Annotated in this window: 57 protein-coding genes and 1 pseudogene (2 of these 58 only partly in view); 31 read left to right on the forward strand and 27 right to left on the reverse strand. The window is 68.0% G+C overall.

What is annotated here, in order from left to right:
• Window positions 1–135 carry the 5' end (the start) of a LysR family transcriptional regulator gene (locus WS64_RS26405; RefSeq protein ID WP_059581630.1) on the reverse strand. Its footprint begins 729 nt before the window's first position, so 135 of the gene's 864 nt are visible here — the first part of the coding sequence; it begins with the start codon at window positions 133–135; the stop codon falls past the left edge of the window.
• 37 nt (window positions 136–172) lie between these two features.
• Between WS64_RS26405 and WS64_RS35400 the strand changes: the two genes are divergently transcribed.
• The 4 genes from WS64_RS35400 (at window position 173) to WS64_RS26430 (ending at window position 2,474) form a co-directional block, all read left to right on the forward strand.
• Entirely contained in the window at window positions 173–526 is a 354-nt protein-coding gene (locus WS64_RS35400; protein WP_060968196.1) for a hypothetical protein, read from the forward strand.
• A 25-nt stretch (window positions 527–551) separates the two neighbouring features.
• Window positions 552–797, forward strand: coding sequence for an AbrB/MazE/SpoVT family DNA-binding domain-containing protein (locus tag WS64_RS26415; protein ID WP_059644448.1), 246 nt, complete (start codon window positions 552–554; stop codon window positions 795–797).
• Window positions 794–1,192 (forward strand): PIN domain-containing protein, encoded by a 399-nt coding sequence (locus WS64_RS26420; protein ID WP_060968197.1) that lies wholly within the window; start codon window positions 794–796, stop codon window positions 1,190–1,192. Before WS64_RS26415 ends, WS64_RS26420 begins: the two co-directional genes overlap by 4 nt.
• Window positions 1,193–1,616: 424 nt before the next feature.
• A complete protein-coding gene (locus tag WS64_RS26430) occupies window positions 1,617–2,474 on the forward strand; it encodes a phytanoyl-CoA dioxygenase family protein (protein ID WP_060968199.1) in 858 nt (285 codons plus the stop codon).
• A 66-nt stretch (window positions 2,475–2,540) separates the two neighbouring features.
• Here WS64_RS26430 and hutC read toward each other — a convergent pair whose 3' ends face one another.
• Both hutC and WS64_RS26440 read right to left on the reverse strand, forming a co-directional pair.
• A complete protein-coding gene (gene hutC / locus WS64_RS26435) occupies window positions 2,541–3,278 on the reverse strand; it encodes a histidine utilization repressor (protein WP_059581643.1) in 738 nt (245 codons plus the stop codon).
• 31 nt (window positions 3,279–3,309) lie between these two features.
• Window positions 3,310–3,852: a helix-turn-helix domain-containing protein gene (locus tag WS64_RS26440; protein WP_060968200.1), complete on the reverse strand. Its 543-nt coding sequence runs from the start codon at window positions 3,850–3,852 to the stop codon at window positions 3,310–3,312.
• A 145-nt stretch (window positions 3,853–3,997) separates the two neighbouring features.
• Between WS64_RS26440 and WS64_RS26445 the strand changes: the two genes are divergently transcribed.
• From WS64_RS26445 to WS64_RS26455, 3 genes are read left to right on the forward strand one after another with little or no spacing between them, the layout of a single operon-like run.
• Window positions 3,998–4,780 (forward strand): aldolase, encoded by a 783-nt coding sequence (locus WS64_RS26445; protein ID WP_059644435.1) that lies wholly within the window; start codon window positions 3,998–4,000, stop codon window positions 4,778–4,780.
• A gap of 50 nt (window positions 4,781–4,830) precedes the next feature.
• A complete protein-coding gene (locus WS64_RS26450; protein ID WP_060968201.1) occupies window positions 4,831–5,727 on the forward strand; it encodes a dihydrodipicolinate synthase family protein in 897 nt (298 codons plus the stop codon).
• On the forward strand, window positions 5,724–6,428 hold the full coding sequence (locus tag WS64_RS26455; RefSeq protein WP_059644429.1) for an MOSC domain-containing protein: 705 nt from the start codon (window positions 5,724–5,726) through the stop codon (window positions 6,426–6,428). The genes WS64_RS26450 and WS64_RS26455 overlap by 4 nt, the downstream gene beginning before the upstream one ends.
• 17 nt (window positions 6,429–6,445) lie before the next feature.
• Here the strand turns inward: WS64_RS26455 and WS64_RS26460 are convergent, their stop codons facing one another.
• The gene (locus WS64_RS26460; protein ID WP_060968202.1) at window positions 6,446–7,207 is read right to left on the reverse strand and encodes an SDR family oxidoreductase; all 762 of its coding nucleotides are present in this window, start codon (window positions 7,205–7,207) and stop codon (window positions 6,446–6,448) included.
• Between the two features lie 407 nt (window positions 7,208–7,614).
• Here WS64_RS26460 and WS64_RS26465 point away from each other — a divergent pair, with 407 nt between their 5' ends.
• Entirely contained in the window at window positions 7,615–8,322 is a 708-nt protein-coding gene (locus WS64_RS26465; RefSeq protein WP_059582182.1) for a YceH family protein, read from the forward strand.
• A 43-nt stretch (window positions 8,323–8,365) separates the two neighbouring features.
• On the opposite strand, the gene WS64_RS26470 is transcribed toward WS64_RS26465, so the two are convergent.
• Complete coding sequence (locus WS64_RS26470; protein WP_060968599.1) at window positions 8,366–9,631, reverse strand: hypothetical protein; 1,266 nt, start codon at window positions 9,629–9,631, stop codon at window positions 8,366–8,368.
• Window positions 9,632–9,686: 55 nt separating this feature from the next.
• A complete protein-coding gene (locus WS64_RS26475) occupies window positions 9,687–10,241 on the reverse strand; it encodes a hypothetical protein (RefSeq protein ID WP_060968203.1) in 555 nt (184 codons plus the stop codon).
• 352 nt (window positions 10,242–10,593) lie between these two features.
• Here WS64_RS26475 and WS64_RS26480 point away from each other — a divergent pair, with 352 nt between their 5' ends.
• Complete coding sequence (locus WS64_RS26480) at window positions 10,594–11,724, forward strand: 3-deoxy-7-phosphoheptulonate synthase (protein WP_059581668.1); 1,131 nt, start codon at window positions 10,594–10,596, stop codon at window positions 11,722–11,724.
• A 388-nt stretch (window positions 11,725–12,112) separates the two neighbouring features.
• Window positions 12,113–12,541, forward strand: coding sequence for a PRC-barrel domain-containing protein (locus WS64_RS26485; protein WP_059581669.1), 429 nt, complete (start codon window positions 12,113–12,115; stop codon window positions 12,539–12,541).
• 60 nt (window positions 12,542–12,601) lie between these two features.
• Here WS64_RS26485 and WS64_RS26490 read toward each other — a convergent pair whose 3' ends face one another.
• The 8 genes and pseudogenes from WS64_RS26490 to WS64_RS26525 all read right to left on the reverse strand — a co-directional run.
• Window positions 12,602–13,354 carry an SDR family NAD(P)-dependent oxidoreductase gene (locus WS64_RS26490; protein WP_060968204.1) on the reverse strand — a complete coding sequence of 251 codons (753 nt, stop codon included), beginning with the start codon at window positions 13,352–13,354 and terminating at the stop codon, window positions 12,602–12,604.
• A gap of 40 nt (window positions 13,355–13,394) precedes the next feature.
• A complete protein-coding gene (locus tag WS64_RS26495) occupies window positions 13,395–13,910 on the reverse strand; it encodes an Ohr family peroxiredoxin (protein ID WP_060968205.1) in 516 nt (171 codons plus the stop codon).
• Window positions 13,911–13,930: 20 nt separating this feature from the next.
• Entirely contained in the window at window positions 13,931–14,686 is a 756-nt protein-coding gene (locus WS64_RS26500; protein ID WP_059581677.1) for an SDR family oxidoreductase, read from the reverse strand.
• Between the two features lie 205 nt (window positions 14,687–14,891).
• On the reverse strand, window positions 14,892–15,905 hold the full coding sequence (locus WS64_RS26505; protein ID WP_060968206.1) for a LysR family transcriptional regulator: 1,014 nt from the start codon (window positions 15,903–15,905) through the stop codon (window positions 14,892–14,894).
• 109 nt (window positions 15,906–16,014) lie between these two features.
• On the reverse strand, window positions 16,015–16,419 hold the full coding sequence (locus WS64_RS26510; RefSeq protein ID WP_059644407.1) for a cupin domain-containing protein: 405 nt from the start codon (window positions 16,417–16,419) through the stop codon (window positions 16,015–16,017).
• A gap of 73 nt (window positions 16,420–16,492) precedes the next feature.
• Window positions 16,493–16,972: a carboxymuconolactone decarboxylase family protein gene (locus WS64_RS26515; protein WP_059581685.1), complete on the reverse strand. Its 480-nt coding sequence runs from the start codon at window positions 16,970–16,972 to the stop codon at window positions 16,493–16,495.
• A gap of 194 nt (window positions 16,973–17,166) precedes the next feature.
• A complete protein-coding gene (locus WS64_RS26520; RefSeq protein ID WP_059581688.1) occupies window positions 17,167–18,051 on the reverse strand; it encodes an RNA polymerase sigma-70 factor in 885 nt (294 codons plus the stop codon).
• A gap of 77 nt (window positions 18,052–18,128) precedes the next feature.
• Window positions 18,129–18,521, reverse strand: a pseudogene (locus WS64_RS26525) (diaminopimelate epimerase); the annotation flags it as partial.
• A gap of 269 nt (window positions 18,522–18,790) precedes the next feature.
• Here WS64_RS26525 and WS64_RS26530 point away from each other — a divergent pair.
• The 3 genes from WS64_RS26530 (at window position 18,791) to trhA (ending at window position 21,915) form a co-directional block, all read left to right on the forward strand.
• On the forward strand, window positions 18,791–20,869 hold the full coding sequence (locus WS64_RS26530; protein ID WP_059581690.1) for a carbon starvation CstA family protein: 2,079 nt from the start codon (window positions 18,791–18,793) through the stop codon (window positions 20,867–20,869).
• 12 nt (window positions 20,870–20,881) lie between these two features.
• Complete coding sequence (locus tag WS64_RS26535; RefSeq protein ID WP_027781714.1) at window positions 20,882–21,088, forward strand: YbdD/YjiX family protein; 207 nt, start codon at window positions 20,882–20,884, stop codon at window positions 21,086–21,088.
• A 206-nt stretch (window positions 21,089–21,294) separates the two neighbouring features.
• Window positions 21,295–21,915, forward strand: coding sequence for a PAQR family membrane homeostasis protein TrhA (trhA, locus tag WS64_RS26540; RefSeq protein ID WP_060968207.1), 621 nt, complete (start codon window positions 21,295–21,297; stop codon window positions 21,913–21,915).
• A gap of 58 nt (window positions 21,916–21,973) precedes the next feature.
• Here trhA and WS64_RS26545 read toward each other — a convergent pair whose 3' ends face one another.
• The gene (locus WS64_RS26545) at window positions 21,974–22,399 is read right to left on the reverse strand and encodes a nuclear transport factor 2 family protein (protein WP_060968208.1); all 426 of its coding nucleotides are present in this window, start codon (window positions 22,397–22,399) and stop codon (window positions 21,974–21,976) included.
• Between the two features lie 120 nt (window positions 22,400–22,519).
• On the reverse strand, window positions 22,520–22,873 hold the full coding sequence (locus tag WS64_RS26550; protein WP_059581700.1) for a DOPA 4,5-dioxygenase family protein: 354 nt from the start codon (window positions 22,871–22,873) through the stop codon (window positions 22,520–22,522).
• 487 nt (window positions 22,874–23,360) lie between these two features.
• Between WS64_RS26550 and WS64_RS26555 the strand changes: the two genes are divergently transcribed.
• The 3 genes from WS64_RS26555 (at window position 23,361) to WS64_RS26570 (ending at window position 24,872) form a co-directional block, all read left to right on the forward strand.
• Entirely contained in the window at window positions 23,361–23,738 is a 378-nt protein-coding gene (locus WS64_RS26555) for a hypothetical protein (RefSeq protein WP_060968209.1), read from the forward strand.
• Window positions 23,739–23,961: 223 nt separating this feature from the next.
• Entirely contained in the window at window positions 23,962–24,441 is a 480-nt protein-coding gene (locus WS64_RS26565) for a hypothetical protein (RefSeq protein ID WP_059581708.1), read from the forward strand.
• A 170-nt stretch (window positions 24,442–24,611) separates the two neighbouring features.
• Window positions 24,612–24,872, forward strand: coding sequence for a hypothetical protein (locus WS64_RS26570; RefSeq protein WP_059644394.1), 261 nt, complete (start codon window positions 24,612–24,614; stop codon window positions 24,870–24,872).
• A 148-nt stretch (window positions 24,873–25,020) separates the two neighbouring features.
• Here WS64_RS26570 and hpnH read toward each other — a convergent pair whose 3' ends face one another.
• Window positions 25,021–26,181 (reverse strand): adenosyl-hopene transferase HpnH, encoded by a 1,161-nt coding sequence (hpnH, locus tag WS64_RS26575; RefSeq protein ID WP_006480287.1) that lies wholly within the window; start codon window positions 26,179–26,181, stop codon window positions 25,021–25,023.
• A 12-nt stretch (window positions 26,182–26,193) separates the two neighbouring features.
• Window positions 26,194–27,135, reverse strand: a complete 942-nt coding sequence (gene ispH, locus WS64_RS26580) for a 4-hydroxy-3-methylbut-2-enyl diphosphate reductase (protein WP_059581714.1) — start codon at window positions 27,133–27,135, stop codon at window positions 26,194–26,196.
• Window positions 27,136–27,537: 402 nt separating this feature from the next.
• On the opposite strand from ispH, the gene WS64_RS26585 reads away from it, so the two are divergent.
• Complete coding sequence (locus WS64_RS26585; RefSeq protein ID WP_060317820.1) at window positions 27,538–28,725, forward strand: glycosyltransferase; 1,188 nt, start codon at window positions 27,538–27,540, stop codon at window positions 28,723–28,725.
• A 122-nt stretch (window positions 28,726–28,847) separates the two neighbouring features.
• On the opposite strand, the gene WS64_RS26590 is transcribed toward WS64_RS26585, so the two are convergent.
• On the reverse strand, window positions 28,848–30,254 hold the full coding sequence (locus WS64_RS26590) for a hypothetical protein (RefSeq protein ID WP_060968210.1): 1,407 nt from the start codon (window positions 30,252–30,254) through the stop codon (window positions 28,848–28,850).
• A 108-nt stretch (window positions 30,255–30,362) separates the two neighbouring features.
• Entirely contained in the window at window positions 30,363–31,370 is a 1,008-nt protein-coding gene (gene hpnA, locus WS64_RS26595) for a hopanoid-associated sugar epimerase (protein ID WP_060968211.1), read from the reverse strand.
• Between the two features lie 151 nt (window positions 31,371–31,521).
• On the opposite strand from hpnA, the gene WS64_RS26600 reads away from it, so the two are divergent.
• The 3 genes from WS64_RS26600 (at window position 31,522) to WS64_RS26610 (ending at window position 34,279) form a co-directional block, all read left to right on the forward strand.
• Window positions 31,522–31,818 carry an acylphosphatase gene (locus tag WS64_RS26600; protein ID WP_006480292.1) on the forward strand — a complete coding sequence of 99 codons (297 nt, stop codon included), beginning with the start codon at window positions 31,522–31,524 and terminating at the stop codon, window positions 31,816–31,818.
• 16 nt (window positions 31,819–31,834) lie between these two features.
• On the forward strand, window positions 31,835–32,734 hold the full coding sequence (rarD, locus tag WS64_RS26605) for an EamA family transporter RarD (RefSeq protein WP_060968212.1): 900 nt from the start codon (window positions 31,835–31,837) through the stop codon (window positions 32,732–32,734).
• Between the two features lie 420 nt (window positions 32,735–33,154).
• Window positions 33,155–34,279 carry an OpgC domain-containing protein gene (locus tag WS64_RS26610; RefSeq protein ID WP_060968213.1) on the forward strand — a complete coding sequence of 375 codons (1,125 nt, stop codon included), beginning with the start codon at window positions 33,155–33,157 and terminating at the stop codon, window positions 34,277–34,279.
• 44 nt (window positions 34,280–34,323) lie between these two features.
• Here WS64_RS26610 and WS64_RS26615 read toward each other — a convergent pair whose 3' ends face one another.
• Together WS64_RS26615 and WS64_RS26620 are read right to left on the reverse strand one after the other, a co-directional pair.
• Entirely contained in the window at window positions 34,324–34,530 is a 207-nt protein-coding gene (locus WS64_RS26615; protein ID WP_059581729.1) for a hypothetical protein, read from the reverse strand.
• Between the two features lie 120 nt (window positions 34,531–34,650).
• On the reverse strand, window positions 34,651–36,168 hold the full coding sequence (locus tag WS64_RS26620) for a peptide MFS transporter (RefSeq protein WP_060011293.1): 1,518 nt from the start codon (window positions 36,166–36,168) through the stop codon (window positions 34,651–34,653).
• 497 nt (window positions 36,169–36,665) lie between these two features.
• On the opposite strand from WS64_RS26620, the gene WS64_RS26625 reads away from it, so the two are divergent.
• From WS64_RS26625 to WS64_RS26655, 7 genes are all read left to right on the forward strand, one after another.
• Window positions 36,666–37,244, forward strand: coding sequence for a cupin domain-containing protein (locus WS64_RS26625; RefSeq protein WP_011548888.1), 579 nt, complete (start codon window positions 36,666–36,668; stop codon window positions 37,242–37,244).
• A gap of 179 nt (window positions 37,245–37,423) precedes the next feature.
• Entirely contained in the window at window positions 37,424–39,040 is a 1,617-nt protein-coding gene (locus tag WS64_RS26630) for a peptide ABC transporter substrate-binding protein (RefSeq protein ID WP_059581732.1), read from the forward strand.
• Between the two features lie 11 nt (window positions 39,041–39,051).
• A complete protein-coding gene (locus WS64_RS26635; RefSeq protein WP_059644375.1) occupies window positions 39,052–39,990 on the forward strand; it encodes an ABC transporter permease subunit in 939 nt (312 codons plus the stop codon).
• A 13-nt stretch (window positions 39,991–40,003) separates the two neighbouring features.
• On the forward strand, window positions 40,004–40,906 hold the full coding sequence (locus WS64_RS26640; RefSeq protein ID WP_059644373.1) for an ABC transporter permease: 903 nt from the start codon (window positions 40,004–40,006) through the stop codon (window positions 40,904–40,906).
• 2 nt (window positions 40,907–40,908) lie between these two features.
• The gene (locus WS64_RS26645) at window positions 40,909–41,901 is read left to right on the forward strand and encodes an ABC transporter ATP-binding protein (RefSeq protein WP_059581740.1); all 993 of its coding nucleotides are present in this window, start codon (window positions 40,909–40,911) and stop codon (window positions 41,899–41,901) included.
• On the forward strand, window positions 41,898–42,920 hold the full coding sequence (locus WS64_RS26650; protein ID WP_059581742.1) for an ABC transporter ATP-binding protein: 1,023 nt from the start codon (window positions 41,898–41,900) through the stop codon (window positions 42,918–42,920). The genes WS64_RS26645 and WS64_RS26650 overlap by 4 nt, the downstream gene beginning before the upstream one ends.
• Before the next feature lie 160 nt (window positions 42,921–43,080).
• On the forward strand, window positions 43,081–44,553 hold the full coding sequence (locus WS64_RS26655; protein WP_060968600.1) for an OprD family porin: 1,473 nt from the start codon (window positions 43,081–43,083) through the stop codon (window positions 44,551–44,553).
• Window positions 44,554–44,609: 56 nt separating this feature from the next.
• Here the strand turns inward: WS64_RS26655 and WS64_RS26660 are convergent, their stop codons facing one another.
• The 3 genes from WS64_RS26660 to WS64_RS26670 form a co-directional block, all read right to left on the reverse strand.
• Window positions 44,610–45,602 (reverse strand): DedA family protein/thiosulfate sulfurtransferase GlpE, encoded by a 993-nt coding sequence (locus tag WS64_RS26660; RefSeq protein WP_059581748.1) that lies wholly within the window; start codon window positions 45,600–45,602, stop codon window positions 44,610–44,612.
• Between the two features lie 154 nt (window positions 45,603–45,756).
• Window positions 45,757–46,026 carry a hypothetical protein gene (locus WS64_RS26665; protein ID WP_059581751.1) on the reverse strand — a complete coding sequence of 90 codons (270 nt, stop codon included), beginning with the start codon at window positions 46,024–46,026 and terminating at the stop codon, window positions 45,757–45,759.
• Between the two features lie 277 nt (window positions 46,027–46,303).
• Window positions 46,304–48,649: a phosphocholine-specific phospholipase C gene (locus WS64_RS26670; RefSeq protein ID WP_060968214.1), complete on the reverse strand. Its 2,346-nt coding sequence runs from the start codon at window positions 48,647–48,649 to the stop codon at window positions 46,304–46,306.
• A 470-nt stretch (window positions 48,650–49,119) separates the two neighbouring features.
• On the opposite strand from WS64_RS26670, the gene WS64_RS26675 reads away from it, so the two are divergent.
• Together WS64_RS26675 and WS64_RS26680 are read left to right on the forward strand one after the other, a co-directional pair.
• Complete coding sequence (locus tag WS64_RS26675) at window positions 49,120–49,620, forward strand: GNAT family N-acetyltransferase (RefSeq protein WP_060968215.1); 501 nt, start codon at window positions 49,120–49,122, stop codon at window positions 49,618–49,620.
• Window positions 49,621–49,887: 267 nt separating this feature from the next.
• On the forward strand, window positions 49,888–51,483 hold the full coding sequence (locus WS64_RS26680) for a thioredoxin family protein (protein WP_060968216.1): 1,596 nt from the start codon (window positions 49,888–49,890) through the stop codon (window positions 51,481–51,483).
• A gap of 39 nt (window positions 51,484–51,522) precedes the next feature.
• Here WS64_RS26680 and WS64_RS26685 read toward each other — a convergent pair whose 3' ends face one another.
• Both WS64_RS26685 and WS64_RS26690 read right to left on the reverse strand, forming a co-directional pair.
• Window positions 51,523–51,774, reverse strand: coding sequence for a DUF4148 domain-containing protein (locus tag WS64_RS26685; protein WP_059644355.1), 252 nt, complete (start codon window positions 51,772–51,774; stop codon window positions 51,523–51,525).
• 342 nt (window positions 51,775–52,116) lie between these two features.
• Window positions 52,117–53,520 carry a GntP family permease gene (locus WS64_RS26690; protein WP_060968217.1) on the reverse strand — a complete coding sequence of 468 codons (1,404 nt, stop codon included), beginning with the start codon at window positions 53,518–53,520 and terminating at the stop codon, window positions 52,117–52,119.
• A 327-nt stretch (window positions 53,521–53,847) separates the two neighbouring features.
• Between WS64_RS26690 and WS64_RS26695 the strand changes: the two genes are divergently transcribed.
• Both WS64_RS26695 and WS64_RS26700 read left to right on the forward strand, forming a co-directional pair.
• Entirely contained in the window at window positions 53,848–55,335 is a 1,488-nt protein-coding gene (locus tag WS64_RS26695) for a sigma-54 interaction domain-containing protein (protein ID WP_060968218.1), read from the forward strand.
• A gap of 53 nt (window positions 55,336–55,388) precedes the next feature.
• A protein-coding gene (locus tag WS64_RS26700; protein ID WP_060968219.1) for a BON domain-containing protein crosses the window boundary here: on the forward strand, window positions 55,389–55,473 show its beginning. 452 nt of this gene lie beyond the right edge of the window; only the first 85 of its 537 coding nucleotides appear in the window; it begins with the start codon at window positions 55,389–55,391; its stop codon lies off the right edge, out of view.

Here is a 55,473-nt window from a genome sequence, read left to right on the forward strand (position 1 = left end):
CTCGAGCCGGCGCACCTTCTGGCTGACCGTCGACTGCGTCGAATGCAGCCGTGCGGACGCCGTCGTGAAACTGCCGCAATCGGCGACCATCACGAGCGCGCGCAGCAGATCGATGTCGAACAGGGGTCTATTCATTTCTGCACTTATATGGATAAGAGCATTTCATTTCCAAATGCGTGCGACGATTTTTAACATGACCGGACGGCGCGGGCAATCGCGGTTTCGCCCGACCTGGGCGCGGTATTTCGCGGCGTTCTCGGGGCGCTCGACCTATCGTCTCGGCCGCGCGTCGGCGAGCGTCGGCACGTCAGGAGGAAACCGGATGTTGTTCAAACGGATCGCGATCATCGGCTCGTTTGCATCGACCGCGCTCACGTCGGCGGTGGCTGCCGCCGGCGGCGCGCCGGAAGGCCGAATGCGCAGCGCGGCCGACCGCGGCGACGCGGGCGAAGGGCGGATGCTGCTCGAGCGCGACGCGCGGACAGACGGCAGCACGGCCCTTGCCTTGCGACTTTCCTTACCGTAAAGTAAGGAGTCAAGGAGGTGCCATCATGACAGCAGCAACGATCACTTCAAAGGGGCAGGTCACGATTCCCGTGGACGTGCGCAATCAGCTTGGTTTGAAGTCTGGCGACCGGATCGAATTCAGCTTCAACGAGGCAACGGGCCGGTATGAAGTCATTCCGGCCACGCACTCGCTTGCGTCGCTCAAAGGAATCGTGAAGAAGCCCGCGAAACCGGTGTCGATCGAGGACATGAATCGGGCCATCGCCGAGCAGGGAGCATCCGGGCGATGATCGGACTGGATACGAACGTGCTGGTCCGCTACTTCGCTCAGGACGATGCCGTGCAATCGAAGAAGGCGACGGCGCTGATGGAGTCCCTGTCGGCTGAGCGGCCGGGGTATGTTTCACAGGTCGCCTTGGTCGAGGTCGTGTGGGTGCTCGGGCGCTGCTACGGCGTCGAGCGCGAGCAGATGAGGGACATCATCGACTCGATGATCGGCACGAAGGAACTCATGGTGGAAGGTGCCGATACGGTGCGAAAGGGGCTTCGTGTTTTCGCGGCGTCCGCGAAGGCGGACTTCTCGGATTGTCTGATTGAGCGCTCGGGGTTCGCAGCCGAGTGCGAATATACGGCTACATTCGACGCGACGGCCTCGAAGGTCGCCGGAATGCAGTTGATCAAGTAGTCGTCGCCCACGCCGAAAGGCGCAATACGCTGCGGCCGTACCAAGCGGCCTGCCAGGCGGTATAGGGCGCGTCGTCAATACCGCGCTGAACTCCCTTCGCGTCGATCATTCGTATCGACATCGCCGCGCCACGGATATCCGAAAAGGCCATCTCCGTGACGAGCGTGCGCGGTACAGGGTAAACACCCGAATATCCCGGCATTGGCGCTATGGATCGAGCGCCGTCCTACCACTCCGGTCGCTGCTTGCCCTCGGTTCGCTTCGCCCCCGTTCTTCCCCGCTTGCGCTCGAAAATTGAGCAGTCTAGACTGCATCGCAGTTTCATCGAAGTCCCTGTCTTTCGCGCCCAGCGCCGGCATCCCGTCGCAGCGCCTCCACCGGACGCCGGCACCGCCCGCCGCGTCGAGACTTTCAAGGACACGCCATGACGAGTATCCCGGATCGCGTCGCGCAAGCCGTGACGCCGGAACTGATCGCCGCGTTCCGCGAGGAAGGCGCGGTCTGCATCAAGGGCATCTTTTCCCCCGACGAAGTGGCCGCGCTGCGGGCCGGCATCGACGCGAACCTCGCGCAGCCGAGCGAACGCGCGAAAGTCGCGAGCCGGCCCGACGATCCGGGCTGGTTCTTCGAGGATTTCTGCAACTGGCAGCACAACGACGCGTATCGCCACTTCATCGCGCGCTCGCCGGCCCCGTCTGTCGCCGCCGCGCTGATGGGCACGGACACCGTGCGGCTGCATCACGACCACCTGCTCGTGAAGGAGCCCGGCACGCGGCAGCGCACGCCGTGGCATCAGGATCAGCCGTACTACAACATCGAAGGCGACGACAACGTCAGCATGTGGATTCCGGTCGACCCGGTGCCGCTCGAATCGACGCTGGAATTCGTCGCCGGCTCGCACCGCGGCCCGTGGCTGATGCCGCGCACGTTCATGGACAAGGAGGCGAAGTGGTTCCCGGAAGGCAGCCTCGCCGACCTGCCCGACATCGAAGCCGATCGCGCGGCCTTTCCGATCCGCCGCTGGGCGCTCGAACCCGGCGACATGGTGTGCTTCCGGATGCTCACGCTGCATGCGTCGGGCGGCACGCAGAACCGCCGGCGCGCGTTTTCACTGCGCTTCGTCGGCGACGACATCCGTCACGCGCCGCGCCGCTGGAAAACCTCGCCCGATTTCCCGGGGCTCGCGGCGCAACTGGCCGCCGGCGCGCCGCTCGATCACCCGTTGTTTCCGGTCGTGTGGTCGCGCGACGCGGGGCAGGTGGGTGCGATCGGAGCAGTGTAGATAACGAACGCGGCGGCCGTTTCGTGACGAAACGGCCGCCGTGCGTCAGGGGCGTGCGACAAGCGATCAGGTCGGGTGGCGCCCCGCGCCCGGCTTGAAGCGCGACCCGAGCCGGTAGCGATTGCCCGGATGCAGGAAGTGCACGAACGTGACGGGCAGCCCGTCGGTCCAGGTGCGGCGCGTGAGCGTGAGGCACGGCTCGTCGGCGCGCATGTCGAGCAGCCGCGCCTGTTCGCCGGTCGGCAGCGATGCGTCGACGACGTGCTCGATTTCCAGTTCGTCGTGCGACACGTTGTTGTACAGATACTCGGACGGCGGCTCGGTCTGGAAATCCTGATCGATGAAGCCGGGCGCGGCGGCCGGGTTCACGTAGCGGTCCTCGAGCTGGATCGGGCGGCCGTTTTCCTCGTGCACGCACACCACGTGAAAGACCGGCGTGTTGACCGGCAGGCCGAACGCGGCCGCGACGTCGAACGACGCTGGCTCGCGCGACTGGCTGAGCACGCGGCAGCGGTACTCGTGGCCGCGCGCGCGAATCTCGTCGCGGATATGCGCGATCATCAGCAGGTTCGACTGCGGCTTCACCTCGGCGACGAAGGTGCCGACGCCCGCGATGCGCTTGAGCACGCCTTCCTCGGTCAGCTCGCGCAGCGCGCGGTTGACCGTCATGCGCGCGACGCCGAACTGCGCGGCGAGATCGAGCTCGGACGGAATGCGGTCGCCGGGGCGCCAGTCGCCGGACTCGACGTTCTGGCGAACGAGCGTCTTGATCTGCTGGAACGGTGCGGTGGCCTTGGTGACCATCGGAAGATCCTTGCGCGAAGAAGTGACGAGGCTAGTCGTCGTGGCTGACGATGACCAGGATCTCCGCCTGCGCGGCGCCGAGGCTGCGCGTGCGGTGCGGGATGAGCGCGTTGAAATAGACTGAATCGCCGGCCCTGAGTTGCACCGTCTCGTTCGGAAATTCGATTTCGACGCGGCCCTTGTGCACGAACAGGAATTCCTCGCCCTCGTGCTCGCGGAACGTCGACGCGACGAATTCGTGCGGCGGATGCACGACGAACGGCAGCATCTTCTTCGGCGCGACGCCGGCCGCGATGCTCTCGAAGCGGTGCGCATGGCTGTCGGCCGCCGCGCCCATCGCGGTGCGCTCGCCGGCGCGCGTGACCGTGATCAGCTCGCGGTTGCGGCTTTCCGAGAACAGTTGCTCGACGTCGACGTTCAGCGCCTTCGACAGCTTCAGCGCGACCGCGATCGACGGCACGCTCAGGCCGCGTTCGACCTTCGACAGGTAGCTCTTCGTGAGACCGGTTTCGTCGGCCAGCACGTCGAGCGTCCAGCCCTTCTGTTTTCTCAGCAGTTTCAGGCGAATCGTCATGGTGCGCCAGGTGTCCTTCGAAAAACCGATTGTAACGCATGACACAAAGTGTCATTCGGTGTATCGTGTGTCATTCGTATCGCGTGGGACACCCGGGAGACGGTCGCGAGCGGCGCGGCCGGCCCGGTTCATTCAGGAGGCGAACATGGCGGAAACGCTGAATTTGACGAAGGAAGCGCTGGTCGCGCTGGCGGAGCGGCGGCTCGAAAACGAGGTGGGCGACAGCGGCTGGTCCGCGCGGCAAAAGCTCGCGCTGACGTGCCGGATCTTGTTCGACGCGGGCCACGACTCGGGTCTGGCCGGGCAGATCACCTGCCGCGCGGACGCGGCCGGCACGTACTACACGCAGCGGCTCGGGCTCGGCTTCGACGAGATCTCGGCCGCGAACCTGCTGCGCGTCAACGAGGATCTCGACGTCGTCGACGGCGAAGGCATTCCGAACCCGGCCAACCGCTTCCATACGTGGATCTATCGCGAGCGCCCGGACGTGAACTGCATCATCCACACGCACCCGGCGCATGTCGCTGCGCTGTCTATGCTCGAGCAGCCGCTCGTGGTGTCGCACATGGACACCTGCCCGCTGTACGACGATTGCGCGTTCCTGAAGGACTGGCCGGGCGTGCCGGTCGGCAACGAGGAGGGCGAGATCATCTCGAAGGCGCTGGGCGACAAGCGCGCGATCCTGCTCGCGCATCACGGCCAGCTCGTGGTCGGCAAGACGATCGAGGAGGCCTGCATCCTCGCGCTGCTGATCGAGCGCGCGGCGAAGCTGCAACTGCTCGCGATGTCGGCCGGCGAGATCAGGCCGGTGCCGCCGGCGCTGGCACGTGAAGCGCACGACTGGATCTCGAAGCCGAAGCGCGATGCGGTGACGTTCGACTACTACGCGCGCCGCGCGTTGCGTACGCATCGGGATTGCGTCGCGTGAATCGGCGCATCGCTTCAACTCCGTCAGACCATCATTGAGGAATACCCATCGTGTCCATCCTGCTGAAAGGCATCATTGCCTACCCGGTCACGCCGTTCTCCGCCGACGGCGGCGTCGATCTCAAAGCGCTCGACGCGCTGATCGAACGCCTGATCGCCGACGGCGTTCACGCGATCGCGCCGTTGGGCAGCACCGGCGAAAGCGCGTACCTGTCCGACGCCGAATGGGAGGCCGTCGCCGCCGCGTCGATTGACGCGGTGCGCCGGCGCGTGCCGACCGTCGTCGGGATTTCCGATCTCACCACGGCGGGCGCGGTGCGCCGTGCCCGCTTCGCCGAACAGGCCGGCGCCGATGCGGTGATGGTGCTGCCGGTGTCGTACTGGAAGCTCGGCAACGACGAGATCGTCGCGCACTATCGCGCGATCGGCGACGCAATCGGCATCCCGGTCATGCTGTACAACAACCCGGCGACGAGCGGCGTCGACATGTCGCCCGACCTGATCGTGACGATCTGCCGGGCCGTGGACAACGTGACGATGGTCAAGGAAAGCACCGGCGACATCGGTCGGATGCATCGGCTCGCGCAATTGAGCGACGGGACGATCCCGTTCTACAACGGCAGCAATCCGATGGCGCTTGCCGCGCTGGCCGCCGGCGCGGCCGGATGGTGCACGGCCGCGCCGAACCTGAATGCCGCGTTGCCGCTCGCGTTGTTCGATGCGATGCGCGCAGGCGATCTCGCGCGCGCCAGATCGGTCTTTCACGCGCAGTTGCCGTTGCTGCAGTTCATCGTCAACGGCGGGTTGCCGGTGACCGTGAAGGCCGGGCTGCGGCTGCGCGGCTTCGACGCGGGCGAACCGAGGCGGCCGCTGCTGCCGCTCGGCGAGGCACGCACGCGCGAGCTGGAGCGCCTGCTCGCGACGCTGCCGGACGGTGTGGCGGCATGAGCGACGACGCACGGCCGGCGATCGCGGCCGCCATCGGCGCGGTGCGGATCGGCGCGAGCCGGCCGCTTGCCGGCACACCGCACGCGAGCGCGATCGACAAGCAGCCGACGGAGGCGCGTCTGTGGCTGGGCGCGCTCGGGTTTGCCGGCGACGCGCAGGCCGATACGCGGCATCACGGCGGCCCCGACAAGGCCGTCCACCACTATGCGCACGATCACTATGCGTGGTGGGCCGCGCAGATCGGCGCGCGCGACGTGCTCGCCCGGCCGGGTGCGTTCGGCGAGAACCTGTCGACGCGCGGCATCACCGAGCACGACGTGTGTCTCGGCGACGTGTTCACGCTGGGCGGCGCGGTGCTTCAGGTCTCGCAGTCGCGACAGCCGTGCTGGAAGCTCAACGCGCGCTTCGATCATCCGCGCATGGCGGCGCTCGTGCAGCAAAGCGGCCGGACCGGCTGGTATTACCGCGTGCTGCAGGAAGGCTGGGTCGCGCCGGGCGATGTGCTGGCGCTGCATGAGCGCCGCTACCCGCAATGGCCGCTGTCGGCGGTGCTCGACGTGCTGTATCGGCGCACGCTCGACATGGCGGCGCTCGATGCGCTGTGCGACGTGCCGTTGCTGCCGCCCGGCTGGCGCAAGATGCTCGACAGGCGCCGCACGGAGCGGCAGGTCGAGGACTGGACGAAGCGGCTCGAGGGATGACGGGCCGCGTCCGGCGCTTACTTCGTCGGCAGGTTGCGCACGTCGGCCGTCGGCTCGGCACCGAATGCGTCGCTCAACGCATAGCCGATCAGTTGTCGGGCGGTCGCTTCGGGCGTGGCGAGCGCACCGCTCGACTTCAACTGGTCGAATTTCCCGCGCATCGGGAAGCGATCTTCGCCGGTCGCGCGGATCGTGGCCTGCATGCCCGTGTCGACGACGCCCGGCGCGACGCTGCAGATGCGCAGCGCGCCGTTCGCATCGAGCGCGACGGCGCGCGCATGGTGATCGAGCGCGGCCTTGGTCGCGCAGTAGACGCTCCAGCCCGCATACGCATTGCGGGCCGCGCCGCTCGACAGGTGCACGATCCGGCATTCGGTCGACGCCGATGCGGCTTGCACGAGCGCGGCCGACAGCATCAGCGGCGCGGCGACGTTCAGTCCGACCGCGCGGGCGACGATCGTCGGGTCCTGCGCGGCGAGCGGGCCGATCGGATCGACGATGCCCGCGTTGTTGAACAGCAGCACGAGCGACGCGCCGTCGACGAAGTCGCGCAGCGTGTCGCCGGCCAGCCAGGTGGCGACGGCCGTCGTGTCCGACAGATCGAGTTCGACTTCGGCGAAGCGGTCGCCGGCTTGCGACGCGAGCGACGGATGACGGCTGCGCGACACGCCGAGCACGACGATGCCTTCCTGCAGCAGTTGTTCGGCGAGCGCCGCGCCGACGCCGCGCGTGTGTCCGGTGACGATGGCGCGCACGTGTGAGGAAGAAGATGCAGTCATGGTGGTGAGCGGGTGAGCGGGTGAGCAGGAGTGACGAGCGGCGCGCGGCACGGCGGCGGCGCGTTCGGCGAGTCATGCGTCGCGTCGGCGTGCGAGGACGGTCGCGCGCGGCGCCGCGGGTATCGGGATGAACGCATATCGTAGCGCCGGCATGCGCATCGCGCAAACGCCCCGGGCGCGCGTGGACGATGAATCGGCGGTGCGGCGCGCGCATGCATCGCCGCGTGGCGCCGCGTGCCATCGGGCGCACCGCCACGTCGGACGAAAGCCCGCTGCGGCACGTGCGCACGCGGGGGCGGCGAGCGGCGCCGGGACACGCATCGCGAGCTATCATATGCCTCGCCCGTGCGCGATGCCGCGCGGGCCGCGACCGTTCCCTTCACCTGCTGCACGCTGCGACGCCACCCATGAACACCACGCCGGATACGCCCACGCCCCGCGCCCTTCGCGAACTCACGCCCCTCGAGGCCCGCATTCTCGGCGTGCTCGTCGAGAAACAGCACACGGTGCCGGATACCTATCCGCTGTCGCTGAACGCGCTGACCGCCGGCTGCAACCAGAAAACCGCGCGCTCGCCCGTGATGAACGTGAGCGAGGACGAAGTCACGACCGCGCTCGACGGGCTGAAGCACCTGAGCCTCGTGATGGAAGGCAGCAGCAGCCGCGTGCCGCGCTTCGAGCACAACATGAACCGCGTGCTCGGCATCCCGAGCCAGGCGATCGCGCTGCTGACGATCCTGCTGCTGCGCGGCCCGCAGACGGCCGCGGAGTTGCGCCTGAACAGCGCGCGCCTGCACGGCTTCGCGGATATCTCGTCGGTCGAGGCGTTCCTCGACGAACTCGCGGCGCGCGCGCAGCCGCTCGTCGTCCGCCTGCCGCGTGCACCGGGCGCGCGCGAGAACCGCTGGATGCACCTGATGTGCGGCGAAGTGAACATGGCCGACTTCGCGAGCGCGGATGCAGGCGGCGCGGATTCGGTGCCGCCTTCCGAATTCGAAGCGCTGAAGGCCGAGCAGAAGCGCCTGGCGGACGAAGTGGCGCGCCTGAATGCGCTGGTTCGGCGGATGGCGAGCGAACTCGGCATCGACGCCGACGCGCCGGGCGACGCGGGCTGATCGCGTGCCGATGCGATGACGGCGGGGCGTGCGCACCGCCGCGTTACTTCAGCTTGACGCCGGGGACGAGGTAGCGCGCACCACCCGGCTTCAGGATCGGCGCGAGCGCGGCAAAAGGCGCGTCGAGTTGAGGCCCGAGGCAGGCGCCCATTGCGTGACCGATCCCCGATACGACGAACGACAGCTTCCCGGGCGCATCGAGTTCGAATGCCAGATATTGCGGGAACACGTCGGCGCACGATAGCGAATCGCCTTCGCCGTCCGTCGATTGTGTGCCCGGTGAGGTTCCGTCGCGCAGCCGCGCAATGAACTTCGCCAGCGCGGCGCTCGTTGCCGATTCATGGTCCTCGGCCGGCGCAGCGGCGTCGATCACGCGATTCCAGTCGAGATACGTGCCGCGCAGCAGGTCGAACGTGACCGGATCGTAGTGATTGTCCGGGTGCGCGCCGCCGCAGTACGTGCTGCCGGCTTCCACGATTCCCAGTGCCGCCCGCGACAGCCACGTGACCGTCACGCTCTCGTCGTCGTAGCTGCCCAGCGTTCCGGCGGCCGGCCCGTCGTCGGTATAGCGCGTCGACGCGCATTCGAGCGCCGCGAGATTCATTTGCCAGTGCCGCTGTTCGAGCAGACGATTGATCCGCGCCATCACGGCCGGGTCGGGATGGCGGCTCAGGCGCGGATACGCGAGCACCGTGCGCGGGTCGCGCCACATTCGGTACGCAACCGTACCGTCGCCCACTTCGGAGCCGACCGGCTGCGCGTGGCCGGCAAGCTTCAATGTGGCATAAGGCGCGTGCTGCATGTCGATGTCCTCACTGCGCGCGACGCCGCTGCCGATACCGCCCGCCACGAGCGCGCCAATCGCTTCGACGGGGCCGGGTGCAACCGCGTCGGGATCGTATTCAGCTACGCGGCGCAACGCGAAGGGCCGCGTCTTGCCCGAGCGCGCATCGATCCAACGGCCGCGATAGCCATCTTTGTCCCGCGTGCCCTGCCAGGTGGCCGCCCTGTGATCGAAATCGGGCTGCCCGCTGTATTTCGACGCGCTGCGCACATCGTCCGGCAATTGCGAGCGCACGAGCGGCTCGACCAGTTGCGCGGGCTTGCCTCGCAGCGGAATATCGACGCCGAACTGCGCATAGAAATAGCGGCCCGTGATCGAGCCGTCCGCGGCCGGGCGATCGTCGAGTTCCATCACGACGGTTCCGGCGCCTTGCAGCGTTCCTTCATAGACGGTGCGCGGCGCGGCGTTGGCAACGCTCGCGTGCAGCGCGATCAGCGCACACGCGCTTCGGATCAACGGGCGCATCACGCGCGACAACAGGATGGTTTTCATGACGGTGCGTGAATGATGAAGATGCATGTCAACCGACACTGATCCGCGTCGCGCCGGCATCGACGAGCCGGAACAGCAGATCCTCGACGGCCGTCTCCGGCGCGGAACCGAGATCCGCGTGGATGCGCCAGCCCTGTTCCGTGCGAACCGGTTCCGACAGGTAGTGAACGATGCCGTGCAATCCATCCTCGGCTGGCGTGTTCTCGTCGTCCCCGTCGAACCACGCGAGGAACCACGTCTTGAAGGCGTCGTTGGCCGCGGTTTCGTCGAGACCGTCGGCTTCGACCGTGGCCCAGTCCCAGACGAACGGGCGGATCGACACGGCCGCCGTTTCGAGCTCGAACGCGAACGGCTCGAAATCCAGTTGCGTGGCCGAGTCGACCATCGCGGGCTCGCCGGCCGATTCGCCTTCGGCGGCGATGGTATCGGCGCGGCACGGCAGCGCGAGCGGACCTTCGGTGGCCAGCGTGCCGTCGTCCCGCCGGTAGGCCGGTTCGACGACGACCGCCGGTTGCGTGGCCGCTTTCGCGAGCAGATCGGCATAGGGTTGGCGGATGGCGCGGAGCAATTCGGAGACGGTCATCGTGATGTGTCGGTCGGGCAGGGAACGCGTGGTCGCAGGCAAGCGGTACGCGAAGCGGCGGACGTCACCCGACGGGCCGCTTCGCTACCGGACAGTTGCGATCGTACGGTACTTCGCCCGCACGCGAACACTCGGCCGAACGGCCGGGCCACTTGCTGGTCACCACGCCGCGCAACGCGGCGGACGGCGGGCGAACCCTTGCGACACGCCTTTTTTGCCCCGTTTTGACGTCGGCCGCATTCCCGCGGCGGTGGCCGCCCGCCTTCCCCCGCCGCAAGCCGCTACCGTCTCGCGCGAGTGCCATAATCGAGCCTGCCCATCATTCCAGACAGACGTCCCCCGGAGAATCACCATGCAGAACCTCGACAATCCTTCCCACGATCGCGAGGTAGGCAGCGCCGACGCGACGCAGGACACCACGCGCATCGACGACGTGCGCATCGGCGCGGTGCGTCCGCTGATTTCGCCCGCGCTGCTGCTCGACGAACTGCCGGTGCCGGCCGCCACGCAGACGCTCGTCGAGGACACGCGCCGCGCGATCGGCGATATCCTGCACGGCCGCGACGACCGCCTGCTGCTCGTCGTCGGCCCGTGCTCGATCCACGATCACGACCAGGCGCTCGATTACGCACGCCGGCTGAAGGCGGCCGCCGACGCGTTGAAGGACGACCTGCTGATCACGATGCGCGTCTACTTCGAGAAGCCGCGCACGACGGTCGGCTGGAAGGGCTACATCAACGATCCGCGCCTGGATGGCAGCTTCCGCATCAACGAAGGGCTGCGCGCCGCGCGGCAACTGTTGCTCGACATCAACGCGCTCGGCCTGCCGGCGTCGACCGAATTCCTCGACCTGCTGAGCCCGCAGTACATCGCCGACCTGATCGCGTGGGGCGCGATCGGCGCGCGCACCACCGAGAGCCAGAGCCACCGTCAGCTGGCGTCGGGGCTGAGCTGCCCGATCGGTTTCAAGAACGGCACCGACGGCGGCGTGCAGGTCGCGTCGGACGCGATCGTCGCCGCGGCCGCGAGCCATGCGTTCATGGGGATGACGAAGATGGGAATGGCCGCGATCTTCGAGACGCGCGGCAACGACGATGCGCACGTGATTTTGCGCGGCGGCAAGAACGGCCCGAACTACGACGCCGAGCACGTCGAAGCGAGCTGCGCGGTGCTGCGCAAGGCCGGGTTGCGCGAACAGGTGATGGTCGATTGCTCGCATGCGAACTCGAACAAGTCGCACGAGCGGCAGATCGAGGTGGCTCAGGATCTCGCGCGGCAGTTGGGGCAGGGCGAGCATCGGATCGTCGGCGTGATGGTGGAGAGCCATCTCGAAGCCGGCCGGCAGGACTTGAAGCCCGGCGTGCCGCTCAAGTACGGCGTGTCGATCACCGATGCGTGCCTGAGCTGGACGCAGACGGAGCCTGTGCTCGACGTGCTGGCCGACGCCGTGCGGCACCGGCGAACGTATTCGCGCAATGCGTGACGCCGCGTGGTCCGATGCGCCCAGAAGGCCGGGTATGCGTTTCGTGAGGTTGTCGTGATCGACAGGCCGCGGCGCCATTTTTCCGGGCCGCGCGCCCCATCTGTCCGCACGATCGTTGATCCTGATCCGGCTTGCCCCATCTGCCGTGTTGCATCGTGAACGCACGATCCGGCGAATGCCGCTACCATGAAAGACGTGTTGCTCGCCGCAGTCCGGCCATGCCGGTCCGCCACGCACACGCGCAGTGGCGGTGCGGCCGGCCGTCACGCGACCGACGAAGCGCGGGGCGGCCATCCGTGGGGCGGCCATCCGTGGGGCGGCCACCGATCAGCCGTTGCGCCCGCTTCGCGCCCGGAATCCACAACAACCGCACCGGAGTGCATGACACATGAAGTTCTACAAGACCCTCATCGCAGCAACCGTCCTCGCCTCGAGCGTCAGCGCGCACGCGCAGATCGCGGGCGCGCAGCCGATCAGCGTGACCGTCGAGCAGTCGCAGGCGCTGCTCGAAGGCTGGAGCGTGAAGAAGAGCGTGCTCGGCAAGACCGTATACAACGACGACAACCAGAAGGTCGGCAAGGTGCGCGACCTGATCGTCGCGCCGGACGGCTCCGTGTCCGCCGCGATCGTGTCGGCCGGCGGCTTCCTCGGCGTGGCCGCGCATGACGTCGCGGTGCCGATCGCGTCGCTCGACGTGCGCAACGGCAACATCTACCTGCCCGGCGCGACGAAGGAGGCGCTGAAGGCCACGCCGGCGTTCCAGTACGCGAAGGTGCCGTCGCCGCCGAAGCCGAAGAAGGTCGACGAAAAGCACTGATCCGCTACCTGCGCGTCACGCGTCGCCCGTCGCGACGGGTGACGCGCGTTCCGGCGACGGTCAGGTTGCGTCGAGCCCGCCGTCGACCGTGATTACCTGCCCCGTCATCCATGCCGCCTGCGGCGATGCGAGCGACACGATCCAGCTCGCGACGTCCGCGGGCTCGCCACGCCGGCCGAGCGGAATGCGCGCGCGCTCCTGCGCCTTGATCGCTTCGATGTCGGCTTCCGACAGCTTCATCCGTTCCGACAGGAAGTCCGTTTCCGTCGGGCCCGCCGCAACGGCGTTCACGCGCACGCCCGCCGATGCGAGCTCGAGCGCCCAGCAGCGCGTCAGATGCTCGAGCGCGGCCTTGCTCGCCGCATAGTGCGACAACAGCGCCGCTGCCTTGTGTCCGAACGTGCTCGACACGTTGACGATGCTGCCGCGCGCCGCTTTCAGATGCGGCAGCGCGGCGGTCGCGAGCATCGACGGCCCGAGCGTATTGACGCGGAAGATCGCGCTGATCGCGTCGAAGGTCGCCGACTCGAGCGGCAGGATCGCCCCCGCGCCCGCATTGTTGACCAGCACGTCGAGCCGCCCCGCCAGGGCGACCGTTTCGTCGATCGTGCGCGTGGCGTCGGCCGGATTGCCGGCGTCCGCGACCACGTAGTCGATGCCCGGCGCGCTGCGCGCGGCGGCGGAAAGCGCCACTTCGCGGCGGCCCGTGATGACGACGCGCGCCCCTTCGCGTGCGAACGCGACGGCCGCCGCCCGCCCGATGCCGGCGCCGCCGCCGGTAATGAGGACCACCTTGTTGTCGAATGACTGCATGACTTCCTCGTGAAGACGATGGGTGGAACGTTCGCGCCGTCTAGCGTTCGGGCGCGTCGTCCGCCGGCGCAAGCGCCACGATGTGGCTGATGCCCTCGTGCGCCATCTTCGTATACGGACAGAAACGCTCCGTATTGCGGACAAGTTCTTCCGCCAACGTGCGTTCGACGCCCGGCAGCCGCACGCGAATGTTCGCGTTCAGCATGAACAGCCCGTCCATCGGATCGCGGCAGAAGTCGATCGATGCGGACACCGACGCGCCGGCGATCGCTACGCCCGCCCGTGCGGCCAGCAGGCTCAGCGCGCCGTGAAAACACGCCGCATAGCTCGCGGCGAACAGTTGCTCCGGGTTCGGGCCGTCGCCGGGCCCGCCCAGTGCGGACGGCAGGCGCAGCGCGACATCCAGGCGCCCGTCGTCGGAACGCGCGACGCCCGATGCGCGGCCGTGCTCGGCCTCGCCGCCCGTGACGGTGACCGTCGTCGAGTACAGCGTCTGCGGTTCTCGGCCGCGATACCGGTCGAGCAGCGACAGCGGCGGCGGGCGCAGTGGCGTCATGGTGTGCGATCCGGCGGTGGTCAGCGCGCGAGCGCGTGCTGTCGGAACCACGCGTCGAAGGTCGTCGCGCCGAGGCGCGCGCCGGGCGCCGGCACGAGCGTGTCGTCCTGCAGCACCGCGCCGAAGTAGTCGGCGCCCGCATCCCGCGTCACCGTGCGCGCGTCGTGCGTGGCCGACAGGAAACGTTCGACCAGATCGGCGATCCGCACGCGCTCGGGGCCGCCGATCTCGACGATGCCGTTGCGCGGCGCATCGAGCGCGAAATCGGTCACGGCGGCCGCGACGTCGTCCGACGCGATCGGCTGGAAGTGCGCGGTGGTCAAGCGGACCGTGTCGCCTTGCGCGCCAGCCTGCGCGATCGCGCCGACGAATTCGAAGAACTGCGTCGAGCGCACGATCGTGTACGGCACGCCCGCTTCGCGGATAAGGTTTTCCTGAACGATCTTGCCGCGGAAATACGCGCTCTGTTGCAACCGGTCGGTGCCGACCACCGACAACGCGACGTGATGGCGCACGCCGGCCGCGCGCTCCGCGGCGAACAGGTTGCGTCCCGACGCCTCGAAGAATGCCTTCACGGCCGCTTCCTCGAACGACGGCGAATTCGCGAGATCGACCACGACCTCCGCGCCGGCGAGCGCGTCGTCCAGCCCCGCACCCGTGATCGTATCGACGCCCGTCGACGGCGCTGCGGCCACCGCGTCGTGGCCGCGTGCGATCAGGTTCCTGACGACCTTGCTGCCGATGAGGCCGGTACCACCAATGACGACGATCTTCACGATTGCTCTCCTTGAACGGGCGCGCGACATGCGCGCCGCTTGAACCTGCCGAAACCGGCGCCGATCGCGTTCGCGCGATCGGGCCGCCGCCTTGCCGAGCGGCGCCGCGCCGTATGCGCGTGCCTGCCGAACAGCCCGCATCGTAGGCATGCGCCGCGCGGTCCGCCAGTGTCCAGCAAGCCCTCACCATGTTGCCGCGAATGCATCAATCGACCGCCTCCAGCGGCGCCGTCGTCGTCATGGTCGTCATCGTCGCCGGGCACTGCAGCTCGCGCGCACGCGTCTGTTCGATCATGTAGTCGATGAACACGCGGATCCGCGTGGGCAGGTGCTTGCGGCTCAGGTAACAGAGATAGTGGCCGCCGTCGTCCGGCGCGTGCTGGCCGAGACAGCTCACCAGCCGGCCGTCGGCGAGCAGGTCGCACACCTGGTACGCGGGCAACTGCGCGATGCCGAGCCCGTCGAGCGCCGCCTGCACGACGAGATCGATGTCGTTGAACGTGTGATGCGCGGCGATCTGGCGCTGCTGCGTCACGCCGTCGATCCTGAATTCCCATTCCGTCACGCGGCCCGATGCGGTGCGCAGGTTGATGCAGCGATGCCGCCCGAGATCGTCGACGTGGCGCGGCAAGCCGTGCTGATGCGCGTACGACGGCGACGCGCAGACGATCATCTGCATCGGAATCAGCCGGCGCGCGACGATCGCGCTGTCCTCCATGCGGCCGTCGCGAAACGCGACGTCGATGCGGTCGGCGGAGAAATCGACGGGCCGGTCGTTCAGCAGCAGTTCGAGCGTGATGTCCGGATACTGCGCGTGGAAGTCGCGCAGCAGCGGCGCGATGACCTTGCGGCCGAAGCCCGGCGTCGCGCCGATGCGCAGGTGCCCGCTGGGCGGCCCGCTGCGCAGCTCGCGCATGTCCTCGAGCGCCTGCGCCAGATGCTCGATGCCGGGCCGGCAGTTTTCGTAGAAAAGCTCGCCTTCGCGCGTCAGCGACATGCTGCGGGTGGTGCGCTGGAACAGGCGTGCGTCGAGCCGGTCCTCGAGCCGCTGCACGTGGCGGCTGACCGACGAGCGGCCGACGCCGAGGCGGTCGGCGGCGCGCGCGAAACTGCCCTCGGTGACGACGGCCAGGAACGTGACCACGCCGGCGTAGCAGGTCGAGAAGCTGCGCGCGAACGGGTCGTCGGCATCGGGGCGGCGGATGGAGGTGTCGGGCATGGTGGCGCTGGATTCGTGGTGTCCGTATGCGACTAGACGTTTCAGCGCTGCCGCCTGTGACACCGCCCGCCGCATTTTTTCAAAAAGGTCGCGGCGGCGTGAGAGCCGGCTATTTTTCCGGCACGAGCACGGGCGCGCCCTTGTCCTTCAACAGCAGCACGATGAACTTCGCGGGCCGGGTCTGGCTCGCGTTGCGTCCGACCGTGTGCAGGTCGTTCGGGCCCTCGTAGAAGGTCTGGCCCGGTTTCAGCGTGACGGGCTCGCCGCCCTTCACCTGCATCACGATCGAGCCTTCGACGACATAGACGAACGCGTCGGCGTGGTGGCGGTGAACCGGGTCGACCGCGCCGGGCGGGTATTCGACCGAGATCATCTGGGCTTCCTTGCCCGGATAGTCGTCGAGGGGCTTCGTCATCAGCGTCGTGACGATGGCCGAGGGCGCCGCATGGGCGGCGCCGGCGGTGGCGGCCGCGACCAGGAGCGCGGATGCGACGGCATGTTTCAAGCGAATCATGGGAGGTATTCCAGTGATTGCCGCCGGCAGGCCGCCGGCGGCGAAGAAGGGCGCCCGCGGCCGGGCGAGGGCGTCAGGCGAGATTGGCCTTGTCGAGGCCGTAAGCCTTGTCGGCCGAACCCGGAGCGGTGCGGAACGCCACGTTCGCGCGGTTCCAGCCGTTGATCGCCATCACTTCGAACGTCAGGTCCGACAATTCCTTTTCGGAGAACTGGCCGCGCACGCGATCGTAGACGTCGTCCGGCACGCCGTGCTCGGGGAGTTTCGTCAGTATTTCGGTCCAGGCCAGCGCGGCCCGCTCGCGCGGCGAGAACAGCGTCGATTCGCGCCACGTCGCCAGATGGTGCAGGCGCAGCTCGCGCTCGCCGTGAAGGCGCGCTTCCTTCACGTGCATGTCGAGGCAGAACGCGCAGCCGTTGAGCTGCGACGCACGGGCCGACACGAGATCGCGGATCGATTCCTCGATCGCGCTGCCGCGCAGCAAATTGCTGAGTTCGAGGAACTGCTTGAACAGCTCGGGCGATTGATGCATGTAGTTGAGACGCTGCGTCATGATTTCTCCTGGCGACGAAGAGGCTGGCCCGCGTGGTGCGGGTGTCGTGGGCGGCAGGGCGCCGCGCGAAATCATCTTAGGAGGGTGCGCCGGTGCGCGGTAGCCACGCACAGGGACGCATCGTGTTGCGCGCGCTGCATCAATCCGGGCTCGACGGCGCGGGCGCGGCCGGTTCCGGCGCGGGGACGCGCGCGTCAGCCGGCCGCGCAGGCGGCCGCGATCCGCGCGAGCTTGTCGGGGTTGCGCTGCACGAGAATCCGGCCGATGCGCGCGCCGTCGGTCTCGAACGACATCGCCGCTTCGAGTTGCCCGGCGATGAAGCGCAGCATCGCCCATTCGCCGTTCAGCACGACCGGCCGCATCTCGACACCGCTGCCGCAGCGCAACCACGTCGCATAGAACAGTTGAGCGATGCGGCGACCGCCGACCAGCGGTTTCGGGAAACTCTGAACCTTGCCGCCGCCATCGCCGATCAGCATCGCGTCTTCGGCGAGGAGCGCCTGGATCGACGGGAAATCGCCTTGCGCGAGCGCGTGCGAAAAGCTCTGCAGCAATTGCCGGTGCTTTTCGCGCGGCACGACGTGGCGCGGCCTGTCGTCGTCGCGCAACTGGGCCTTCGCGCGGCTGACGAGCTGCCGGCACGCGGCTTCGGATTTGCCGATCGCATCGGCTATCTCGTCGTAGTCGGCATCGAACACTTCGCGCAGCAGGAACGCCGCGCGCGCTTCCGGCGTCAGCCGTTCGAGCAGCAGCAAGTACGCGACCGATACGTCGTTCGCGCGCTCGGTCATTTCCTCCGGCGTGGCAGGCGATTCGCCGAGCTCCGGCTCGGGCAGCCAGATGCCCGTGTAGTGTTCGCGCCGGAGCTTCGCCGCGCGCAGGCGATCGATCGACGTCCGCGTCGTGACCGCGACGAGCCAGGCCTCGGCGTTCTCGATGCGCTCGCGCGCCGCGTCGTGCCAGCGCAGCCACACGTCCTGCACGATGTCCTCGGCGTCCGCGATCGAGCCGAGCATCCGGTACGCGATCTTCTGCAGGCGCGGGCGCAACGCGTGGAAGGTTTGCGCGTCGTCGGTCATCACAGCCACACCCCGTTGAACGCGAACGTCACGGGCCCGCTCAGGAACACGCTGCCGGTGCCGTTCCATCGAACCGTCACGTCCTGCCAGCCGAGCCGCGGCGCGCCCATTTCGACCTCGATCAACCCGTCTGTATCGTGGGAACAGTGCAGGCGCCGGCGATTCGCGCGCGGCACGGCCGACGCCGCGCCGGTTTCCCGCATCAGCTTTTTCCACGCGACACCGCGCGTCGCGCTGCCGCAGGTATCGAGCGCCGAGCCGTCGGGGTTCCGGAACGCGACGCGGGCGGCCGCATCGTCGCAATCCGACCCAACCGCGAGCGGGTCGGAGCCGATGCCGCGATGCCGACCGCCGATGCGTCGCACGAGATCGCGATCGACGCGATGCGCGGGATCGTGCCCTTGACCACGCAGGTCGACGATGACGAAGTCATCGCCATTCGCGTTCATGTTCTGAAATGCAATCGGCATGGCGGTTCCGGAATGGGGGCAGGCAAATACTGTACGTGGCTCGCCGGCCGGGAGCAATCGTGGCCTGACGGCGGGCATGTGGCAGCAACTACGTAATTCTACGTAGATCCTCATACGTAGTTATCCGCTTGTAAGCAGCCCCCGTCGCGCGGAATACTACGGCCCATCGCCGCGGCTTCTGCGAGGCTGCGGCACGACGCATCGACGTCACGCGGGTTCGGCTTTCGGGCCGCATCCACTCAAAAACACATTGGAGACCAGGAGACGCCATGAATCGGGCTTCCAGTACCCTGCTCTGGATCGCGGTCGCGCTGCTCGGCGCGTTCGCATTCGGCACGATCGCACTCGCGCACGGCGAGCGCGTCAGTGCCCTCTGGATCGTGATCGCCGCAGTCTGCGTGTATCTGATCGCGTATCGCTTCTACAGCCGTTTCATTGCCAGCAAGGTCATGCAGCTCGACGGGCTGCGGATGACGCCGGCGGTCAAGTACAACGACGGCCTCGACTACGTGCCGACCAACAAGTACGTGCTGTTCGGCCATCACTTCGCCGCGATCGCCGGCGCCGGGCCGCTGGTCGGCCCCGTGCTCGCCGCGCAGATGGGCTACACGCCCGGCATGCTGTGGATCCTGGCCGGCGTCGTGTTCGCGGGCGCGGTGCAGGACTTCATCGTGCTGTTCATCTCGACGCGCCGCGACGGCCGCTCGCTCGGCGACCTCGTCAAGATGGAACTCGGCACGGTGCCCGGCGTGATCGCGCTGTTCGGCGCGTTCCTGATCATGGTGATCATCCTCGCGGTGCTCGCGCTGATCGTCGTGAAGGCGCTGACGAATTCGCCGTGGGGCACGTTCACCGTCGCCGCGACGATTCCGATCGCGCTGTTCATGGGCGTCTACACGCGCTACATCCGCCCGGGCCGAATCGGCGAAGTGTCGATCATCGGCTTCATCGGGCTGATGGCGGCGATCGCGTTCGGCCAGAACGTGGCCGCCTCGCCCACGGTTGCCGCATGGTTCACGTTCAGCGGCACGCAGCTCACGTGGATTCTCATCGGCTACGGCTTCGTCGCATCGGTGCTGCCGGTGTGGCTGCTGCTCGCGCCGCGCGACTACCTGTCGACGTTCCTGAAGATCGGCACGATCCTCGGCCTCGCGATCGGCATCCTCGTCGTCGCACCGGAACTGAAGATGCCCGCGCTGACGAAGTTCGTCGACGGCACGGGCCCGGTGTGGTCGGGCAACCTGTTCCCGTTCCTGTTCATCACGATCGCGTGCGGCGCCGTATCGGGCTTTCACGCACTGATCTCGTCGGGCACGACGCCGAAGCTGATCGACAACGAAACCAACGCGCGCTTCATCGGTTACGGCGCGATGCTGATGGAATCGTTCGTCGCGATCATGGCGCTGGTCGCCGCGTGCGTGATCGAGCCGGGCATCTACTTCGCGATGAACGCGCCGGCGGCCGTGCTCGGCTCGACGCCGGAAGCGGTCGCGAACACCGTCACGCAATGGGGCTTCGTGCTGACGCCCGACATGCTCACGCAAACCGCGAAGGCCGTCGGCGAAACGACGATCATCGCGCGCGCGGGCGGCGCGCCGACGCTGGCCGTCGGCATGGCGCACATCCTGCACCAGGTGATCGGCGGCGAAGCGATGATGGCGTTCTGGTATCACTTCGCGATCCTGTTCGAGGCGCTGTTCATCCTGACGGCCGTCGACGCGGGCACGCGTGCGGGCCGCTTCATGCTGCAGGATCTGCTCGGCACGTTCCACCCGGCGCTCAAGCGCACCGAATCGCTGCCCGCGAACCTGGTCGCCACCGGGCTGTGCGTGGCCGCGTGGGGCTACTTCCTGTACCAGGGCGTGGTCGATCCGCTCGGCGGCATCAACACGCTGTGGCCGCTGTTCGGCATCTCCAACCAGATGCTCGCCGCGATCGCGCTGGTGCTCGGCACCGTCGTGCTGTTCAAGATGAAGCGCGAGCGCTATGCGTGGGTAACGATCGTACCGACCGCGTGGCTCCTGATCTGCACGCTGACGGCCGGCTGGCAGAAGATTTTCGACGCGAACCCGAAGGTGAGCTTCCTCGCGCACGCCGCGAAGCTGCAGGCCGCGGTGGACGAAGGCAAGGTGCTCGCGCCGGCGAAGTCGATCGCGCAGATGAAGCGGATCATCTTCAACGACTACATCGATGCGGCGCTGGCCGGGCTGTTCATCTTCGTCGTCGTGAGCATCGCGGTGTACGGCCTGCTCGCCGTGCTGCGCGCGCGCCGCGAGTCGAAGCCGACCGTGCGCGAGACGCCGTACGAAGCGATGCCGGCCGCGCAGGCGCTCGGCAGCGGACGATAACGGGAGGCCGCGATGTTCACCGATCTCGGCAGCGACCTGCGCAGCGCGGGGCGTTACCTCGGGCAGGCGTTGCGGCTGATGGTCGGCCTGCCCGACTACGACACCTACGTCGCGCACATGCGCGAAACCCATCCGGACCGCGAGCCGATGACGTACGAGGAATTCTTCCGCGAACGTCAGAACGCGCGGTATGGGTCGGGAGCAGGGAAGTGTTGCTGAACCGGCCGTTGCAATGACCTGACGAATCGGTCCGGTTGACGAAACGGAAGCGCCGCGATGGATGTCGCGGCGCTTTTTTTTGCGCCGGCCGGCGGCGCGCGGCGCATGGCGCTCGCACGCCGTTTGCCCGGGCGCAGCACGGGCTATCCGGCCGCCGGTATCATAGGGCTCCCTCTTTTCCCCGATGGACCGCAGGAGAACACGTCGTGCATGCCGGTGAGCGTTTCAACAGCATTTCCCATCTCGTCGGCGCGGTGCTGTCGGTAGCCGGCCTCGTGGCGCTCGTGACGATGGGCGCGCTCGAAGGGGACCCGTACAAGGTGGTGAGCTTCAGCGTGTACGGCGCGATGCTGATCCTGCTCTACGCGATTTCGACGGCGTATCACAGCGTGCGCAACCCGCGCCTGAAGGCGATCCTGCAGAAATGCGACCATGCCGCGATCTACCTGCTGATCGCCGGCAGCTACACGCCGTTCACGCTGGTCACGCTGCGCGGCCCGTGGGGCTGGTCGCTGTTCGGCGTGAGCTGGGGGCTCGCCGTGTTCGGCATCGTGCAGGAGCTGACGCTCGGGCGCCGCACGCGCCTGCTGTCGATGATCCTGTACGTGCTGATGGGCTGGCTCGCGCTCGTCGCCGTGCGTCCGCTGATCCATGCGCTGCCGCCGGTCGGCACCGCGTGGCTCGTGGCCGGCGGCGTGATCTACAGCGCGGGGATCTACTTCTTCATCAACGACGAACGCATCCGCCACGGGCACGGTATCTGGCACCTTTTCGTGCTGGCCGGCAGCCTGTGCCAGTTCGTCAGTGTCGCGATGTATGTCGCGTGAGCGGCATGGAGCGTCGGGCAGATGATGTCCGCGCGTGGCCAGCCGGCCCGAGCATGCGCTACGGGCGCGAGGCGGCCCGCAGCGCGTTGAACCCGGCCCATCCCCAATACACGCGATGATGCGTGATCAGCCCGTCGCGCAGATCCATCACTTCGACGAGATCCACCTGATCGCCGTCCGGCGTTGCGCGCGGGTATTCCCAGACGAGCTGGCGGCCGTTCGAGAAGAACAGCCCGGTCCGGTACCAGCGCCCGAGCCGGTTGTCGGGATCGCGCAGGCCGGCCGCGAGGAAGGCGCCGATCGCGGTCTTGCCGCGCAGCACGCCCGAGCCGTGCGCGGGCCGCGTGGCGACGACGAGCGGCGTTTCGAGCACTGCGTCGTCGGCATACAGCGACATCAGCGCGGCGAGGTCGCGGGCGACGACGGCGGCGTGCCAGTCTTCATGGATGCGTCGGGCGTCGGCGTGGGTGTCTGCGGGTGTCATCGCGGGTTTCCGGAAGTCGATCACGGAAACCACTGTAGAGGCGCGCCGCCGCCAGACGTTTCACGTCGACCCGAAACGTGAATGCCTCGCCGCGGCGAAGGCGGCAGGGCGCGCCGGCCGTTAGCCGGCCAGCGCGTCGAGATTCAGCGTATACGACTTGCCGATCCACATCGCGCAATCGCGATGGTCGCGCAGGTCGTCGCCGGTATTCGGATGCACGAAGATGTCGAGCGCGCCGTGGTTCAGCACGAGCCAGGGCACGATGTCGTCGAATCGCGCGGCGCCGAACGCGATCTGGTACGACCACGCCGGATGCGGGCCGACGAGGCGTTCGTGAAAGCGGCCGAGTTCGATGACCGCGCCGAACCGCGCGTCGACGACCTGGCGAAACGCCCAGGCCGCGTCGCGGCTCGCCGCATCGAAATAGACGTGCGCGTGCCAACTGTCGATGGCGGTAATGTCGAGAGCGACCATGGAGAGATTCGATTAAAAATGAAAACACCTGAGATGCCGTGCGAAACGGCCGATGCGTGATTATCGCGCGTCCTTGCGGCATGCGTCGTGTCCCGATCCGGCAGGGCGACGCGGATGATTTGTCCTGCATCAGAAGAATCGGCTGATCGGATGAAATCGTTTCGGCGGTATCCGCGTGCGCGACATCACGCCAAAGCCTTGTCCGTGGGCGCGCCGGCCGGCATCGCGCCGGCAACACGTCATTTCGGAAATTGAAAGAGCGGTATGTGCGCCGAGAGGATCGCCGGTAAGAATCCGATCAGCTCGTTGAATGAAATAAAGAAATTCCGTTTCGAATGGATTCGCGAATGACGCGGCTCGTGCGCCGAATGCGCGGCTGAAAATAACAATTGCGGATTCGGCTATTCAACCGGGATGCGGCCCGACATACGATGATTTCAACGCATCGATGCTGGATCGATGCGGGGACAACCATCTGGAGGCCATTATGCGATCCCTCGTTCCCGTTGCCGTTCTTTCCTGCGCACTCGTTGCGCTGCCCGCCGTGAGCTTCGCGCAGTCGATCGGCGCTGGCGACATGCGGCATGCCGCGCCGTTGACCTGGTCGGCGGCGCGTGCCGAAACCGACGCGCAGTTGATGCAGATGACGCGCGCCGGCTATCGCGCGACGACGGCCGGCAACCAGAACTATCCGCTCGCGATGCAGCGTGCGCTCGACCGCGTGAACAACCCGATGCCCGACCGGTGGCGCGACGAGAAGGCCGCGATGGAAGCGCGGGCGGCCCGCGACGCGCAGAGCGGCCATCCGGTGAAGGCGTTCTTCGTGAAAACCGCGTACTACCTGAAGGGCGACAACACGTTTTGATGCGGGAGACGGACATGGCGTGCCCGAACCGATTGTCCGGCGTGTTGCGTGAGCTGGCGATACGCAGGCTGCCGCAAGCGTGCGCGACGCGACGGCGCGCCGATGTGCGCGGCGTGCGACGTCGGGCGCACGCCCTGCGCGACGCGGGCCGCTGCGCACGCGTGTGCCGCAGTGCGTGGCCGGGGGCGGCGGCGAACGACGCATGCGCGAGCGAGGGCGAATCATGAAAGTTGCCCGAAAAGGCCGGCGCCATCCGCCGTTGACGCGCGAATGGCTGCTGCCGCTGCCGCTCGCGCATGCACGCGACATCTCGCTGAAATGCCACATGGCGCTGGTCGCGCTGCGCGGCGAGCACGGTAGCGAAGCGCTGCTGATGCGGCTGCGCACGAGCGTGTATCTGGTCTTCCTCGCGCTCGACGATGCGGTCTCCCCCGATGCGACCATCGCCCTGTGCGTCGACGCGGAGCGCGTGCTGGACGCGAGCGCGGCGCGCGCCGCGCAAGGCGGTGCATGGACGCTACACGCCGACGAATGCGCGGTGCTCGAACGCGTGCTCGCCGCGAACGACGCGTGCGTCGCGACGCTCACGCGGCATCGGCTGGCGGAGCTGTGGCGTCATGTCTGCACGTTCGCTTCCGCCGAACAGCCGGGGTTGGTCGCGCAGGCCGCGACGAAGATGCGGGAGCCGGCCATTCTGCATTGAACGGCTGGCCGACGGCCGCGTTTCATACGTGTCCGATTCCATCGCGCGGCCGCGCGCCGTCTAATGGCATGACTGGAACCCGGCGTGGCCGGGGGACGACAATCCATCCTCGCGTTCGCGGCGATCGTGCGTGTCGACGCGAACGCATTCGTTTTCGGTCAGGAGGAGCGATGGCGCTATACAGGAGCGGCGGCTACTTCACGTGCGGAAGTGGGCGCGCATTCAGCGAGAACCTGCCGCCGGGCAGCAGGGTGACGGTGGCGGGCATCTACCGATGCACCGTATGCGGCGACGAAATCGGCATCGCGAAATCACAGAGATTGCCGTCGGAGGAAGCGCATCGGCACGATCTCGACCCGCCGTCCGATCCGCTGCTCGATCCGGGGCCGACCGCGTGGCAACTGATCGCCGCGGCGGAGTCGCGAAGCTAGGCGGCGGACGTTCGTCCCCGCACGTACACGTGCAAGCGCCACGCGTCACACGGCGTCCGACAAAACAAAAGCGCCACGGAGCGAACTCCGTGGCGCTGCTTCGATGCGTGGCCGCTGAAGGCGCGAACCCCCGCGCGGCGAAACGCGCTTAAGCGGCCGTTGCCGACTTCGCCGGCTTCTGCAGCTTGCCCTTGCCGGCGCGCTGGATTTCCTCGAGCTTGATCTCGACGTGGCGCGAGAACACGTACTCGGCCGGACGCTGCTTCGCGATCGAGATGTCCGGTGCGAACGGGCCGTCGGTCTTGATGCCCTTGCGGCTCACGCGCAGCGCCTTCAGCGGGTTCGAGATCGTGTCCATCACGGCCGTGGCCTCGAAGCCGCAGTGGACCATGCAGTCCGCGCACTTCTCGTAGTTGCCGACGCCGTAGTTGTCCCACTCCGTCGTTTCCATCAGCTCCTTGAAGGTCTTCACGTAACCTTCGCCGACCAGGTAGCACGGCTTCTGCCAGCCGAACACCGTACGCGCCGGGTTGCCCCACGGCGTGCACTTGTACGTCTGGTTGCCGGCCAGGAAGTCGAGGAACAGCGACGACTGGCTGAACGACCAGCGCTTGCCGCCTTCGCCGCGCTTCAGGATTTCGCGGAACAGGTTCTTCGTCTTGTCGCGGTTCAGGAAGTGCTGCTGATCCGGCGCGCGCTCGTACGCGTAGCCCGGCGACACGGTGATGCCGTCGACGCCGATCGGGCCCAGCGTGTCGAAGAACTTCGCGACGCGCTCGGGGATCGCATCGTTGAACAGCGTGCAGTTGATGTTCACGCGGAAGCCGCGGCGCTTCGCTTCCTTGATCGCCGCGACCGCCTTGTCGTACACGCCTTCCTGCGACACGGAATGGTCGTGCATGTCCTTGTCGCCGTCGAGGTGGACCGACCAGACGAAATACGGGCTCGGCTGGTAGTCGTCCATCTTCTTTTCCATCAGCAGCGCGTTCGTGCACAGGTACACGAACTTCTTGCGCTTCATGATGCCCTTGACGATTTCCGGCATCTCCTTGTGGAGCAGCGGCTCGCCGCCGGCGATCGACACGACGGGCGCGCCGCACTCGTCGACGGCCTGCAGGCATTCCTCGACGGAAAGACGCTGGTTCAGGATCGGATCCGGATAATCGATCTTGCCGCAGCCGTTGCACGCGAGGTTGCAGCGGAACAGCGGCTCGAGCATCAGCGCGAGCGGATAGCGTTTGTTGCCGGACAGGTGCTGGCGCACGATGTAGGCGCCGACACGGACTTGCTGGAGCAGCGGAATAGACAAGGGATGTCCTCCTTAAACTTCGCGGGCGACAGCTTGCGTGAGCTTCGCCGGCAACTTGAATTCGACTTTTTCTTCACGGCCCGCCATCGTCGCGACCTCGACGGGCCCCAGCGCGCGCAGCGCGCCGATTACATCCTCGACCATTTCCTCGGGCGCCGACGCGCCGGCGGTCAGGCCGACCGTCTGCACGCCCGCGAACCATTCGGCCTTCACTTCCGAGCCGTCGGCGACGAGATAGCTCGGCACACCGCTTTCGGTGCCGATCTCGCGCAGGCGGTTCGAGTTCGAGCTGTTCGTCGCACCGACGACGAGCAGCACGTCAACCTGTTCGCTCAGCTCGCGCACGGCGGCCTGGCGATTCTGCGTGGCATAGCAGATGTCGCGCGTGTCCGGGCCGACGAGGTCGGTGAACCGGCGCTGCAGCGCTTCGATGATGCCGCGCGTGTCGTCCACCGACAGCGTGGTCTGCGTGATGTACGCGACCGGCGTGTCGACGGGCAACGTCAGCGTATCCACTTCGGCCTCGCTCTGCACGAGGATCACCTCGGCCGGAATCTGGCCGATCGTGCCCTCGACTTCCGGGTGGCCCGCGTGGCCGATCAGGATCAGCCGGCGGCCCGCCGCGACGTACTGGCGGCCCTGCACGTGCACTTTCGTGACGAGCGGGCAGGTCGCGTCGAGCACGTCGAGCCCGCGCGTTTGCGCGTCGCGCTCGACCGTCTGGGCGACACCGTGCGCGCTGAAGATCGCGACAGCGCCGTGCGGCACCTCGTCGAGCTCCTCAACGAATCGTGCCCCTTTATTACGCAGATTTTCGACGACATGCCGGTTATGCACGATCTCGTGACGCACATAGACCGGCGCACCGTGCTGTTGCAGCGCGCGATCGACGATCTCGATCGCACGGACAACCCCCGCACAAAAGCCGCGGGGCTGGGCAAGGATGACTCGCATAGGTGAGCGAACTCCGACGACAGACGCCGGGGTTCGAGGCGCTGGCACGCGCTTGCTCGCCCCGGCTTGATGTTATGAAGGCAGGAACGAACCGGCCGGCCAGGCCCCGGAACCCCGAATTAATCGCGCATTTTAACCCTATCGGGCCGTCCTTGCTTCGGTGCCGTATCGACACCGTTGCAATTGCGGGAGAGCCGCGTCGGCGCTGGCGCGCGCGGAACCCGGTAAACTGCGCGGTTTCGCGGGCGGCCGCTCCGGCTGCCCGCCATCGCGCTCATTTCAAGGCCATTCGATGACCGTCGATTCTTACGCGTATTGCCCGTCCGCCCCTGCGGCGCCGGGTGTTTTGTTCCAGACCCTCATTGATGTCGCACGCGCCGGCGCCCGGCAGGGAGCAGGCCGATGATGCTCGCGATCGCCTTCCTGGTGTCCGGCCTGTCGCTGGTGATCTGGATCGTGCTGCTCGTCGCGCGCGGCGGCTTCTGGCGCGCGCAGCCCGCGCGGCCGCTGCCGCCCGACGCCCGCGGCGCGGCGGCCGAGGCCGGCTGGCCGGCCGTCGTGGCCGTCGTGCCGGCGCGCAACGAAGCCGACGTGATCGCCCGCGCGGCGACTTCGCTGCTCGAGCAGGACTATCCGGGCGACTTTCATCTGATCATCGTCGACGACCACAGCGACGACGGCACCGCCGACGCGGCCCGCGCGGCCGCGCTCGCGATCAACCGCGCCGACCGGCTGACGGTGCTGAGCGCGAAGCCGCTGCCGGCCGGCTGGTCGGGCAAGGTGTGGGCGCAGTCGCAGGGGATCGCGGCCGTGCAGACGCTTGGCCTGCCGGCCGACTACCTGTTGCTGACGGATGCCGACATCGGTCATCCGCCCGACGCCGTCGCGCAGCTCGTCACGCGCGCGCAGGCCGAAAATCGCGATCTCGTGTCGCTGATGGTGCGGCTGCGCTGCGATTCGTTCTGGGAAAAGGCGTTGATTCCGGCGTTCGTGTTCTTCTTCGCGAAGCTGTACCCGTTCTCGTGGATCAACAACCCGCGCAACCGGACGGCCGGCGCCGCGGGCGGCTGCATGCTCGTGAAGCGCACGGCGCTCGAGGAAGCGGGCGGCATCGAATCGATTCGCGGCGCGCTGATCGACGACTGCAGCCTTGCCGCGCAGATCAAGCATCGCGGCGGCGGCCGTCATCCGATCCGGCTCGATCTCGCCGATCGCAGCGTGTCGCTGCGCCCGTACGACAGCTGGCGCGACATCTGGAACATGATCGCGCGCACCGCGTTCACGCAGCTGCACTATTCGCCGCTGCTGCTGGCCGGCACGCTGCTCGGGATGACGATCATCTATCTGGTGCCGCCCGTCGCCGCGCTGGCCTACGGCGCGCGCGCATGGCCGGCCTGGCTCGCGTGGGCGTCGATGTGCGCCGCGTATGCGCCGATGCTGCGCTACTACCGGCGCTCGCCGCTGTGGGCGCCCGCGCTGCCGCTCGTCGCGCTGTTCTACGTCGGCGCGACGTTCGCGTCCGCGTGGCGTTACTGGCGCGGCAAGGGCGGCCAGTGGAAGGCGCGCGTGCAGGCGCCGGTGGAGCGCTGATCCACGCCGGCGGATGCCGCCGCCGTACCGATAAACCGGCCCCCTGAAAACACACAGCCCGGATCGACGCAAGCCGATTCGGGCTGTGTGCTTTCCGGCCGGTTGCCGGCCGATGCCGGCGCTTACCGCTGCGTCAGCATCATGTACATCTGGATCACGACGTCCGGCGAGAACGTGAACGGCACCCAGCCGTAGCCCGTGTGGCGCGCGACCAGCAGGCGGTCGCCGTTCGCCTGCTTCTGCACGGCCATCATCGGGTTCTTCGTCGTCACGAAACGCCAGCCGGCCGGAATGCCGGGCGGCGGCTCCGGCTGCATCGACGCGCGTGCATGCGCGAGCTCCTCGATCAACTGGCCCAGTTGCTCGGGATGCAGCGTGATCGACTGGCCGTTGATGGACAGCGTGAGTTCGTTCTGGGACGGGCGCGACACGTGCAGCGTCGCCTTGTCGGCCGGCGCGGCAGCGGCGTCGGCTTCAGTCGCGGTTTCGGCTTGCGCGGTCGGAATCGGTGCCGTCTCGGCATCGGCCGGCGCGCCGGCTGCTTCGACCACTTCGACCGTCCCGACCGTTTCAGCCGCGGCCGGCGCGGCCGCGTTCACGGACGCTGGCGGCGCCACCGCCGGCTCGACGACTTCAGCCGCCACGGCGGTTGCCGCCGCGCTCGTCGCGGCTTCCTGGACGACGGCCTCGACCAGCGCCTCGGCGTCGGCGATGGCCTTCGCGTGGTGCTGCGCGGCCGCTTCGGCCTGGGCGATCGCCTCGGTATGGCGCTGCGTGATGGCTTCGGCTTCGGCGGTGGCCTCGGCGTGGCGTTGCGCGGCGGCTTCGGCCTGGGCGATCGCCTCGGCGTGGCGCTGCGTGACGGCTTCGGCCTCGGCGGTCGCTTCGGCGTGACGCCGGGCGGCGGCCTGCGTGTCGGCGAGCGCCTGCGTGTGACGCTGGGCGAGCGCCTCGGCCTCGGCGATCGCGGCCCGGTGGCGCTGCGCGGCGGCCTCGGCTTCGGCGGTCGCTTCCGCGTGGCGCTTCGCGGCGGCTTCGGCTTCGGCGGTCGCCGCCGCATGACGTTGCGCGGCCGCTTCGGCTTCGGTCGCGGCGGCGTGATGACGCTGCGCGGCGGCCTCGGCTTCGGCGATCGCGGCCGCGTGCCGCTGCGATGCGGCCTCGGCATCCGCGTGACGTTGCGCGAGCGCTTCGGTCAGCGCGGTGGCTTCCGCATGGCGCTGCGAAGCGGCTTCGGCCTGCGCGGCGGCATCGGTATGACGTTGGGCGGCCGCTTCGGCGACGGCGGTGGCATCGGCATGGCGCCGCTGCGCGGCTTCGGCATCGGCGGCTGCGGCCGTGTGGCGCTGCGCGGCGGCCTTCGCTTCGGCTTCCGCCGCCGCGTGGCGCTCGGCGGCAGCCCGGGCCTCCGCCGCGGCGGCGCGCGCGAAGGCTTCCGCGCTGCGTGCCGCCTGCTGGGCGGCGTGGTGATCGTGGAGGAGCTGATCGACGCCCGTGGCGAGCGAAGCGATCTGATCGTTGAGGTTCATGCGTGTCTTCTCTGCGTAAGACCCGCGATTTTAACCGCTGCGCCGATGCCGGTCCGTGCGCGACGTGTAACAAAGTGCGCAAAGCGGCGCGAGGTGCGCCGCTTTGTGTTACTTCAGGTAGCCCGCCGAGCCGAACCAGTCGAGCGCATCGCGCAGCCCTTCGCGATACGGGCGCGCCCGGTAGCCGAGCTCGCGCTCGGCCTTCGCGGACGTGAAATACATCTTGTTCTTCGACATCCGCAGCCCGTCCACGGTGACGAACGGCTCCTTCTTCGTGAACTTCGCGACCGCTTCGGCGCCCACCGCGAGCGGATACAGCGGCCAGCGCGGCAGCGCGATCGTCGGCGCCTTGCGGCTCGTCATCTGCGCGATGTCCGCGAGCATCTGCTGCAGCGGCAGGTTCTCGCCGCCGAGGATGTAGCGCTCGCCGATCCGGCCGCGCTCGAGCGCGAGGAAGTGGCCGTGCGCGACGTCGTCGACGTGCACGAGGTTCAGCCCCGTATCGACGAACGCGGGAATCTTGCCGAGCGCGGCCTCGACGATGATGCGGCCGGTCGGCGTCGGTTTCACGTCGCGCGGGCCGATCGGCGTCGACGGATTGACGATCACGGCCGGCAGCCCTTCGTCGGCGATCATCCGTTCGACCGCGCGCTCCGCGAGCACCTTGCTGCGCTTGTATACGCCGATCGCCTGCTCGGCCGTGAGCGGCCGGTTCTCGTCGGACGGGTCGCCGGCGCTCGTCACCTTCAGCGTCGCGACGCTGCTCGTGTAGACGATCCGCTCGACGCCTTCCGCGCGGGCCGCGCGCATCGTCGCGACCGCGCCTTCGAGGTTCGCGCGCTCGATCTCGTCGGGGTCGGGCGCCCACAGCCGGTAGTCGGCCGCCACGTGCAGCAGGTAGCGCACGCCGCGCAGCGCGGCGCGCATCGACGCCTCGTCGCGCATGTCGCCGGTGACGATCTCGGCATCGAGATCCGCGACGTTCGTGCGCGGGCTGGTCGGGCGCACGAGCACGCGCACCGCATAGCCTTTCTGCTGCGCGATGCGCGCGACGGCCGAGCCGACGAAACCGGACGCGCCGGTGACGAGAACGAGATCGCGGGAAGTATCAGTCATGCGTTTCCTTCTGGGCCGCGCGGGCGGCGCGGCGGTTGGCATCGGCGAGATTGTACGTGGTCGGCGGGGGCGGCGACGCCCGGCCGGCGCGTGTGCGAAGCGGCCGACGCGACTACAATGCCGGGCTTGAATGCAACCGGAGGGCGATGCGATGAGCCGCAACGAGCTGGACGAACGGATCGAGACCTACTACGTGCGGGTGCGCGGCGTCGTGCAGGGCGTCGGCTTTCGTCACGCGACGGTGCGCGAGGCGCATGCGCTGAAGCTGCGCGGCTGGGTCGCGAATCTCGAGGACGGCACCGTCGAGGCGATGATCCAGGGGCCCGGCGCACAGATCGACCGGATGCTCGCGTGGCTGCGTCACGGGCCGCCCGCCGCGCGCGTGACCGAGGTGACGTTCGAGGAACGCCGCACCGAGAAGCGCTTCGAACGTTTCCAGCAGCAGTAAGGGGCACACGACGATCATGACGGGGTATCCGGAGGCGGGGCGCGGCCTCATGCTGTCGGTGATGGCGTCGACGCTGTTCGCGCTGATGTCCGCTTACGCGAAACTGCTCGCGCCGCTCACGGGGCTCGACGTCTTCGCGTGGCGCATCCTCTGGACCGCGCCGGGCGCGCTCGCGCTGATCGCGCTGCGCGGCCGCTGGCCGGCGCTCGTCGCGCTCGCCGCGCGCGGTGCGCGCGACTGGCGCCTGCTGATCGCGCTGCCGGTGAGCGCGGCGCTGCTCGGCGTGCAGCTGTGGCTGTTCCTGTGGGCGCCGCTGCACGGCCGCATGCTCGAAGTGTCGCTCGGCTATTTCCTGCTGCCGCTGACGATGGTGCTCGTCGGCCGCTTCTACTATCGCGAACGGCTCGACCCGCTGCAATGGGCGGCGGTCGCCTGTGCGGCGCTCGGTGTCGCGCACGAGGTGTGGGCGACGCGCGCGTTCGCGTGGCCGACGCTGGTCGTCGCGCTCGGCTATCCGCCGTATTTCGTGCTGCGCCGGCGGATCAGCGCCGATTCGCTGGCCGCGTTCGCGATCGAGATCGTGCTGCTGTGCCCGGTCGCGTTCGCGATGGTCGCGGCGAGCACGACGCGTGTCGCCGGCCATCCGCTGCTGTGGGCCGCGCTGCTGCCGGGGCTCGGCATTCTCAGCACGCTCGCGCTCGCGAGCTACCTGAAGGCGAGCCGCATGCTGCCGATGGCGCTGTTCGGGATTCTCGGCTACGTCGAGCCGGTGCTGCTCGTCGTGGTGTCGCTGCTGCTGCTCGGCGAAACGCTGAGCGTCGCGCAACTCGCGACGTACGGGCCGATCTGGGCCGCCGTCGCGCTCACCGCGTGGCACGGCGCGATGCTGATGCGGCGCCTGCCCGCGCGCGGGTAACGGCCTCGTCGCGATGCGCGGGCCGTGCGGAACGTGCCGCGCATCGCGTGCTTCATCGACCGTCGAACGGCGCCCGTATCGCTGCCGAGTCCCGTCGATTCCATTCGATACCGACGGTCAACCGACGCCGCGCTGACGCGAATCTGGCGACGCCGTCAGCTTCATTGCGCCACGCTCGCGCGTGTAATCGATGAGAAGATTCAGTTGCATTTTGTTACTTAGGGTCTCCGCTGATCGGCCATTAGACTGACCTGACCGACTTCCCTTCGTATGCAGCTTTTCGATGAACGGTCATCTCCGTGCCTGGCCAGCCGGGTTGGCGCGATACGGACATACGCGTATCGCCGCCGATCGCGTTCGCCTGCTTGTTCCCGATCCCCTCCCCGGTGCGCGTCGCACCGCCGCCGTACAGGTGCGCTCATGTCGTTGAGCCCGCTGCATTCCACTACGGAGCAGCCGTCGCGCGGCGGCCGCCTGATCGAAATCGATTTCTTCCGCGGGCTCGTGCTGTTGATGATCGTCGTCGATCACATCGGCGCGAGCGTGCTGTCGCGCGTGACGCTGCACGCGTTCGCGCTGTGCGATGCGGCCGAGGTGTTCGTGTTTCTCGGCGGCTTCGCGACCGCGAGCGCGTACGGCGCGATCGCCGAGCGGCACGGCGCGCGCGCCGCGCAGCAGCGGTTCGTGCGGCGCGCGATGCAGATCTACCGCGCGTTTCTCGCGACGTCGACGCTGATGCTCGTCGTGTCGGCGGTGCTCGACCACTACGGGATCGATGCGCCGAACCTCGCGCTCGACGACGTCAGCGTGATGCTCGCGTCGCCGCTCACGGGGCTCGCCGAGCTGCTGACGTTCCAGCGCCAGCCGTATCTCGCGTCGGTGCTGCCGATGTACGTGCTGTTCGCGCTCGCGTCGCCCGTGCTGGTGCCGTTCGCGCGGCGTCATCCGTGGCTGCTCGTCGCGATCAGCGTCGCGTCTTGGCTCGCGGCGGGCTGGCTCGGCCCCGAGCTGCTGGACACCGACGGCTTTCGCTGGAGCTTCAACCCGTTCGCGTGGCAACTGATGTTCGTCGCCGGCGTGCTCGCGCGCTGCCAGCCGTTCTACCGGCGCATCGCGCTCGGCCGCTGGGGCGCCGCGGCGACCGGGCTCGCGTGCGCGATCGTGCTCGGTTGCGCGAGCTACAAGCTGTTTTCGGGGCTGCCGGTGCCGGAAGGCGTGTTCAAGCGCGATCTCGCGCTGCCGCGCGTCGTGAGCTTCGCGGCCGTCGCGTGGCTGATGGCCGATTGCGTGCGCTTCGGCTGGATCGCGCGGATCGCGCAGGGCGTGCGGCCCGTCGTGGCGGTCGGCCAGCGCGGGCTGGTCTGCTTCGTCGCGGGCGCGGCGATCTCGCTCGTGATCGATTCGCTGCTGCATCCGGTCGTGCGCGGCGCCGATCTGCGGCATGTCGGCGTGGGCCTCGTGGCCGACGCGTGCGCGCTCGGGCTGATGATGGCGGTGGCCGGTTCGGGAACGTGGATCGCGCGATGGCGCGGCGCGGCGGCGTAGGCGCGCGGAAGCGGCGTATGCGGCGCGGCAGGCGCCGCGCGGCGTCAGTGAGGTGAGCCGATACGGGAGCGGGGCGTGGCGGTGGCGTCGTCGGGTTCGGCGTCGTCGCGTTCGTCCTGCGCCGGCTCGTCGCGCTCCGCGAGCACCGCATCGGCTTCGGCCGCGGCCCGGGCGGCGCGCATCGCGGTGCAGCGCTGCGCGTGCCGGATGTCCGACAGGATCCTCAAAAGCCGCGTCGTCTTGCTTTTCATCGTGTTCTCCCGCCAGTGCGCATCTCGCGAAGCGGATGCGTTGCCTGCAACCAGTGTAGGACGCGTTCGCGTTTCTGGCGGGAGAATGTGGCGTGCACGCCGCACGCCGAGGGATAGTCCTTACTGCGCGGCGGCGGCCTGCGCCTGCAGCGCTTCTTCGCGGCGCTCGTCCGTGCAGCGCTGATGCTGGCGCGACAGGCGGTTCATCAGCGGCAGCAGCAGCAGCGCGAGCAGCATGCCGATCGCGGCGAGCCAGCCGAGCTTCTCGAACAGCGACAGGTAGAGCGGCAGCGATTCGGTGGCCGGCAGTTCGTGCGACGGCATCTGCGCGAAGTTCGCGACGACGCTGCCCAGATACTGCGACACGCCCGTCGCGACGAAATACGCGCCCATCATGAAGCCGCTCATGCGCGCCGGCACGTAGCGGGCGATCATCGCGAGGCCGAGGCCGCTCACCAGCAGCTCGCCGAGCGAGTACAGGCCGTAGCCCCACACCATGAACCACGACGACACGCGGCCGTCGACCGCATAGCGGCCGCTGATCGTGAACACCAGGTAGCCCGCGGCGACCGCACCGAAACCGAGCGCGTACTTCGCGGCGACCGGCAGATCGCGCCCGCCCTTCGCGACGGCGTTGTAGACCCACACGAGCACCGGGCTCAGCAGCATGATCCAGATCGGGTTCAGCGCCTGGAACTGCGCGGCGCTCCACGTGAACAGCGTCGTGCCGAACAGCATGAAGCGCGGATCGACGTTGCGCAGCGCGAACAGCGTCAGCGACGTCGACATCTGCACGTAGAAGATGAAGAACAGGATCACCTGGCCGATCAGCACGAGCGCCGCGATCAGGCCCGCGCGCTCCGAGCGCTCCGATTTCGCGATCATGTACGCGAAGATCGCGAGAATCGCGAATGCGGCCGTCCACACGCTCGCGACCGCGAGCTGCTTGTGCTGCAGCACGTACAGCGTGACCAGCGCGAGCGCGACGCCGCCGGCCGCGACCGCGCCGAGGCGCTTCCAGCGGATCGGCTCGTCGTCCGGCTGCGAGCCGACGTGCGCGAGCGTGCGGTGCATCAGCATGAAGTTGAGGATCGCCAGCAGCATGCCGCCGCAGCAGACCGCGAACGCGGTGTGCCAGCCCCAGTGATCCTTGATCCACGGCGTCGCGAGCATCGACACCGTCGAGCCGATGTTGACCGCCATGTAGTAGATCGTGAACGCGCTGTCGATGCGCGCGTCGTCGCCTTCGTAGATGCGGCGCACGAGGTTCGCCGCGTTGGCCTTGAACAGGCCGTTGCCGACGACGATCACGCCGAGCGACGCGTACATGTACGCCAGGTGATCGTTCGGCACCGCGAGCATCAGGTAGCCGGCGCACAGCACGGACGCGCCGATGATCATCGTGCGGCGCGCGCCGAGCACCTTGTCGCCGATCCAGCCGCCGATCGACGGCGCGGCGTAGACGAGCGCGGTGAACGCCCCCCAGGTCAGGTTCGCGTGGCTGTCGGTGAAGCCGAGCCGGTCGACCATGAAGAGGACCAGGAGCGCGGCCATGCCGTAGTAGCCGAAGCGCTCCCACATTTCGATGAGGAAGACCGTCGTAAACGATCGGGTCTGTGAAACAGGTGCTTGCATCATCAATCTCGTTTGAAACGGACGGCGCGGATCGCGCGTCGCCTTGGGGTCGAACTGGCGCCGGAGCACGGTGGCCGGGTAGGCTTGGCGTCGGCGATGGAGCAGTCGGGCGGTTAGCCCGGGCCGGGGTCGGACTCCGCGTTGGAAGGCGGAGCAAGCCCCCGACCGGCGCGCGAATGGTAACGTTTGCCGGTCCGGTGCGTCGGGTCCGCGCCACTTAGGGAAACTCCCGATATGGCAGCAGCTTTCAGGAACATTTGTCTCATCATCTACTTGTAAGCTTCGCGCCCGTTCTCCGCAAATTCCCGGAGAGCCGCTTGCAGCTTGCCTGTGAAGCCGGCGAGTCTGGCAAGATAGCGCGTCGTTTCGCTCGCTTCGGCCCCTGTTTAGTGCACCGGGCTCAACGCCGAAAGCGTGTACGAAACCGAAGATTAAGCTATCTCTAATTAACTTAGTTACTTTCCATCAAACATTTTTTGACGACCACTTTTCGGCCTGCTATGGTTCCCCCCACTGAAAACTCGCGATCGGCAGACGCTGTCGCACTGGGCAGCAAGATTCGCGCGTTGCGCCAACGTCTGAAGCGCACGCTCGACGACACCGCTACCGCCGCGGGGATTTCGAAGCCGTTTCTGTCTCAAGTCGAGCGCGGGCTCGCGTCGCCGTCACTGACGTCGCTGGCCGGTATCGCCCACGCGCTCGGTGTGACGGTGCAGTACTTCGTGGATACGCCGAGCGAGGAACGCTCGGTGTGCCGAGGCGATCAGTTGCGCTTCTTCGGGTTTGCCGATTCGGCGAACCTGTTCGCGAGGCTGACGAACGTGTCCGAAGGGCGCCAGCTGGAGGCGATCCTCGTGAGGATGCCGCCGGGGCAGAAGCGGTCGGAGGTGACGACACATGCAGGAGAGGAGTTCCTGTACGTGATTGAAGGGGAAGTGTCGCTGACGCTGGAAGGCAAGACGTTCGTCCTGCAGGCCGGGGACAGTTCGCACTATCAGTCGACGGTGCCGCACAGCTGGGTCAACACCGCGAAGATCGAGTCGGTGGTGGTCTGGGTCGGTACGCCGCGGCTGTTCTAACGCACGGGTATTCCTTCGTTTCTTCGACGGGATGCCCGTCGAAAGAAATGTAAGGAATACTAACATGCAATACGAGAACCACGGGCCTCCCCGATCGCTGCACCCGTCAGCGTCTCACGCGTAAGCCGCGGCATCCGCCGCGCGACGCTCACCGAACCACCCTTCTCAAGACCGCCACGATGAAATCCTTGCATGCCATGTCGGCCGTGCTGGCCGCGCTCGCCCTGACGACGCCCGCCGCCCACGCCGTGACCGTTCCGTCCAACGTCGCGCTCGCTCCCCAACAGGACCTCACGCGCCAGGTGCCGGCCGAAGTCGAGTCGCTCGACCCGGCGCACATCGAATCGTGGACCGGCAACACGATCGGCCTCGACCTGTTCGAAGGGCTCGCGCGCATCGACGCGGCCGGCCAGATCGTGCCGGGCGTGGCGCTGTCGTGGGAACGCAAGACGCCGCAGACATGGATCTTCAAGCTTCGCCACGACGCGAAATGGAGCAACGGCCAGCCGGTGACGGCCGCCGATTTCGTCTACTCGTGGCAGCGTCTCGTCGATCCGAAGACGGGCTCGAAGTACACGATCCTCGTCGAGTTCATCAAGAACTCGAAGGACATCATCGCCGGCAAGGCCGCGCCGTCGACGCTCGGCGTGCGTGCGGTCGATCCGTACACGCTGGAAGTGACGACCGACGTGCCCGTCGCGTTCTTCCCCGAACTGACCGCGATGGCGCCGCTCGCGCCGGTGAACAAGGACGTGGTCGCGAAGTTCGGCGACGCGTGGACGCGCCCGGGCAACATCGTCAGCAACGGCGCGTACCAGCTCGCCGACTGGCAGCCGAACAACCGCATCGTGGCGACGAAGGACGCGAAGTACTGGAACGCGTCGAAGGTCGTGATCAACAAGGTCACGTACCTGCCGATCGAAAGCGACGAAACCGCGATGCGCATGTACCAGGCCGGCCAGATCGACTACAGCTACTCGATCCCGTCGGGCATCTTCCAGCAGGTCAGCAAGCAGTTCGGCGGCGAGCTGCGCCAGGGCCTGCAGCTCGCGACCTACTACTACTACCTGAACAACAGCGACGCGGCGCTGAAGGACAAGCGCGTGCGCCAGGCGCTGTCGATGGTGATCGATCGCGACGTGCTCACGTCGAAGCTCACGCAGGCCGGCGAGAAGCCGATGTACGGGCTGATGCCGAACGGCACGAAGGGCGTGCAGCAGCCGTTCACGCCGGAATGGGCGTCGTGGCCGATGGCCAGGCGCGTCGCGGCCGCGAAGGACCTGCTGAAGCAGGCCGGCTACTCGGACGCGAAGCCGCTGTCGTTCACGCTCACGTACAACACCAACGACCTGCACAAGAAGGTCGCGCTGTTCGCCGCGTCGGAGTGGCGCACGAAGCTCGGCATCAACACGAAGCTCGAGAACGTCGAGTTCAAGGTGCTGATGAAGCAGCGGCACGACGGCAAGGTGCAGATCGCGCGTGACGGCTGGTTCGCCGACTACAACGACGCGATGACCTTCTTCGACCTGATCCGCTGCGGCAGCGCCCAGAACACCGTCGGCTACTGCAACAAGCAGGTGGACGCGCTCGTCGAGGAAGGCAACCAGAAGCTCGACGACCAGGCGCGCGCCGCGCTGCTCACGCAGGCGCACGACATGGCGATGAAGGACACGCCGATGGTGCCGCTGTTCCAGTATTCGGCCGACCGTCTCGTGAAGTCGTACGTGGGCGGCTATTCGCTGAAGAACGTGATCGACATGCGCGCCTCGCAGGACATGTACCTGATCAAGCACTGAGCGGAGCGATCATGCTGGCCTACGCATTGAGGCGCACGTTGTGGGCGGTGCCGACGATCCTCGCGGTCATCACCGTCTGCTACCTGCTGCTGCACTTCACGCCCGGCGGTCCGTTCGATACGGAGAAGCAGTTGTCCGCCGCGACGCTCGCGAACCTGAACGCGAAGTACCACCTCGACGAGCCGCTGTGGAAGCAGTACCTGCTGTATCTCGGCTCGCTGCTGCACGGCGATCTCGGCCCGTCGTTCCGTTACGTCGACTGGTCGGTCAACGATCTCGTGAAGAAGGCGCTGCCCGTGAGCCTCGGCGTCGGCGGCGTGTCGATCCCGATCTCGATCGTGCTCGGCGTGCTGCTCGGCACCGTCGCGGCCGTGCGCCGCGACAGCGTGATCGACCGCTTCGTGATGCTGATCGGCAACTTCGGCAACGTCGTGCCGCCGTTCGTGCTCGGCCCCGTGATGGTGTGGATCTTCGCGATCCTGCTGAAGACGTCGGCCGGCAACGGCTGGCTGCCGGCCGGCGGCTGGGGCGACGGCGGCTGGCGGTACCGGCTGCTGCCGATCGCGCTGCTGACCCTCATCAACGTGTCGTTGCTCGCGCGCGTGATGCGCGGCTCGATGATCGAGACGCTGTCGAGCAACTACATCCGCACCGCGCGCGCGAAGGGCCTGCCGGGCTCGACCATCGTGCTGCGCCACGCGCTCAAGCCCGCGCTGATGCCGGTCGTGTCGCTGTTCGGCACGGTCTGCATCACGTCGATCACGGCGGCCGTCGTCACCGAATCGGTGTTCGCGCTGCCGGGCCTCGGGCAACTCGTCGTGAACGGCGCCATCAACCGCGACTACACGCTGGTGCTCGGCCTCGTCGTGCTGACGACCGTCTTCGCGGTGCTGTTCAACCTGCTGGTCGACCTCGCGTACGCGTGGCTCGATCCGCGCATCCGTTATTGAGCGAGGCACAGCGATGACCCCGACCACTCCCGTCGTCGGCCTGCCCGTGCAGACCGATTCGCCGCCGCGTTCGCGCTCGCCGCTCGAGCTGGCGTTCGCGCGCTTCCTTCACAACCGTGCGGCCGTGTTCAGCCTCGTGCTGCTCGCGCTGATCACGCTCGCGTGCTTCGTCGGCCCGTGGCTGCTCGCGGCCGATCCCGCCGCGAGCGACTGGGCCTCGATCAGCCTGCCGCCGACCTGGGCGAACCAGCACTGGTTCGGCACCGACGAGCTCGGCCGCGACCTGCTCGTGCGCACGCTGATCGGCGGCCGCGTATCGATCGAGGTCGGCCTGCTCGGCACGCTCGTGTCGGGCCTGTTCGGCGTCGCGTGGGGCGCGACCGCCGGCTTTGCGGGCGGCCGCGTCGACGCCGTGATGATGCGCGTCGTCGACATGATGTACGCGATCCCGTACCTGCTGATCGCGATCCTGATGATGACCCTGTTCGGCCGCTCGTTCATGCTGGTCGTGCTGACCATCAGCGCGTTCTCGTGGATCGACATGGCGCGCGTCGTGCGCGGCCAGACGCTGTCGCTGCGCAACCGCGAGTTCGTCGATGCGGCGCGCGCGATCGGCGTGTCGCCGGCGTCGATCGTGCTGCGCCACGTCGTGCCGAACCTGCTCGGCGTGGTCGTCGTGTACGCGACGGTCTCGGTGCCGAACATCGTGCTCACCGAATCGGTGCTGTCGTTCCTCGGCCTCGGCGTGCAGGAGCCGATGACGAGCTGGGGCGTGCTGATCCAGGACGGCGCGCAGAAACTGGAATCGATGCCGTGGCTGCTGCTGGCCCCGGCCGTCATGCTTTGCGTGACGCTCTACTGCGTGAACTTCGTCGGCGACGGCCTGCGTGACGCGCTCGACCCGAAGGATCGCTGAAGATGGCCGCTCTGTTGGAAGTTGAAAACCTCGGCGTGCGCTTCACGCGCAAGGATGCGCCGCCGATCGACGCCGTGAACGGCGTGTCGTTCTCGCTCGAAGCCGGCAAGACGCTCGGCATCGTCGGCGAATCGGGCTCGGGCAAGAGCCAGACCGTGATGGCGCTGCTCGGCCTGCTGGCCGGCAACGGCACGACGACCGGCGCCGCGCGCTACCGCGGCGACAACCTGCTCGACATGGATACGCGCGCGCTGAACGCGGTGCGCGGCGACCGCATCGCGATGATCTTCCAGGATCCGATGACGTCGCTCAATCCGTTCCTGACGATCGAGCGGCAGATGACCGAGACGCTGCAGCTGCATCGCAAGCTGTCGCGCAAGGAAGCGATCAAGCGCGCGATCGAGGCGCTCGAATCGGTGCGCATTCCCGACGCCGCGCGCCGCATCCGCATGTATCCGCACGAGTTCTCGGGCGGCATGCGGCAGCGCGTGATGATCGCGATGGCGCTCTTGTCCGAGCCGGAAATCCTGATCGCCGACGAGCCGACCACCGCGCTCGACGTGACCGTGCAGGCGCAGATCATCGACCTGCTGCGCGAGCTGAACCGCGAGCGCGGCACCGCGATCGTGCTGATCACGCACGACATGGGCGTGGTCGCCGGCCTCGCCGACGACGTGATGGTGATGTACGCGGGCCGCACCGTCGAATACGCGCCGGCCGACTCGATCTTCGCGGCGCCGTCGCATCCGTACACGATCGGCCTGCTCAACGCGCTGCCGCGCCTGACCGACGCGGACGACGCGCCGCTCGTCGCGATTCCCGGCAACCCGCCGATGCCCGGCACCGCGCCGGCCGGCTGCGCGTTCGCGAAGCGCTGCACGTATGCGGAAGAACGCTGCGGCGCCGAGCGCCCGGCGCTCGAAACCTATGGCGCCGCGGGCGCGGTGCGCGCGTGCCACCGGCCCGTGGCCGATTTGATCGGAGGTCTGCGATGAGCGTCGATGAACGCCGCCAAGCCGGCGCGACGGACGACACGCTGCTGTCCGTCGACAATCTGAAGGTGCATTTTCGCGTGCCGCTCGGCGGCTATCCGTGGTCGCCGAAGGGCACGCTGCGCGCGGTCGACGGCGTGTCGTTCGACGTGAAGCGCGGCGAGACGGTCGGGCTCGTCGGCGAATCGGGCTGCGGCAAGTCGACGCTCGCGCGCGCGCTGATCGGCCTCGTGCCGATGACGGCCGGCACCGTGAAATGGCGCGGCCAGGCCGTCGCGCCCGATCACCTGCGCGGCACCGCGATGCGGCGCGAAGTGCAGATGATCTTCCAGGATCCGCTCGCGTCGCTCGACCCGCGCATGACGATCGAGCAGGTCGTCGCGGAGCCGCTCGTCACGCATCACGCGGGCCTCGGCCGTACCGAAGTGCGCCGCCGCGTGATCTCGATGCTCGAACGCGTCGGCCTGAACGCGCATCACCTGCTGCGTTATCCGCATGAATTTTCCGGCGGGCAATGCCAGCGCGTCGGCATTGCGCGCGCGCTGATCAGCGAGCCGAAGCTCGTGATCTGCGACGAACCGGTATCGGCGCTCGACGTGTCGATCCAGGCGCAGATCGTGAACCTGTTGCGCGATCTCCAACGCGAACTGTCGTTGTCCTATCTGTTCGTCGCGCACGACCTGGCGGTGGTGAAGGCCATCAGCCAGCGCGTGCTCGTGATGTATCTCGGCCGCGTGATGGAGTTCGGCACGCGGCATGACGTGTACGGCGTGCCGCAGCACCCGTACACGAAGGCGCTGCTCGATGCGGCGCCGACGCCGGAGCCGGCGCGCGAGCGTGCTCGCCGTCCGATGCTGCTGGCGGGCGAGATGCCCTCGCCGCTCAACCCGCCGTCCGGCTGCGCGTTCCGCACGCGCTGTCCGGTCGCGATCGACGCATGCGCGCGGGACGTGCCGCTGCCGGAAGTGCGGCAGGGGTCGGCGGCGCGCGTTGCGTGCATCCGCGCGGGCGCGGCGTGCTGAAGTGACACAGCAAACATAACCAGGGCAGGTCAACAGGGGTAGGTGCGGCGCGAACGATCTTCGCGCCGCGGGTACAGGCGCGTCCTTAGCCGGGCTCGCCGGGGGGCTGGAAGCGGATCGCGACCGGCGTGGACGATATCAACACAAGACGAGAATGACGATGAAAAAGCAGAAGACGATCGGGACGGCATCGAAGATGCTGCTTGCATGGGGGCTGCCGGCGCTCGCCGGCGTCTCGCTGACGGGCGTCGCGCACGCCGACGACGCGGCGCCCGCGCCGCTGACGGTCGCGCAGGCCGCGCCGGCCGCCGGCTCGGGCGCACCCGTTGCGCAGGCAACGACCCCGAACGCCATTGTCAATGCCGAGGCCAGCCAGGCCGTCACGCCGCCCGGCGAGCCGTCGGCGCAGTCGAAATCGAACGGCTTCATCGCCGACAGCCATCTCGACTTCCTGTTCCGCAACTATTCGGACATCCTCGACAACAAGGGCGGGCCGCATCGCCATGCGTGGGTCCAGGGCGTGATGGCGAACTTCGAGTCCGGCTATACGGCGGGCCTGATCGGCTTCGGCGTCGACGCATCGCTGTACGCGGGCCTGAAGCTCGACGGCGGCGCCGGCGCGGGCAACATGGTGCACGTGGCGAAGGGCGGCGGCGGGTCGAACCAGCTTGCATGGGCGTACCCGGGCATCTACGACGTGAAGGCGCGCATCTCGAACACGGTGGTCAAGTACGGTCTGCAGGCCGTCGACAATCCGTTCATGGAGCAGCACGACAACCGCGCGCTGCCGCCGACGTTCCTCGGTGCGACGATCGTCAGCAATGAATTCAAGAACGTGATGCTCGAGGCCGGCAGCTTCACGAAGACCGACGCACGCGGCCATACGACGCTCACCAATCTGACGACGCAATACGGCGGCACGCGCGTGAACCGCCTGACCTACGTCGGCGGCACGTGGGACTACTCGCCGAACGGCGAGGTCGCGCTGTACGCGAACCAGGCCGACGACGTGTGGCACCAGTACTACGCGTCGGTGAAGCACAGCATCGGCAGCCCGCAGACGATCAAGTGGACCGGCTTCGGCAACGTCTACTCGACGCACGACACGGGCGACGCGCTGCAGGGCAAGATCAACAACAACGCGTACAGCCTGTCGCTGGCCGCGCAGCACGGCCCGCACGAGCTGCTGGTCGGCTTCCAGCACGTGCTCGGCGACCAGTTCTTCGACTACCTGAACGAAACGAACGGCATCTTCCTGACCAACTCGATGGACGTCGACTACAACGCGCCGCACGAAAAATCGCTGCAGCTGCGTTACACGTTCTACGGCAAGGAAGCGGGCCTGCCGGGCTTCAAGGCGATGGTGTGGGGCGTGACCGGCTGGGGCGCGGACGGCAGTGCGGGCGCGGCGAACGACCCGAGCAAGTCGAGCATCTACTGGAGCAACGGCGCGCCGGTGCAGGGCCGTCACCACGAGTTCGGCTTCATCCCGTCGTACACGTTCCAGAGCGGCAAGCTGAAGAACACGAAGGTCACGTTCATCGCGATGTGGCACAACGGTTCGGCCCACTACTCGGACGCGACGAACACCGAGTACCGTCTGGTCGTGAACCTGCCGCTGCACGCGTTCTGATCGAAGGGGGGGCGCAAGGCCCCCTGTCTCGCACGGCCGGCCGGCGATCGATGCGATCAGGCCGGCTTGTGCCATCCCGCTACGGAATCGTTCGCGGCGGGCACCTCTTCCACGAGCGACGTAAGCTGGCGGCCCGTATCGCGCCACGCGTCGAGGCCGCCGCGCAATGCGAGCGCATCGGTGAAGCCTGCATCGAGCAGGCGCTTGGCCATCAGCGCGGCCGTCACTTCGTTCGGGCACGAACAATACACGACGAATTTCTGCGTGAGCGGATAGCGCGCGACGATGTCGCCGATCTGGCGCTCGTCGGCGAACTGCGCACCGGGAATCGTGAACGGATCGAGCTTGCGGTGCTCGGGCGAGCGGACGTCGAGCACCACCGGCGCGGCGGCGTCGCGCAGCAGCATGTCGAGCTCGTCGACGCCGATCCGCGCGTTCGCGAGCTGGCGGATCAGCGCACGGCGGCGCATCCAGCGCACGGCCGCATAGACCGCGAGCAGCGCGACGATGACCAGCAGCACCGCGCGGCCGAGTTGGCTCGCGCCGGCGAACAGCCAGTCGATCTGCCGGTAGAACACGAGGCCGGCGCCCAGCCCGACGATCGTCCACAGCGCGGCGCCGAGCGCGTCGTAGCCGGCGAACGTGCGGTAGCGCGTGCCGAGCGCACCGGCCATCGGCACCGACACGAGCGACAACCCCGGAATGAAGCGCGCGACCGCGAGCACGCGCACGCCGTAGCGGCCGAAGAAGCGTTCGGTCTTTTTCACGCAGGTATCGCGCGACAGCGACAGCCGGCAGATCGTCTTCAGCGTCGTGCCGCCGTAACGCCGCCCGGCGACGTACCAGACCGTGTCGCCGACCAGCGCGCCGAGCACCGACAGCGCGACGACCGTCACGAGTTGCGAGCCGATCATCGCCGGATGCATCGCGGACATCGCGCCGAACAGCACGAGCGTCGGCATCGCGGGCACCGGCAGGCCGATGGCCGCCGCGAGCACGTTGGCGAACACGAGAAGCGGCCCGTACTGGGCGACGAGGTCACGGAGCATGACGGCTGGCCGAAAAGGAAACGCGTGGGCAGGAAAGGCGGATGGGCCGATTATCGGCCTTTTTCGACGCAGCGGCGGGAATGATGCAAAGCGCCTGACGGCGGCAGGGGAATGTGGGTGAGCCGGCGCGTTGCACGCGGCTCACCGTTCGGAATCAGGAAGGCGTACGGGCGAGCGACGCGGCGCCGTGGTTTTCGCCGGGCAGCTCGGCGCCGTGCGAGCGGATCGCCGCGATCAGTTCGGCCGGGGTGATCTCGTAGCGAACCTCGCGGTGGATGCCGGGCTTGCGTTCGTCGACCTCGATCAGCAGCACGCTCTTGCCGTCGCCGGTCGCTTCGAGCCGGAGCGAGCGCAGTTCGCGGCCGTCGGCCGCGTCGTGTTCGGTGAGCAGGGTCATTGCCCCGGATGAGCCGGTAGTGCGCATCGAACCTATCCTCGTATCGTGTCGTGGATGCCGGAGCGGCAAGGATGTCTTTGTTGAATACGGCTTGACGCAGTTTAACGCGAACGGGCCGCGACACGGGGCATTTTCGTGGGCCGGAAATGAGGGCTACACCACCGATCCTTCTGATGTTTGAGCCGCGCCGGGCGGGCGTCTGCGCCGGATCGGCCCCGGCCGGAACCGGTACCCGAACGGCGTTCGCGGCCGCCCCGGCGCGGGCGGCGCGCGCCGCGCCGCGCCGCGCGTCGCCGCGGTGGCGTCAGAAGCGGTCGGCGAGCCCCATCGCCGGGTCGCTGACCGAGTGGCGGCCGGTTTCGACGCGCCCGGCCACGCGGCGCGAGAAGCTCGCATCGCTGTCGGCGGTGACGATGAAGTCGTACCAGTAGCCGGTCGAATCGAGCTTCCAGTGCAGTTCGGACTGATCGCCGGCGCGCACCGTGACGGTCCACGTGGTGCCGGTGCCATGGCCGTTGCCCTGACCGTGACCGTTTTCGTCGCCGTGGCCATGACCATGGTCGGCGCTTGCGCCGCGCCCGGACAGCGGCCCGTAGACCTGGTTCGACTTCACCGTGAAGCGCACCGTGCCGCCGCCGTCGTTGCGCAGCCGCAGGTGGAGGCTGCCGCTGGCGCCCGCATAGCCGACGCGCACTTCCGGGTGCGGCGCGCGCGCCCCGGCCAGGCGGCTCAGATCGCCGGTGAAGCGGCGGTGATAGCCGTTCGGGCCAAGCACCCACAGGTCATATTTACCGCCGTCGTCCGCGCGCGCGGCCCAGTCGCCATGCAGCGTCTTGCCCGGCTCGACGACGTAGCGCCGCGGCAGCCGGTCGAGGTGCAGCTTGTCGTAGACGTGAAACACGGCGGCCGCGCGGCCGGTGTTCGCGAACTTCAGCGTGACCGTGCCGGCGGCGGCATCGGTGCGCGCGCTCGCGTGCAGCTCGTACGGCAACGCGCGCGACGGGCGCACGCCGGTCGCCTGCGCGGGCAGCGCGGGCGTGGCGGGCGGCACGATCTTCGGCGCGGTTTGCTGCGCGGCGCTCAGCGCGTCGGCCTGGCTTTTCGTCGTGCGGCCCGCGAGCGTCGGCAGCGGTTCGTCGTTCGGCGTGCGGAAGTTGAACGCGCTCGTCAGGTCGCCGCACACCGCACGGCGGTACGCGCTGATCTGCGGCTCCGCGACGCCGAAGCGCTTCTCGAGGAAGCGCAGCGTCGACGTATGGTCGAACACCTGCGAGTTGACCCAGCCGCCGCGGCTCCACGGCGACACGATCCACATCGGCACGCGCGGGCCCGGGCCGTACGGACGGCCGTCGATGGCCGGCTGGCTCGACGTGGCCGGCGTGAAGTCGTGGTACTCGACCGCGACGTCGGCGGCCGACAGCGTATGGCCGCCCGCGAGCGTGCCGTCGGCGTTGCGCGACGGCACGGCCGGCGACGGCATGTGGTCGAAGAAGCCGTCGTTCTCGTCGTAGTTGACCAGCAGCACGGTCTTGCTCCAGACCTCCGGGTTCGCCGTCAGCGCATCGAGCACGGCCTGCACGTACCAGCCGCCCTGCGCGGGGCTCGACGGCCCCGGGTGCTCGCTGTACGCGGACGGCGGGATGATCCACGACACTTCCGGCAGCTTGCCGTCGCGGATGTCGTCGCGCAACGTTTCGAGAAAGCCGTATGGCATCGTGTTGCCGAAGCCCTTCGCGAGCGGGCTCAGCGGATCGTCGATCGCCGGATCGTAGAACGCGCCGGCCGCCGTCACCGGCTGCGTGATGTCGGTCGACGCGACGTACGTAGGCCGGCGCGCGGCCGGCATCTGCTCGATCGCCGCGCGCCAGTGGCGGAAGCTCATCATCTCGTTGCAGCCGAAGTTGTCGATCAGGCTCTGGTAGACCTTCCAGCTCACGCCGGCCTGTTGCAGCCGGTCGGCATAGGTCGTCCAGGTCCAGCCCTGGCTCGACGGGCCGATGTCGTTGCCGCCGTTGAACTGGTTGTTCAGCGCGGCGATCTTCACGCGGCTGCCGTCGGCCGGGCTGATGCCGTTCGGGCCGTTGGTGCCGCTCCAGTAGAACAGGCGGTTCGCGATCGTGCCCGTGTGCATCCCGCAGTGGTAGTGGTCGCACAGCGTGAACGCATCGGCGAGCGCGCGCTGGAACGGCACTTCGGCCGCGTCGTAATAGCCCATCGACAGCGGCGTCTTGGTGTCGGGCCAGCGGTTCATCCGGCCGTGATCCCACGCGGCCTGCGCATCGGCCCATGCGTGCGGCGTGCCGCCCGCGCGCTGCGCGTTGCCCTGGCGCGCGTCGAGGTGATACGGCGTCACGGTCGCGGCGGGCGTCACCTTGGTGTACGACTGGTAGAACACGTCGCGACCGTTCGGCGACGGCACCGCGAAGCGGTCGCCATAGCCGCGCACGCCCTTGAACGTGCCGAAGTAGCTGTCGAACGCGCGGTTCTCCATCATCAGCAGCACGACGTGCTTCACGTCCTGGATGGTTCCCGTTTCGTGGAAGGCGGGAATGGCGAGCGCGCGGCGAATGCTCGGCGGAAACGCGGACAGCGCGGCGGCGGCGAGGCCGGAACCGGCGGTCTGCTGAAGGAATTTGCGGCGTGACGTCATGGCGTTCGGATCCTGTGAAGGTGGGAGCGTTCGTGAGTTCGTCTGGCGGTGCCCGGGTGTCGTCCCGCCACGGGACGGTCCGCGATGCATGCGCGTTCGGGGCACCGGCCGCGTGTCGCGGCGGTGCGCGCATCGCGGCCGGCGCGGCGCTCAGTCTAGGGAGGCCGCATGACGTCGACGTGATGAAGAAATGACATTGCATGTCGCGAACGCGACGTTGCATGCACAACGATTCGTTCGAGCGCTTTGCGAGCTTGAAAACGGTAATAAATTACCGATCGCCGAGGGGCGGCCGGTCAGAATTTTCCGGATTCCGCGCGCGCGGCGCGAAGGCGTTTCGTTGCGGATGCAACCTGACGCACACGGCGTGACCCCGTGTTTCAAATGCGTGAAATCGGCTAAGCTCGATGCATTGCCGCGCGCGTGCGCGGTCCGCGCCATCGGCGCGACTTTTCGGACCCGGCCCACCCATGACCGATATCAGGATCCGGCACAGCGAGACGCACGACGTCGACGCGATCCGGCAGATCGCCGCACACCCCGCGGTGTACATGAATACGTTGCTGCAGCCGTTTCCGTCGCTCGAAAAATGGCAGAAGCGGCTCGACGACATACGCGCGCACGGCGTGAGCCTCGTCGCCGAAATCGACGGCACGGTGGTCGGCCATCTCGGCCTGCGTCCCGAGCCGAATCCCCGCAGGCGGCACGCGGCGGCGCTCGGCATGATGGTCGACGTGGCCCGTCACGGGCATGGCGTCGGCGGCCGGCTGCTCGCGGCCGCGATCGATCTCGCGGAGAACTGGCTGAACATCACGCGCGTCGAGCTGACCGTGTTCACCGACAACCGCGCGGCGATCGCGCTCTACGAGAAACACGGTTTCCGCATCGAGGGCGAATCGCCGGATTACGCATTGCGCGACGGCGTGCATGCGTCCGTGTATCACATGGCCCGGATCAGGGCGCGGCAATGAAGGGCCGGCCGTCGCGGACGTGACGGCACGCGCGGCCGCGCAGCCGCGCTGCCGCGCATCATATTCAATCGAGAATTCGTTCGTTTTCCTTCGGCTGTATCCGTCGTATCGTCGAACGATTTGCCGGCCGATTCGGCCGGCGTCGCTTCTCCGTATCGATGCCTGCGCGGCCCGGCATGTCGGCCGGCTTCATCGTCATCGCTTCACGGCCCTCGTTGCCTGCGCGGCATCGCCCTGAAACCGTCTTTTTCAACGGAATCCGCTTCGATGAAAACCGTTCTCCGCAATCTCACCGCCGCCTGCCTGTTCGCCGCCGCCGGTGCGGCGCTTGCCGCTGCCACGCCCGCGGCCGCGCCGGCGGCGAGCGCATCGCCCGACGGTGCGCATCTGCCGCCCGGCATCGCGTGGCAACACGGCGACGTCGATGCCGCGTTCGCGCTCGCGAAGCGCGAGGGCAAGCCGCTGCTGCTGTACTGGGGCGCGGTATGGTGCCCGTCGTGCAACCAGGTGAAGTCGACGATCTTCAGCCAGCAGGCATTCAAGACGCGCTCGTCGTTCTTCGTGCCCGTGTATCTCGACGGCGATACCGAAAGCGCGCAGAAGCTCGGCGAGCGTTTCAAGGTGCACGGCTATCCGACGATGATCCTGTTCCGTCCCGACGGCACCGAAGTGACGCGGCTGCCGGGCGAGGCCGATCTCGACCGCTACATGCAGGCGCTGTCGCTCGGGATGACGGCCGCGCATCCGGTGCGGCAGACGTTGACGACGGCGCTGAAGAACGGCGCGTCGCTGACGCCGGACGAATGGCGCCTGCTGGCCGACTATTCGTGGGATACCGACGGTGCGCTGCCGGTGCCGGCCGATCGTGTCGCCGAGACGCTGCAGTCGCTCGCGCAACGCGCACGGGCGGCTGGCGCGAAAGCCGAATCGGCGCGCTTCGCATTGAAGTCGGCGGTGGTCGCCGCGTCGGACGACCCGACGCAGGCCGGTGCGCTCGACAAGGCTGCGCTGGCCGATTCGCTGCGCACGGTGCTGCACGATGCCGCGCTGTCGCGAGCCGATTCGGACGTGCTGGTCGCGGCGCCCGCGCGCGTGGTCGCGTATCTCGGCGACGACGCGCAGCGCACCAAGTTGCGCGGCGCATACGACGCGGCGCTCGCGCGCCTGTCGACCGACACCACGCTATCGTCGATCGACCGGCTGATGGCGCTGCACGGCCGCGTGCTGCTCGCGCGCGGTGGCGCGCGCAGCGGCACGTCGCCCGCCGCACCGGCGGCGCTGGCCGACACCGCCCGCAAGCAGATCGCCGCGTCGGTGCAGGGCGCGGCGAACGCGTACGAGCGGCAGGCGCTCGTCAGCGAAGGCGCGGACACGCTGACCGACGCCGGCCTGTACGACGAATCGGATGCGTTGCTGAAGGCCGAGCTGCCGCGTTCGTCCACGCCGTACTACTTCATGTCGGGGCTGGCCGCGAACGCGAAGGCGCGCGGCGACAAGGCAGCCGCGCTCGACTGGTATCGCAAGGCGTACGACGCGGCGAGCGGGCCGGCGACGAAGCTGCGCTGGGGCGCGACTTACTTTGCGAATGCGGTGGAACTGGCGCCGAACGATTCGGCGCGCATCGAAGGGATTGCCGCCAGCGTGCTCGCGCAGGCCGACAAGACCCGGGACGCGTTCTACGGCGCGAACCTGCGCGCGCTGACCAAGGTCGTCACGCAGTTGAACCGTTGGCGCGGCAGCGGCGCGCACGATGCGTCGGTCAGATCGGTCGTCAAGCAGTTCGACGGCGTGTGCGGGAAGTTGCCGGCGGGCGATCCGCAGGCAGCGGCGTGCGCGAAGCTGATCCAGCCCGTGAAGGCGTAACGACGCGTCGACGGATCGTCGAGCGGGCGGGGCGAACGATTACCGGCCCGACTCCGACGATGCGCCGCGGTCGCTGCCGTATCCGGCGTCGTGCTCGCGGGCAATTTTCGCTTCGGCCGATACGATGCTGGCCGGATAGAACCAGTCGCTCGACTGGAAGCCGGCCTGCTTGAGCGCCTTGACTTCGGCGTGGACCTGCGCGCGCGTGAGCGGCTGGTTCGACTGGGCCTGTGCGGCGAACGGGGCCGAGACGGCCACGGCGATGGCAACGGCTTGGATCAGGCGCTTCATGATCGGGACCTCCACGATTCCGGTGATTCGCGGCGCTTCGTTCGTCGAAGCGCCGCGCGACGTTGGAACCAGTGTAGGCCGCGGCGGGCCCGGGAAAAATGCGATCGCGCCCAACGCAGTGTTTTGCTGCGGGTAACAATGGGCGCGTAAGGGGCGAGGTCGAGCAATGGCGCCGGGCAGCCGCCACGCGCGGGCAGGCGCGGCGGCGCGAATTTCACCTGATTCGGCGGCAGGGAAATGAAGTCGGACCGGATGCGCATTCCGGAATGGGTCCGGCGCGCATGCGGTCCGATCTTGAAAGACGGGAAGGCGGCGCACGAAGCGCCGCCCTGATGCCAACGCTTACACGAGCCCCGTCGCGTAGTACACGGCGATCACGAAGAACACGGCGAGCGTCTTGATGACGGTGACCGCGAAGATGTCGCGATACGACTCGCGGTGCGTGAGGCCCGTGACCGCGAGCAGCGTGATGACCGCGCCGTTGTGCGGCAGCGTGTCCATGCCGCCGCTCGCCATCGCGACGACCCGGTGCAGCACGTCCATCGGGATGTTGGCGGCCTGCGCGCCCTTGATGAACAGGTCCGACATCGCGGCGAGCGCGATGCTCATGCCGCCCGACGCCGAGCCCGTGATGCCGGCGAGCGAGCTGACCGACACCGCTGCGTTGACGAGCGGGTTCGGGATGCTCTTCAGCGCATCGCTGACGACGAGGAAGCCCGGCAGCGCGGCGATCACGCCGCCGAAGCCGTATTCCGACGCGGTGTTCATCGCGGCGAGCAGCGCGCCGGCGACGGCGGCCTTCGAGCCGGCCGCGAAGCGGCCGCTGACGCGCTTGAATGCCGTCAGCACCACCAGCACGATACCGAGCAGCAGCGCGGCCTCGACCGACCAGATCGCGACGACGGTCTTGATCGACGTCGTGACCGGCGCGTGCACGCCCGGCAGCACTTCCGGCGCGACCGTGTACGACGCGGCACCGTACCACTGCGGGATCAGCTTCGTGAACGCGAAGTTCGACACGCCGACGAGGATCAGCGGCAGGATCGCCAGCGCGGGGTGCGGCAGCGTCTTCGCCTCGACGCGTTCCGGCTCGTTGACGAGCGACGTGCCGTAGCCTTCGCCCTTCGCCATTGCCGAACGGCGCCGCCATTCGAGATACGCGAGGCCGACGACGATGATGAACAGCGAGCCGATCGTGCCGAGCGCGGGCGCGGCCCAGGCGGTCGTCTTGAAGAACGTGGTCGGGATGATGTTCTGGATCTGCGGCGTGCCGGGCAGCGAATCCATCGTGAACGAGAACGCGCCGAGGGCGATCGCGCCGGGCATCAGCCGTTTCGGGATGTTGCTCTGGCGATAGAGTTCGGCCGCGAACGGATAGACCGCGAACACCACGACGAACAGCGAGACGCCGCCATAGGTGAGCAGCGCGCACACCGCGACGATCACCGCATTCGCGCGCGAGCGGCCGATGTAGCGGATCGCCGCGTGAACGATCGACTCGGAGAACCCGGACAGCTCGATCACCTTGCCGAACACGGCGCCGAGCATGAAGACCGGGAAATACAGTTTGACGAAGCCGACCATCTTCTCCATGAAGATGCCCGAGAAAACGGGTGCGACGGCGGCGGGTTCGGTCAGGAGCACCGCGCCGAGCGCGGCGATCGGCGCGAACAGGATCACGCTGTAGCCGCGATACGCGGCGAACATCAGGAACGCCAGCGCGGCGAGGACGATCACGAAAGACAAGGGAGTCTCCTAAAAGCTTGGAATGGCTTTGGTTGTTGTTCGATCGCGCGGTGCACCGCGGACCAACTCGGGTTGGTGCAGGTTTCGTGCCATCGGGCGCATTGCGCCGCCGGACATGGGCCCGCCGACGGCCGGCGGGCCCGCGCCGGCGTAAGTCTGACGATTCTACATAAAACGTCTCCATCGGGAGACGTTTCGGCCATCCGGCCGACCCTCGAAATCATGCAGGGCTTTCCCGGACAACGCATTGCGGGGTGTCTCCGGAGTGAGATAATCCGTCTCGTTCCAGAGACAATCTGGCCGACGATACATGGAGACGACGACACGATGATGAACGACTGGGCCCGCCTGCCCATCAACTACGGCGACGTGCTGCGGCGCGCCGCCGAGTCGCTGTTCCGGACTTTCGAGGATTCGAGTGCGGGCACGGTGGTCGTCGATCGCGAGGCGCGCGTCGTGTGGATGAACGAGCGTTACGCGGCACGCTTCGGTTTCGCCGATCCGCAGCAGGCCGTCGGCCTCGACTGCGAGGCCGTGATTCCGAACAGCCTGATGCGCGAGGTCGTGTCGACGGGGCAGCCGATCCTGCTCGACATCATGGAGACGGGCCGCGAGCCGCTCGTCGTCACGCGCCTGCCGTTGAAGAACGAGGCCGGCGAGACGGTGGGTGCGATCGGCTTCGCGCTGTTCGACCAGTTGAAGACGCTCACGCCGATTTTTTCCCGCTACGCGCAGCTTCAGCAGCAACTGATCGCGACGCAGCGCTCGCTCGCGCAGGCGCGCCGCGCGAAATACACGTTCGCGAGCTTCGTCGGCACGAGCGCCGCGAGCCTCGAGACCAAGCGCCAGGCGCGTCGCGCGGCGCAAGTCGATTCGCCGGTGCTGCTGCTCGGCGAGACGGGCACCGGCAAGGAACTGCTCGCCCACGCGATTCACGCGGCGTCGGCGCGTGCGCTCCAGCCGCTCGTGACCGTCAACGTCGCGGCGATTCCCGACACGCTGCTCGAAACCGAATTCTTCGGTGCGGCGCCCGGCGCGTACACCGGCGCCGATCGCAAGGGGCGCGTCGGCAAGTTCGAGCTGGCCGATCGCGGCACGCTGTTTCTCGACGAGATCGGCGACATGCCGCTGCCGTTGCAGGGCAAGCTGCTGCGCGTGCTGCAGGACAAGGAGTTCGAGCCGGTCGGCTCGAACCGGATCGTGCGGGCGGACGTGCGCATCATCGCCGCCACGTCGGCCGACCTGCCGGCGCTCGTGGCAGCCGGGCGTTTTCGCGCGGATCTCTATTACCGGCTGAACGTGCTGACGATCCATGCGCCGCCGCTGCGCGAACGCGCATCCGACATCGCGGCGCTCGTCTATGCGACGCTCGAGGAACTGGCGGCCCAGCACGGGCGCGCCGCGCACTGCGAGCTGACCGACGATGCATTGCGGATGCTGTGCGCGTATCCGTGGCCGGGCAACGTGCGCGAGTTGCGCAATACGCTCGAACGCGCGCTGATGCTGTCGGACCGTTCGGTGATCGATGCGCGCGCGCTCGCGCCGTTTCTCGGGCCGGTGCGCACCTCGCCGGACGGTGCGGCGCCGGCGCAGCGGGTTGCCGCGGTGCCGGCCGAGCAGCGCGCGGGCGACGCGTTGACGACATCCGGTGCGCCGGCCGCTTCGTATGCCGATGCACTGGCGGCGTGGGAGCGCCAGTTCCTGACCGATGCGCTGGCGGCTTGTGACGGGAAGGTCGTTGAAGCGGCCGCGCGCATCGGCATCGGCCGCGCGACGCTGTACAAGAAACTGGCGGCGCTCGGTATCGCCCGGTAAGCCGATCGGCGACGCCGATGCGGCCCGATGTAACGCATCGAACAGGAGTCACGATGAAGCAGATCGGCATCGCGGGGTGGCTGACCATGTTGCTGGCGGGCGCCGCACTCGCGCAGGCCGGCAACACCGACACGCCCG

Origin of the sequence: Burkholderia anthina, from assembly GCF_001547525.1 — a bacterium.
Classification (GTDB): Bacteria; Pseudomonadota; Gammaproteobacteria; order Burkholderiales; family Burkholderiaceae; genus Burkholderia; species Burkholderia semiarida.

Coding starts and splice junctions, on each gene's coding strand:
- WS64_RS26585 (WP_060317820.1), top strand. CDS start 27,538: ATGATGCTCGCGATCGCCTTCCTGGTGTCCGGCCTGTCGCTGGTGATC.
- WS64_RS26650 (WP_059581742.1), top strand. CDS start 41,898: ATGAGCGTCGATGAACGCCGCCAAGCCGGCGCGACGGACGACACGCTG.
- WS64_RS26680 (WP_060968216.1), top strand. CDS start 49,888: ATGAAAACCGTTCTCCGCAATCTCACCGCCGCCTGCCTGTTCGCCGCC.
- WS64_RS26695 (WP_060968218.1), top strand. CDS start 53,848: ATGATGAACGACTGGGCCCGCCTGCCCATCAACTACGGCGACGTGCTG.
- WS64_RS35400 (WP_060968196.1), top strand. CDS start 173: ATGCGTGCGACGATTTTTAACATGACCGGACGGCGCGGGCAATCGCGG.
- WS64_RS26645 (WP_059581740.1), top strand. CDS start 40,909: ATGGCCGCTCTGTTGGAAGTTGAAAACCTCGGCGTGCGCTTCACGCGC.
- WS64_RS26480 (WP_059581668.1), top strand. CDS start 10,594: ATGCAGAACCTCGACAATCCTTCCCACGATCGCGAGGTAGGCAGCGCC.
- WS64_RS26655 (WP_060968600.1), top strand. CDS start 43,081: ATGAAAAAGCAGAAGACGATCGGGACGGCATCGAAGATGCTGCTTGCA.
- WS64_RS26590 (WP_060968210.1), bottom strand. CDS start 30,254: ATGAACCTCAACGATCAGATCGCTTCGCTCGCCACGGGCGTCGATCAG.
- WS64_RS26660 (WP_059581748.1), bottom strand. CDS start 45,602: ATGCTCCGTGACCTCGTCGCCCAGTACGGGCCGCTTCTCGTGTTCGCC.
- WS64_RS26640 (WP_059644373.1), top strand. CDS start 40,004: ATGACCCCGACCACTCCCGTCGTCGGCCTGCCCGTGCAGACCGATTCG.
- WS64_RS26490 (WP_060968204.1), bottom strand. CDS start 13,354: ATGCAGTCATTCGACAACAAGGTGGTCCTCATTACCGGCGGCGGCGCC.
- WS64_RS26530 (WP_059581690.1), top strand. CDS start 18,791: ATGAATCGGGCTTCCAGTACCCTGCTCTGGATCGCGGTCGCGCTGCTC.
- WS64_RS26485 (WP_059581669.1), top strand. CDS start 12,113: ATGAAGTTCTACAAGACCCTCATCGCAGCAACCGTCCTCGCCTCGAGC.
- WS64_RS26460 (WP_060968202.1), bottom strand. CDS start 7,207: ATGACTGCATCTTCTTCCTCACACGTGCGCGCCATCGTCACCGGACAC.
- WS64_RS26515 (WP_059581685.1), bottom strand. CDS start 16,972: ATGACGCAGCGTCTCAACTACATGCATCAATCGCCCGAGCTGTTCAAG.
- WS64_RS26570 (WP_059644394.1), top strand. CDS start 24,612: ATGGCGCTATACAGGAGCGGCGGCTACTTCACGTGCGGAAGTGGGCGC.
- WS64_RS26470 (WP_060968599.1), bottom strand. CDS start 9,631: ATGCGCCCGTTGATCCGAAGCGCGTGTGCGCTGATCGCGCTGCACGCG.
- WS64_RS26620 (WP_060011293.1), bottom strand. CDS start 36,168: ATGATGCAAGCACCTGTTTCACAGACCCGATCGTTTACGACGGTCTTC.
- WS64_RS26535 (WP_027781714.1), top strand. CDS start 20,882: ATGTTCACCGATCTCGGCAGCGACCTGCGCAGCGCGGGGCGTTACCTC.
- WS64_RS26475 (WP_060968203.1), bottom strand. CDS start 10,241: ATGACCGTCTCCGAATTGCTCCGCGCCATCCGCCAACCCTATGCCGAT.
- ispH (WP_059581714.1), bottom strand. CDS start 27,135: ATGCGAGTCATCCTTGCCCAGCCCCGCGGCTTTTGTGCGGGGGTTGTC.
- WS64_RS26635 (WP_059644375.1), top strand. CDS start 39,052: ATGCTGGCCTACGCATTGAGGCGCACGTTGTGGGCGGTGCCGACGATC.
- WS64_RS26610 (WP_060968213.1), top strand. CDS start 33,155: ATGTCGTTGAGCCCGCTGCATTCCACTACGGAGCAGCCGTCGCGCGGC.
- WS64_RS26415 (WP_059644448.1), top strand. CDS start 552: ATGACAGCAGCAACGATCACTTCAAAGGGGCAGGTCACGATTCCCGTG.
- WS64_RS26505 (WP_060968206.1), bottom strand. CDS start 15,905: ATGCCCGACACCTCCATCCGCCGCCCCGATGCCGACGACCCGTTCGCG.
- rarD (WP_060968212.1), top strand. CDS start 31,835: ATGACGGGGTATCCGGAGGCGGGGCGCGGCCTCATGCTGTCGGTGATG.
- WS64_RS26670 (WP_060968214.1), bottom strand. CDS start 48,649: ATGACGTCACGCCGCAAATTCCTTCAGCAGACCGCCGGTTCCGGCCTC.
- WS64_RS26625 (WP_011548888.1), top strand. CDS start 36,666: ATGGTTCCCCCCACTGAAAACTCGCGATCGGCAGACGCTGTCGCACTG.
- WS64_RS26455 (WP_059644429.1), top strand. CDS start 5,724: ATGAGCGACGACGCACGGCCGGCGATCGCGGCCGCCATCGGCGCGGTG.
- hutC (WP_059581643.1), bottom strand. CDS start 3,278: ATGGTCACCAAGGCCACCGCACCGTTCCAGCAGATCAAGACGCTCGTT.
- WS64_RS26600 (WP_006480292.1), top strand. CDS start 31,522: ATGAGCCGCAACGAGCTGGACGAACGGATCGAGACCTACTACGTGCGG.
- WS64_RS26550 (WP_059581700.1), bottom strand. CDS start 22,873: ATGGTCGCTCTCGACATTACCGCCATCGACAGTTGGCACGCGCACGTC.
- WS64_RS26685 (WP_059644355.1), bottom strand. CDS start 51,774: ATGAAGCGCCTGATCCAAGCCGTTGCCATCGCCGTGGCCGTCTCGGCC.
- WS64_RS26445 (WP_059644435.1), top strand. CDS start 3,998: ATGGCGGAAACGCTGAATTTGACGAAGGAAGCGCTGGTCGCGCTGGCG.
- WS64_RS26545 (WP_060968208.1), bottom strand. CDS start 22,399: ATGACACCCGCAGACACCCACGCCGACGCCCGACGCATCCATGAAGAC.
- WS64_RS26495 (WP_060968205.1), bottom strand. CDS start 13,910: ATGACGCCACTGCGCCCGCCGCCGCTGTCGCTGCTCGACCGGTATCGC.
- WS64_RS26665 (WP_059581751.1), bottom strand. CDS start 46,026: ATGCGCACTACCGGCTCATCCGGGGCAATGACCCTGCTCACCGAACAC.
- WS64_RS26630 (WP_059581732.1), top strand. CDS start 37,424: ATGAAATCCTTGCATGCCATGTCGGCCGTGCTGGCCGCGCTCGCCCTG.
- WS64_RS26555 (WP_060968209.1), top strand. CDS start 23,361: ATGCGATCCCTCGTTCCCGTTGCCGTTCTTTCCTGCGCACTCGTTGCG.
- WS64_RS26565 (WP_059581708.1), top strand. CDS start 23,962: ATGAAAGTTGCCCGAAAAGGCCGGCGCCATCCGCCGTTGACGCGCGAA.
- WS64_RS26430 (WP_060968199.1), top strand. CDS start 1,617: ATGACGAGTATCCCGGATCGCGTCGCGCAAGCCGTGACGCCGGAACTG.
- WS64_RS26510 (WP_059644407.1), bottom strand. CDS start 16,419: ATGATTCGCTTGAAACATGCCGTCGCATCCGCGCTCCTGGTCGCGGCC.
- WS64_RS26520 (WP_059581688.1), bottom strand. CDS start 18,051: ATGACCGACGACGCGCAAACCTTCCACGCGTTGCGCCCGCGCCTGCAG.
- WS64_RS26420 (WP_060968197.1), top strand. CDS start 794: ATGATCGGACTGGATACGAACGTGCTGGTCCGCTACTTCGCTCAGGAC.
- WS64_RS26675 (WP_060968215.1), top strand. CDS start 49,120: ATGACCGATATCAGGATCCGGCACAGCGAGACGCACGACGTCGACGCG.
- WS64_RS26615 (WP_059581729.1), bottom strand. CDS start 34,530: ATGAAAAGCAAGACGACGCGGCTTTTGAGGATCCTGTCGGACATCCGG.
- WS64_RS26440 (WP_060968200.1), bottom strand. CDS start 3,852: ATGACGATTCGCCTGAAACTGCTGAGAAAACAGAAGGGCTGGACGCTC.
- WS64_RS26465 (WP_059582182.1), top strand. CDS start 7,615: ATGAACACCACGCCGGATACGCCCACGCCCCGCGCCCTTCGCGAACTC.
- hpnA (WP_060968211.1), bottom strand. CDS start 31,370: ATGACTGATACTTCCCGCGATCTCGTTCTCGTCACCGGCGCGTCCGGT.